The 57,671-nt window shown below is 66.5% G+C and carries 44 protein-coding genes and 3 pseudogenes (2 of these 47 only partly in view); 40 read left to right on the forward strand and 7 right to left on the reverse strand.

What is annotated here, in order from left to right:
• From AC1DFU_RS04780 to rfbA, 10 genes and pseudogenes are all read left to right on the forward strand, one after another.
• On the forward strand, positions 1-1,249 hold the 3' portion of the coding sequence (locus tag AC1DFU_RS04780; protein WP_441591273.1) for a mannose-1-phosphate guanylyltransferase/mannose-6-phosphate isomerase. It extends 281 nt beyond the left edge of the window; the window shows 1,249 of its 1,530 coding nt (coding positions 282-1,530); its start codon lies beyond the left edge, outside the window; its stop codon occupies positions 1,247-1,249.
• 301 nt (positions 1,250-1,550) lie between these two features.
• Positions 1,551-2,147, forward strand: a pseudogene (locus AC1DFU_RS04785) (sugar transferase); the annotation flags it as partial.
• Positions 2,148-2,201: 54 nt separating this feature from the next.
• Entirely contained in the window at positions 2,202-4,457 is a 2,256-nt protein-coding gene (locus tag AC1DFU_RS04790) for a GNVR domain-containing protein (protein ID WP_441591274.1), read from the forward strand.
• The gene (locus AC1DFU_RS04795; RefSeq protein WP_092293852.1) at positions 4,454-5,464 is read left to right on the forward strand and encodes a glycosyltransferase; all 1,011 of its coding nucleotides are present in this window, start codon (positions 4,454-4,456) and stop codon (positions 5,462-5,464) included. Before AC1DFU_RS04790 ends, AC1DFU_RS04795 begins: the two co-directional genes overlap by 4 nt.
• Positions 5,465-5,486: 22 nt before the next feature.
• Positions 5,487-6,500 (forward strand): annotated as a pseudogene (locus AC1DFU_RS04800) (glycosyltransferase family A protein); the annotation flags it as partial.
• Between the two features lie 606 nt (positions 6,501-7,106).
• A pseudogene (locus AC1DFU_RS04805) lies at positions 7,107-7,637 on the forward strand (glycosyltransferase family 4 protein); the annotation flags it as partial.
• Positions 7,634-8,902 (forward strand): glycosyltransferase family 4 protein, encoded by a 1,269-nt coding sequence (locus tag AC1DFU_RS04810; protein WP_441591369.1) that lies wholly within the window; start codon positions 7,634-7,636, stop codon positions 8,900-8,902. The pseudogene AC1DFU_RS04805 and the gene AC1DFU_RS04810, both read left to right, overlap by 4 nt.
• 6 nt (positions 8,903-8,908) lie before the next feature.
• On the forward strand, positions 8,909-10,183 hold the full coding sequence (locus AC1DFU_RS04815; protein ID WP_092294374.1) for an oligosaccharide repeat unit polymerase: 1,275 nt from the start codon (positions 8,909-8,911) through the stop codon (positions 10,181-10,183).
• A gap of 12 nt (positions 10,184-10,195) precedes the next feature.
• Positions 10,196-11,491, forward strand: a complete 1,296-nt coding sequence (locus AC1DFU_RS04820) for an oligosaccharide flippase family protein (RefSeq protein WP_092293848.1) — start codon at positions 10,196-10,198, stop codon at positions 11,489-11,491.
• Positions 11,492-11,527: 36 nt separating this feature from the next.
• The gene (rfbA, locus tag AC1DFU_RS04825) at positions 11,528-12,415 is read left to right on the forward strand and encodes a glucose-1-phosphate thymidylyltransferase RfbA (protein WP_092293846.1); all 888 of its coding nucleotides are present in this window, start codon (positions 11,528-11,530) and stop codon (positions 12,413-12,415) included.
• A 22-nt stretch (positions 12,416-12,437) separates the two neighbouring features.
• Here the strand turns inward: rfbA and AC1DFU_RS04830 are convergent, their stop codons facing one another.
• From AC1DFU_RS04830 to AC1DFU_RS04840, 3 genes are all read right to left on the reverse strand, one after another.
• Complete coding sequence (locus AC1DFU_RS04830) at positions 12,438-13,688, reverse strand: right-handed parallel beta-helix repeat-containing protein (RefSeq protein ID WP_441591275.1); 1,251 nt, start codon at positions 13,686-13,688, stop codon at positions 12,438-12,440.
• 211 nt (positions 13,689-13,899) lie between these two features.
• Entirely contained in the window at positions 13,900-16,944 is a 3,045-nt protein-coding gene (locus AC1DFU_RS04835) for an FAD-binding and (Fe-S)-binding domain-containing protein (protein ID WP_441591276.1), read from the reverse strand.
• Between the two features lie 98 nt (positions 16,945-17,042).
• On the reverse strand, positions 17,043-17,735 hold the full coding sequence (locus AC1DFU_RS04840) for a GntR family transcriptional regulator (RefSeq protein WP_092293840.1): 693 nt from the start codon (positions 17,733-17,735) through the stop codon (positions 17,043-17,045).
• A gap of 250 nt (positions 17,736-17,985) precedes the next feature.
• Between AC1DFU_RS04840 and AC1DFU_RS04845 the strand changes: the two genes are divergently transcribed.
• The 4 genes from AC1DFU_RS04845 to AC1DFU_RS04860 all read left to right on the forward strand — a co-directional run bounded on the left by AC1DFU_RS04845 (position 17,986) and on the right by AC1DFU_RS04860 (position 22,615).
• Positions 17,986-19,191, forward strand: coding sequence for a pyridoxal-phosphate-dependent aminotransferase family protein (locus tag AC1DFU_RS04845; RefSeq protein ID WP_092293838.1), 1,206 nt, complete (start codon positions 17,986-17,988; stop codon positions 19,189-19,191).
• Positions 19,192-19,306: 115 nt separating this feature from the next.
• Positions 19,307-20,320 carry a Bug family tripartite tricarboxylate transporter substrate binding protein gene (locus AC1DFU_RS04850; RefSeq protein ID WP_441591277.1) on the forward strand — a complete coding sequence of 338 codons (1,014 nt, stop codon included), beginning with the start codon at positions 19,307-19,309 and terminating at the stop codon, positions 20,318-20,320.
• 269 nt (positions 20,321-20,589) lie between these two features.
• Positions 20,590-21,096: a tripartite tricarboxylate transporter TctB family protein gene (locus AC1DFU_RS04855; RefSeq protein WP_477159668.1), complete on the forward strand. Its 507-nt coding sequence runs from the start codon at positions 20,590-20,592 to the stop codon at positions 21,094-21,096.
• A gap of 10 nt (positions 21,097-21,106) precedes the next feature.
• The gene (locus tag AC1DFU_RS04860) at positions 21,107-22,615 is read left to right on the forward strand and encodes a tripartite tricarboxylate transporter permease (RefSeq protein ID WP_092293832.1); all 1,509 of its coding nucleotides are present in this window, start codon (positions 21,107-21,109) and stop codon (positions 22,613-22,615) included.
• 13 nt (positions 22,616-22,628) lie between these two features.
• Here the strand turns inward: AC1DFU_RS04860 and trhA are convergent, their stop codons facing one another.
• A complete protein-coding gene (trhA, locus tag AC1DFU_RS04865; protein WP_092293830.1) occupies positions 22,629-23,246 on the reverse strand; it encodes a PAQR family membrane homeostasis protein TrhA in 618 nt (205 codons plus the stop codon).
• 147 nt (positions 23,247-23,393) lie between these two features.
• Positions 23,394-24,092, reverse strand: a complete 699-nt coding sequence (locus tag AC1DFU_RS04870) for a dienelactone hydrolase family protein (RefSeq protein ID WP_441591278.1) — start codon at positions 24,090-24,092, stop codon at positions 23,394-23,396.
• 193 nt (positions 24,093-24,285) lie between these two features.
• Here AC1DFU_RS04870 and AC1DFU_RS04875 point away from each other — a divergent pair, with 193 nt between their 5' ends.
• From AC1DFU_RS04875 to AC1DFU_RS04885, 3 genes are all read left to right on the forward strand, one after another.
• Positions 24,286-25,113, forward strand: a complete 828-nt coding sequence (locus AC1DFU_RS04875) for an alpha/beta fold hydrolase (protein WP_092293826.1) — start codon at positions 24,286-24,288, stop codon at positions 25,111-25,113.
• A gap of 184 nt (positions 25,114-25,297) precedes the next feature.
• The gene (locus tag AC1DFU_RS04880; RefSeq protein ID WP_092293824.1) at positions 25,298-26,296 is read left to right on the forward strand and encodes a Bug family tripartite tricarboxylate transporter substrate binding protein; all 999 of its coding nucleotides are present in this window, start codon (positions 25,298-25,300) and stop codon (positions 26,294-26,296) included.
• Positions 26,297-26,351: 55 nt separating this feature from the next.
• The gene (locus tag AC1DFU_RS04885) at positions 26,352-28,145 is read left to right on the forward strand and encodes an IlvD/Edd family dehydratase (protein ID WP_255370783.1); all 1,794 of its coding nucleotides are present in this window, start codon (positions 26,352-26,354) and stop codon (positions 28,143-28,145) included.
• 18 nt (positions 28,146-28,163) lie between these two features.
• Here AC1DFU_RS04885 and AC1DFU_RS04890 read toward each other — a convergent pair whose 3' ends face one another.
• Positions 28,164-29,045: a LysR family transcriptional regulator gene (locus AC1DFU_RS04890; RefSeq protein ID WP_149138440.1), complete on the reverse strand. Its 882-nt coding sequence runs from the start codon at positions 29,043-29,045 to the stop codon at positions 28,164-28,166.
• Between the two features lie 94 nt (positions 29,046-29,139).
• On the opposite strand from AC1DFU_RS04890, the gene AC1DFU_RS04895 reads away from it, so the two are divergent.
• The 3 genes from AC1DFU_RS04895 (at position 29,140) to AC1DFU_RS04905 (ending at position 31,140) form a co-directional block, all read left to right on the forward strand.
• Positions 29,140-30,096 carry a dihydrodipicolinate synthase family protein gene (locus AC1DFU_RS04895; protein WP_092293818.1) on the forward strand — a complete coding sequence of 319 codons (957 nt, stop codon included), beginning with the start codon at positions 29,140-29,142 and terminating at the stop codon, positions 30,094-30,096.
• Between the two features lie 88 nt (positions 30,097-30,184).
• Positions 30,185-30,466, forward strand: coding sequence for a hypothetical protein (locus AC1DFU_RS04900; RefSeq protein ID WP_143093877.1), 282 nt, complete (start codon positions 30,185-30,187; stop codon positions 30,464-30,466).
• Positions 30,463-31,140, forward strand: coding sequence for a LuxR C-terminal-related transcriptional regulator (locus AC1DFU_RS04905; protein WP_092293814.1), 678 nt, complete (start codon positions 30,463-30,465; stop codon positions 31,138-31,140). The genes AC1DFU_RS04900 and AC1DFU_RS04905 overlap by 4 nt, the downstream gene beginning before the upstream one ends.
• Here the strand turns inward: AC1DFU_RS04905 and AC1DFU_RS04910 are convergent.
• Positions 31,137-31,793 (reverse strand): LuxR C-terminal-related transcriptional regulator, encoded by a 657-nt coding sequence (locus AC1DFU_RS04910; protein ID WP_092294372.1) that lies wholly within the window; start codon positions 31,791-31,793, stop codon positions 31,137-31,139. The two genes, AC1DFU_RS04905 and AC1DFU_RS04910, sit on opposite strands and share 4 nt — an antisense overlap.
• A gap of 242 nt (positions 31,794-32,035) precedes the next feature.
• On the opposite strand from AC1DFU_RS04910, the gene AC1DFU_RS04915 reads away from it, so the two are divergent.
• From AC1DFU_RS04915 to AC1DFU_RS05010, 20 genes are all read left to right on the forward strand, one after another.
• Positions 32,036-32,635: a TagK domain-containing protein gene (locus AC1DFU_RS04915; protein ID WP_092293812.1), complete on the forward strand. Its 600-nt coding sequence runs from the start codon at positions 32,036-32,038 to the stop codon at positions 32,633-32,635.
• A complete protein-coding gene (gene tssE / locus AC1DFU_RS04920) occupies positions 32,622-33,146 on the forward strand; it encodes a type VI secretion system baseplate subunit TssE (RefSeq protein WP_092293810.1) in 525 nt (174 codons plus the stop codon). The genes AC1DFU_RS04915 and tssE overlap by 14 nt, the downstream gene beginning before the upstream one ends.
• A 1-nt stretch (position 33,147) precedes the next feature.
• A complete protein-coding gene (tssF, locus tag AC1DFU_RS04925) occupies positions 33,148-35,028 on the forward strand; it encodes a type VI secretion system baseplate subunit TssF (RefSeq protein ID WP_441591279.1) in 1,881 nt (626 codons plus the stop codon).
• Positions 35,029-35,032: 4 nt separating this feature from the next.
• The gene (gene tssG, locus AC1DFU_RS04930) at positions 35,033-36,058 is read left to right on the forward strand and encodes a type VI secretion system baseplate subunit TssG (RefSeq protein ID WP_441591280.1); all 1,026 of its coding nucleotides are present in this window, start codon (positions 35,033-35,035) and stop codon (positions 36,056-36,058) included.
• A gap of 20 nt (positions 36,059-36,078) precedes the next feature.
• Complete coding sequence (locus AC1DFU_RS04935; protein ID WP_441591370.1) at positions 36,079-37,149, forward strand: type VI secretion system protein TssA; 1,071 nt, start codon at positions 36,079-36,081, stop codon at positions 37,147-37,149.
• Positions 37,150-37,236: 87 nt separating this feature from the next.
• On the forward strand, positions 37,237-38,274 hold the full coding sequence (locus AC1DFU_RS04940) for a fimbrial protein (RefSeq protein ID WP_092293806.1): 1,038 nt from the start codon (positions 37,237-37,239) through the stop codon (positions 38,272-38,274).
• Between the two features lie 25 nt (positions 38,275-38,299).
• A complete protein-coding gene (locus AC1DFU_RS04945; protein WP_092293804.1) occupies positions 38,300-39,676 on the forward strand; it encodes a GlcNAc-transferase family protein in 1,377 nt (458 codons plus the stop codon).
• Between the two features lie 50 nt (positions 39,677-39,726).
• Positions 39,727-42,435: a type VI secretion system ATPase TssH gene (gene tssH, locus AC1DFU_RS04950; RefSeq protein ID WP_441591281.1), complete on the forward strand. Its 2,709-nt coding sequence runs from the start codon at positions 39,727-39,729 to the stop codon at positions 42,433-42,435.
• A gap of 151 nt (positions 42,436-42,586) precedes the next feature.
• Positions 42,587-43,138, forward strand: coding sequence for a fimbrial protein (locus AC1DFU_RS04955; protein WP_092293800.1), 552 nt, complete (start codon positions 42,587-42,589; stop codon positions 43,136-43,138).
• Positions 43,139-43,197: 59 nt separating this feature from the next.
• Positions 43,198-43,941: a fimbria/pilus periplasmic chaperone gene (locus tag AC1DFU_RS04960; RefSeq protein WP_477105159.1), complete on the forward strand. Its 744-nt coding sequence runs from the start codon at positions 43,198-43,200 to the stop codon at positions 43,939-43,941.
• Positions 43,942-44,040: 99 nt separating this feature from the next.
• Positions 44,041-46,719, forward strand: coding sequence for a fimbria/pilus outer membrane usher protein (locus AC1DFU_RS04965; protein ID WP_441591282.1), 2,679 nt, complete (start codon positions 44,041-44,043; stop codon positions 46,717-46,719).
• 32 nt (positions 46,720-46,751) lie between these two features.
• A complete protein-coding gene (locus tag AC1DFU_RS04970; RefSeq protein WP_092293796.1) occupies positions 46,752-47,315 on the forward strand; it encodes a fimbrial protein in 564 nt (187 codons plus the stop codon).
• 163 nt (positions 47,316-47,478) lie between these two features.
• Positions 47,479-48,015, forward strand: coding sequence for a type VI secretion system contractile sheath small subunit (gene tssB / locus AC1DFU_RS04975; protein ID WP_092293794.1), 537 nt, complete (start codon positions 47,479-47,481; stop codon positions 48,013-48,015).
• A 28-nt stretch (positions 48,016-48,043) separates the two neighbouring features.
• On the forward strand, positions 48,044-49,546 hold the full coding sequence (gene tssC / locus AC1DFU_RS04980; protein WP_092293792.1) for a type VI secretion system contractile sheath large subunit: 1,503 nt from the start codon (positions 48,044-48,046) through the stop codon (positions 49,544-49,546).
• Positions 49,547-49,661: 115 nt separating this feature from the next.
• Entirely contained in the window at positions 49,662-50,144 is a 483-nt protein-coding gene (locus AC1DFU_RS04985) for an Hcp family type VI secretion system effector (RefSeq protein ID WP_092293790.1), read from the forward strand.
• 75 nt (positions 50,145-50,219) lie between these two features.
• On the forward strand, positions 50,220-50,777 hold the full coding sequence (gene tssJ / locus AC1DFU_RS04990) for a type VI secretion system lipoprotein TssJ (RefSeq protein ID WP_441591283.1): 558 nt from the start codon (positions 50,220-50,222) through the stop codon (positions 50,775-50,777).
• A 5-nt stretch (positions 50,778-50,782) separates the two neighbouring features.
• Positions 50,783-52,132 carry a type VI secretion system baseplate subunit TssK gene (gene tssK / locus AC1DFU_RS04995; protein ID WP_441591284.1) on the forward strand — a complete coding sequence of 450 codons (1,350 nt, stop codon included), beginning with the start codon at positions 50,783-50,785 and terminating at the stop codon, positions 52,130-52,132.
• Complete coding sequence (gene tssL, locus AC1DFU_RS05000) at positions 52,129-53,442, forward strand: type VI secretion system protein TssL, long form (RefSeq protein ID WP_369823411.1); 1,314 nt, start codon at positions 52,129-52,131, stop codon at positions 53,440-53,442. Before tssK ends, tssL begins: the two co-directional genes overlap by 4 nt.
• Positions 53,443-53,454: 12 nt before the next feature.
• Complete coding sequence (tssM, locus tag AC1DFU_RS05005) at positions 53,455-57,381, forward strand: type VI secretion system membrane subunit TssM (protein ID WP_441591285.1); 3,927 nt, start codon at positions 53,455-53,457, stop codon at positions 57,379-57,381.
• Between the two features lie 54 nt (positions 57,382-57,435).
• On the forward strand, positions 57,436-57,671 hold the beginning of the coding sequence (locus tag AC1DFU_RS05010; protein ID WP_441591286.1) for a type VI secretion system Vgr family protein. 2,302 nt of this gene lie beyond the right edge of the window; only the first 236 of its 2,538 coding nucleotides appear in the window; its start codon is at positions 57,436-57,438; its stop codon lies beyond the right edge, outside the window.

A 57,671-nucleotide genomic window follows, 5' to 3' on the forward strand; every position in this document is an offset into this window, starting at 1 on the left:
AGCGCACCGCTTCATGACCGCCCAGCAGCTGACCGAAGCCGGCGTGGTGGCGCGCATCGTGGTGGAGCCGACCGGGCGCAACACCGCTCCGGCCCTGACCCTGGCCGCGCTGCTTGCCTGCGCGGAGGGCGACGACTGCATTCTCGTGGCCATGCCGGCCGACCATGTGATTGCCGACAACGGCGCCTTCCAGCAGGCCGTGCTGCGCGCAGCGGGGTTTGCCGAGCAGGGCGCGATGGTCACGCTCGGCGTGCCGCCGACGCGCGCCGATACCGGGTTTGGCTACATCCGACTGGGCGCGTCGCTCGACGATGCCGCGCGCCGGATCGACGCCTTCGTGGAAAAGCCCGCCGCCGAACTGGCGGCGCAGTACGTGGCCTCGGGCGAGTACTGGTGGAACAGCGGCATCTTCGTGGTGCGCGCCAGCACCTGGCTGCGCACGCTGCAACAGCTCCAGCCGGCCATGCACGCGGCCTGCGCGGATGCCTTCGCCACCGGCCGCAGCGACGGCGCGGTGTTCCATCCCCATGCAGCGGCGTTCGCGGCGGTGCCGTCGGACTCCATCGACTACGCGGTGATGGAGCAACTGGCCCGCGCCGATGGCGTGCCGGGCGTGGTGGTGCCGCTGGATGCCGGCTGGTCCGACCTCGGCTCCTGGGACGCCGTGTGGGACGCCATCGACAAGGATGGCGAAGGCAACGCCGCCCGGGGCCGCGTGCTGTTCGAGGGCGCCACCTCCTGCTACGCCCATTCCGAGGGCCGCTTGGTCGCGTGCGTGGGCACCACCAACGTGATCGTGGTGGAGACCGCCGACGCCGTGCTCGTGGTGGACCGCTCCCATGTGCAGGGCGTGAAGGGGCTGGTCGAGCGGATCGCGCGCCAGCGGGGCACCGAGGCGGACTCCCACCGCAAGGTGCAGCGGCCCTGGGGCTGCTACGACTCGCTCGACACCGGCGAGCGCTTCCAGGTCAAGCACATCGTCGTGCGCCCGGGCGCCAAGCTCTCGCTGCAACTGCACCACCATCGCGCCGAACACTGGACCGTGGTGCGCGGCACCGCGCTCGTCACCCGTGGCGAAGAGCAGTTCCTGCTCAGCGAAAACGAATCCACCTACATCCCGATCGGCACCACGCATCGGCTCGAGAACCCCGGAAAGCTGCCGCTCGAGATCATCGAAGTGCAGTCCGGCGCCTATCTCGGCGAAGACGACATCGTGCGCATCGAGGACACCTACGGGCGCTGCGCCTAGACCCCCTGACCACCTGAAAACAGTCGCCGCGCGGCCGCCCAGCCGGCCGACGCGCGCCTCCTGGAGACATCGATCGCAAGTTAACCCTGGCCACGGGAGAGTCGCCATGTTCCAAGCTTTCAAATCGCTGTTCACCGAGTCCGGCGTCGCCACCCGCCGCCTGACGCCCCCCGTGCCCGGCGGCGCGGGCAGTGCCGGGAGGACGGGCGAGTTGCCCGGCGCCATGGCGACCTTTGTGCCGCCTGCGCTCGATGGCCCGGCGGACATGTCGATGCGGCTGCCGCCCGCGCTGGGGCTGGGCGTCAAGCGCGCCTTCGACACGGCGGCCGCGCTCACCCTGTTGCTGCTGCTCTCGCCGCTGATGCTGACGGTGGCGCTGATCGTGATGAAGGATGGCGGCCCCTGCCTGTTCGGCCATACGCGCATCGGCGCCAACGGCCGCAAGTTCAAGTGCCTGAAGTTCCGTTCGATGGTGATGAACGCCGACGTGGTGCTGAAGGAGCTGCTGGCCTCGGACCCCGTGGCGCGTGCCGAGTGGGAGCGCGATTTCAAGCTGCGAGACGACGTGCGCATTACCCGGCTGGGCCGCTTTATCCGCCGCACCAGCATCGACGAACTGCCGCAGCTATGGAACGTGGTGCGCGGGGACATGAGCCTGGTCGGCCCGCGCCCCGTGGTGGAGAAGGAGCTGGAGCGCTACGGCGACGCAGCGGCCTACTACCTGCGCGTGCTGCCCGGCATCACCGGCCCGTGGCAGGTCAGCGGTCGCAACGAGACCGACTACGGCACGCGCATTTCGCTCGACGTGGCCTACGTGCGCAACTGGACGTTCGTGGGGGACATCGTGATTCTGTTCAAGACCGTCGGAGTCGTCCTGCATGGCCGTGGCGCGTACTGACATACACAAAAACGACCCTCGCCCGCGCGGGCGGGGGCGATACGGGAGAACGGCATGAATTCGCCTCAGATCTTTCACGCAGGCCACGACATGCCGGGGCGGCACTTTGCCCGCTCGATGAACATCCGCACGACGATCCTGGCCTCGCGCTGGCTGATCGCCGGCACCACCGCGCTGTGCCTGCTCGGGGGCGTGGCCTACGCGCTGTTTACCCGGCCGGTGTACCGCTCGGACCTGTTGATCCAGGTGGAGCCGAGCGCCTCCGAGTCGCGCTCCCCCTCCGGCGACGTGCGGCCGATGCAGGAGCTGAAGCCGGACACCACCTCGGAAATCCAGGTGCTGAACTCGCGCATGGTCGTGTCGCGGGCGGTGGAGACGCTGAAGCTGTATATCGATGCCGCGCCGCGCTACGTGCCGGTGATCGGCTGGTGGCTGGCCGCGCGCAGGGACGGGCTGTCCCAGCCGCTGCCGGGTGGCTACGTGCATGGCGCGGAGCGCATCGACGTGGCCCGCTTCGATGTGCCGGCCGGCTGGCAGGGCAAGACCTTCGTGATGACGCTGGGGAGGAACGGGTCCTACGTGCTCACGCTGTCGCAGATGTGGGGCGAGCCGCTGCTGACGCTGCGCGGCAAGGTCGGCGTGCCGCTGCACGCGGACACCGCGCGCGGGCCGGTGGACCTGCTGGTGAAGACCGCCGACGGGGAGCCCGGCGCCACCTTCACGATCAAGCGCTACTCGGAGATCGCCACCACGGAATGGCTGCAACGCTCGCTGTCGATCTCGGAGCGCGGCAAGCAGTCGAGCATCATCGGGGTGGCGCTCGATAGCGTCGATCCGGTGCGCGCCAGCCAGATCCTGAACGTGGTGGGTACCGAGTATGTCGAGCAGAACGTGCGGCGGCGCTCCGAGGAGGCGGACAAGTCGATCCGCTTCCTGGACGAGCAGCTGCCGCAGCTCAAGCAGCAGGTGGAGGAATCGGAGAGCGCCTACAACGCCTATCGGGCCAAGGAAGGTGCCGTGGATACCAGCGAGGAGGCGCGCACGCTGCTGGAGCAGGCCGTCACCATGGAAACCCGCCAGCTCGACCTCAAGGAGAAGCGCCGGGAACTGATCACGCGCTATACGGACGAGCACCGCTACGTGCGCGCGCTGGACGCCCAGCTGCAGGAGGGTGCCGCCGCGCTGGCGATCAACCAGGCGCGCACGCGCAACCTGCCGCTGATCGAGCAGACGCTGTTGCAGCGCCAGCGCAAGATGAAGGTGGACACCGAGCTGTACACCAATCGCCTGAACGCCCGTCAGCAACTGGCGCTGGTGCGCGCCGGCAAGGTGGCGAACGTGCGGCTGATTGACCCCGCCACGCCGCCCGAGACGCCGTTCATGCCGCGCCGGGGCGTGGCCGTGGGTGGCTCGCTGCTGGCGGGCCTGTTCGCCGGGCTGGTGCTGGCCACGTTCCGGCGCCGCATGGCCGGCGCCGTGCAAGACCGCGAGGAGATCGAGATCGCCACGGGCCTGCCCGTGTACGCCACCGTGCCGCGCAGCCGGCTGACCAGCGAGACCAAGCCCGGCCGGGCCAACTGGCCGCTCCGGCTGGCCAGCCCGGCGGAGCGCGCCGTGCTGCCCGATGCCGCCATCGAAAGCCTGCGCACCATCCGCACCACGCTGCACTTCGCCCTGAGCGAAGCGCCCAACCGCGTGGTGCTGATTACCGGGCCGACCGCCGGCATCGGCAAGTCCTTCGTCGCCGCCAACCTGGCGACGCTGGCGGGGGCCTCCAAGCGCCGCGTGCTGCTGATCGATGCCGACCTGCGCAACGGCGCGCTGCACCGGCGCTTTCACGTCGACCGGGGGCCCGGCCTGTCCGAGGTGGTGGCCGGCACGCACCGGCTGGAGGACGTGGTGCGCCGCGATGTCTCGTATGGGCTGGACCTGCTGTCCACCGGCCTGCACATGGCGGGGCCGAGCGAGCTGCTGCTCCAGCCGGAGCTGGCCGCGCTGATCGAGCGCGTGGCGGCCCAGTACGACATGGTGGTGCTGGACGGCCCGCCGCTGCTGCCCGTGGCGGACGCGCTGGTGCTGGGCCGCTTGGCCGGCACCGTGCTGATGGTGGCGCGCCACCGCGTGACCACGGTCGACCAGATCGACGAAAGCACGCGCCGGCTGGCCCAGGCCAATGTCGCCGTGCAGGGCGTGATCTTCAACGACTTCACCGGCACCCTGCATCGCTACAGCTATGCCTATGGCACCAACGCAGAGCCCCAAGCGCCCCGCCCGGCCACGCCGGGCTCCTCCCCAAGCGAGCCGTCATGACTTTCTCCCACAACAAGCGCATCACACTGGTCACTGTCACCTACGGGGACCGGCTCCACTACTGCGTGGAACTGCTGCGCCGCGCCTTCGACGAAGAGGGCGTGCGGCACGCCGTGGTGGTCAGCAACAACTCGGCATCGGACCTGAGCCTGCTCGAAGCGCGCTGGGGGCGCCGCATCACCGTGGTGCACCTGCCGACCAACACCGGCTCGGCCAACGGCTACGCGGTCGGCATCGAGACCGCGCTGCGCGGCGATACCGACTACCTCTGGCTGATGGATGACGACAACGCGCCGTGCCCCGGCGCGCTGGGCGTGCTCTGCCATCAGCTGGACGTGCTGACCCGCGAAACCGGCCGGGGCCGCGCGGCGGTGCTCGGCTTCCGGCCCGACCATCAGGGCGACATCGCCATGGGCGTGCCGGGCGCGCTGGCCTCGCCGCCGCGTTCGAGCTACTTCGGCTTCCACGTCGCCCGCATCCCCTACAAGATCTGGCGCCGCACGCCGTGGGGAAAACCGCGTCCGCGCGCGCTGCCTGCGGTGGTGTCGATGCCGTTCGCGCCGTATGGCGGCTTCCTGGCTCACCGGGACGTCTACACCGACCTCGGCCTGCCGGACCCGAATCTGGTGCTCTACGCGGACGACATCGAATACACCTGGCGGCTGACCGCCCGGGGCGGGCGCATCGCGCTGGTCACCGGCGCGCAGCTGGAGGATCTGGAGGGCTCCTGGAACGTCAAGCGCAACTGGAAGAACCACTTCGAGTGCCTGCTGCTGAGCGGCTCGGACTTCCGCGCGTACTACAGCAGCCGCAACCAGGCGTGGTTCGACAAGAACTACTGGTCCACGTCCGGTTTCACCTATCGGCTGAACCGGCTGGTGTTCCTGATCCTGCTGCGGTTCTACGGCAAGCGCCGCAGCGCGGCGGCGCGCCTCAGCCTGCTCGAACGCGCCATTGCCGATGGCGAGGCGAACCGCCTGGGCTTTCATGCCGATTATTCCCTGTAGTCGCTCCCCCACCGAGACCCCCATGCCGTCCCACCCGGAATCCGCGAGCCTGACCATCGTCATCTGCAACTACAACTACGCGCGGTTTCTGAGGGGGGCGATCGACTCGGCGCTGGCCCAGACCCAGACCGCGCCGGCGGTGAAGGTCATGGTCATCGACGATGGCTCGACGGACGGCTCGCGCGAGATCCTGCCCGGCTACGGCGACCGCATCGAGGCCATCTGCCAGGCGAACGGCGGACAGGTTTCGGCCTACAACCACGCGCTGCGCCGCGTGACCACGCCCTACGTGATCTTTCTCGACGCCGACGATCTGCTGGAGCCGGACGCCGCCGCGACGGTGCTGGCCGCCTTCGCCGCCGGCGACTACGCCAAGGTGCAGTTCCGGCTGGAAGTGATGACCGGCGATGGCAAGCTGACCGGCGTGCAGGTGCCGCAATCGAACGCCGTGGCCGACTGTGGCGCGCTGCTGCGGCAGGGCTGGCTCTACCCGTCGCCGCCGGGTTCCGGCAACGCCTATCGCGTGGAAGCTCTGCGCCGCATCTTTCCTGTGCCGGTGACCGCCGACAACATCCACGGCGCCGATTTCTATGCGATCTATGGCACCGCGCTGGTCGGCGACGTGTTCGCCATCGATCGGCCGCTTGGCCGCTACCGGGTGCACCGGCAGGACAACGGCGGGCTGTCGCTGGCCAATGCGGAAGACGCGCTGGCGGGCGCCCGGCAGTCCACCCGGCGCTGGGTGCTGCTGCGCGAGATTGCGCGCCAGCGGCTCGGCATCACGCTGCCGGCCGCGCCGCTCGACTTCGCGCTGGAGAAGGCGCTGTTCGCCACCGCGCTGTACGGGGCGCCGCTCGGGCAGCGCTGGCGCTGGTTCCTGCGCGAGTCCGGCCGCTACTTCCATACCGTCACCGCGAACCCGTACTGGAGCCTGCGCAAGAAGCTGGCGGTGTCCGGCCTGACGGCGCTCGCGCTGGTGCCGGTGGCGGCGGTTGGCGACCGCGCGATCCGCTATATCGCCAACCCGCTCGCGCGCAGCGGGGCGCCGGTGCGGCCGGTGGCGCCAGCGGGCGGTGACCCGACCATCGTGTCGATCAATGGCCGCTATCTGGGCCGGCGCCCGACCGGGGTGGACCGCTTTGCGAACGAGGTGATCCGCAGCATCGACGAACTGGTCGCCACGCAGGCACCCGCCGTGGCGGGGCTGTCGTTCGAGTTGCTGATCCCGCCGTCGGTGCAGGTCGAGCCGGAACGCTTTCCCAACCTCCGCATCCGCACCGTGCCGGGCGGCAACGGCCAGTACTGGGAGCAGGTCTGCCTGCCGCTGGCGGCGCGCGGCACCTTGCTGCTGAACCTGTGCAACGCCGGACCGCTGCTCTATCGGAATCAGGTGACGGTCATGCACGACGCCGCGCCGATGCGCGTGCCGCAGGCGTACACGCGGGCCTTCCGGGCCTGGTATCGGATGATGGCGCCGTGGATCGGCCGCATCGCCCGGCGCGTGCTGACGGTGTCCGAGTTCTCGCGCGGCGAGCTGATCCAGGCGTATCACATCCCGGGCCGCAAGATCGGCGTGCTGCCGATGAGCGGCGACCACATGCTGCGGCTGCCGGAGGAGGCGGACGTCCGCGAGAAGTTCCACCTGTCTGGCCGGCCGTACATCCTCGCCGTCAGCAGTGCCAGCCATCACAAGAATTTCCGGCTCGTGGTGGAGGCCATCGAGCTGCTCAAGGCCACCGACTACGACGTGGTGATCGTCGGCGGCGGCATGCCGATGCTGAAGGCGGTGCAACAGGTGTCGCCAGACTTCGTGAAACGGGTGGGCTATGTCGACGATGGCGATCTCAAGGCCCTGTTCCGCCAGGCCGCCTGCTTCGTGTTTCCGTCGCTGTACGAGGGCTTCGGGCTGCCGCCGGTGGAGGCGATGACGCTGGGCTGCCCGGTCATCGCGTCCAACCTGCCCTCGGTGCGCGAGGCCTGCGGCGATGCGGCGATCTACTTCCGCCCGACCAGTGCGGCGGAGTGCGGCGAAGCCATGATGCACGTGATGCACGACAGCGCCCTGCGTGACCGCCTGCGCACGCAGGGCTTCGCCAACGTGCAGCGCCGCTCGTGGCGCCTGACCGCCGACCGGCTTCTCACCGAGATTTCCCCATGGCTGCCCCAGCGATGACCCCCGCCCCGAATTTCGCCCCGAATTTCGTCCCGACTCCCTTTCCCGGCGAGTTCGGCAGGGTGGCCGTGGTGCACGACTGGCTGACCACCTATGCCGGCTCCGAGCGCGTGCTGGAGCAGATTCTCAAGATCTGGCCCGACGCCGACCTGTTCAGCGTGGTCGATTTCTTCCCGGACGACCAGCGCCACGTGCTGCAGGGCAAGCACGCCAAGACGTCGTTCATCCAGCGCCTGCCGCGCGCCCGGAAGTCGTTCCGCAACTACCTGCCGCTGATGCCGCTGGCAGTGGAACAGTTCGACCTCTCCGACTACGACCTCGTGATCTCGTCCAGCCATGCCGTGGCGAAGGGGGTCATCACCGGGCCGGAGCAACTCCACGTCAGCTACATCCATTCGCCGATCCGCTATGCGTGGGACCTCCAGCACCAGTACCTCGACGAATCGCGCCTGACGCGCGGGCTCAAGAGCTGGATCGCGCGGGCCATCCTCCATTACATGCGGATCTGGGACCATCGCACCGCCCATGGCGTAGACCTGCTCGTGGCCAACTCGGCCTACGTGGCGCGGCGCATCCGCAAGGTCTACGGCTGCCCGGCCACGGTGGTGTTCCCGCCGGTCGATGTGGAGCGTTTCGGCCTCGGCCAGTGCCGCGAGGACTTCTACCTGACCGCCTCCCGGCTGGTGCCGTACAAGAAGGTCGCGCTGATCGTGGAAGCCTTCGCGGCCATGCCGGACAAGCGGTTGGTCGTGATTGGCGATGGGCCGGACTTCGCGCGCATCCAGGCCATGTTGCCCCCCAACGTGAAGATGCTGGGCTACCAGTCGACCGAGATACTGATCGACCACATGCAGCGCGCACGCGCCTTCGTGTTCGCCGCCGAGGAGGATTTCGGCATTGTGGCCGTGGAGGCGCAGGCTTGCGGCACGCCGGTGATCGCGCTGGGGCGGGGCGGTGCCAGCGAGACGGTGGTCGACGCCGGCAACGCCGGCACCCGCACCGGCGTGTTCTTCCCGCGCCAGACCGTGGAGGACATCGTGCGCGCGGTCTGCCGCTTCGAGGACAGCGGCTGGTTCGACCCGGCCGTCTGCCGTGAGAACGCGCTGCGCTTCACGCCGGAGCGTTTCCGCAGCGAGTTCCTGGCCGTGGTGCGGCAGGCCATGGCCGGGCAGGGCGGCCGGCCCCGCACCGCGTCGCCCGAGCCGGAACCCCCGGTGCCCACGGAACCGTTCCACACCGATGACCTCGCGGTCGTCCCCAGATAGATGCCGATGCCACATCCGACCCCGCCCCGCGACTTCCATGACGGCTACTGGTGGGAAGACCCCACCCGGCTGCTGCTGTATTTCATCCTGCCGCTCTATGTGCTGATCTCGGTGTCGCTGCTGGGCGACCAGAAGGCCATCGAGCGGGTCTATTTCACCAGCTTCTACGCGCTGGCCGGCGGGCTGTTCCTGGTGGTGCTGACGGTGGCGTCCTACGCGGGCGATTCGCTGGCCCCGCTGGCGCCCCGGCCGCGCGCCGAGATGCCCGTGCACATCCTCGACGCGCTGTTCTGGCTCGCCCTGATCGGCTATCTGGTGATGATGGGCGGCGTGATTGCCCGGCCCGCCGTGCTGATCTCCTTCCTGACCGGCTCCGCCAGCACCTACGACGTCCTCGAACTGAAGGGCCGCATCGCCGGCATCAGCACGCTCACGCAGGCCGGCGTGGCCTATGTGCCGCTCTACTTCTACATCTTCCGCCAGCCGGTGCGCGGCCTGAACCGCTACAAGGTCTTCCTGGCCGTGCTGCTGGTGCTGACGGTGCTGCGCAGCTTCATCTTCGCCGAGCGGCTGGCGCTGGTGGAACTGGTGCTGCCGTGGGTGCTGATGGTGATGCGGTTCCGCAACGTGCCCCGGCGCAACTGGCTGCTGCGGCTCGGGCCGTTCGCGGCCATCGGCCCGCTGATCGGCTTCTTTATCGCCAACGAGTACAACCGGTCTTGGGAGACGCACTACGTCAATCTCTACGACAACATCTTCGAGTTCGCGCTGGAACGGCTCGGCATGTACTACTCCACCTCGCTGAACAACGGCGCCGGGCTGCTGGCGATCATGGGCTGGGGCGCCGGCGACGCGGTGTTCACCTTCGACTGGCTGGTCAAGTTCCCGGTGGTGGGCGAGTTCATGCGCCCGCTGGTCGGCAATGGCGACAGCTACACGATGTTCCTGAGCGACTTCGGCGACCCGGAGTTCAACAATCCGTCCGGTATCTACGTGCACTTCCACGAGTGGGGATGGTTCGCGCTGCTGCTGGCGGCGGGCATGGGCTGGCTGCTGTCCCGCAGCTACGCGGGCTGGCGCGCGGGCGATGGCTTCTGGTGCTGCGCGCACGCTGTGCTGCTGGTGTCGCTGCTGGAGATCCTGCGCGTGCCCAACCTGTTCAGCGGGCGCAACTTCGTGCCGCTGGCGCTGCTGTGGCTGATCTTCCAGATGGCCGGCCAGCCGGTGCGACGACGGTTGCCGCCGGTGCCGCGTGGTGTGATCCGTCCCGGTCCCCGCTGACGCTACGCCGCCATGCCGACCTCCATCCGCGCCACCGCGACCTATCTCCTGCTGATACAGGCCGGCAACTACCTGTTCCCGCTGCTCCTGCTGCCGCTGCTCGGAAGGGTGCTCGGGGTGAAGGAGTTCGGCGTGCTGGCCTACTGCCAGGCGCTGGCGCAGTACCTGATCCTGCTGACCGACTACGGCCACAATCTCACCGCCACGCGGCTGGTGTCGTTGGGGCGGGACGACCGCACGGTGGTCGACCGCGTGTTCTCGGCCACGATGGCCGCCAAGCTGACCCTGACGCTGGCCGCCGCGCTGCTGATGGCCGGCACGCTCGGGCTGGTGCCGAGCCTGCGCGAGCACTGGACCATCCTCGCGGCGGCCTTCGTCGGCGTGGTGGCCAACGCCTTCACGCCGATCTGGCTGTACCAGGGGCTGGAGCGCATGAAGGTGCTGGTGGTGCCGAATTGCATCGCCCGCGCGGTCAGCCTGGGGTGCGTGCTGATGTGGGTGCGCGGGCCGGGGGACGCCGCACTGGCGGCACTGGGCATTAGCGTTGGCACGGTGCTGCTGGCGGTGGCGGCGCTGTGGGGCATCCACCGGCAGCGGCTGGCGTCGCTGGTGGCCGTGTCGGTGCGCGAGGTGGCCATCTCGTTCCGCGAAGGCTTCCCGGTGTTTCTCTCGCTGGTGCTGGTGAGCTTCTACGTCACCTTCAACGCCATCCTGCTCAACTACTTCCACGGGCCGGTGGCGGTGGGGCAGTTCTCCATGGCGGACAAGATCCGCGTGGCGGCCCAGACCATCTTCACGGTGGTGGGCACGGCCTTCTTCCCGCGCATCAGCCAGTACAACGTCACGGACCCGGAGGCGGCGCGCGCCCTGCTGCGCAAGGCGACGCTGGCGGTGTTTGCCTGCGCCGGCGCGCTGGCCATCGGCATCGAGCTGTTTGCCGATGTCGGCATCCGCATGTGGCTGGGCGAGCCGTTCCACGACGCCATCCTGCTGCTGCGCCTGGAGGGCGTGCTGCTGCCGGTGACCAGCGTGGCCTTCGTCTTCGGCAACCTGGGCCTGCTGGCGCTGGGCCGCCACCGGCTGGTGCAGAACATCTACGCCGCCGTGACCGTGCTCCACCTGCTCTACGTGGTGCCGCTGGTGATGCTGATGGGCGCCCGGGGCACGGTGATCTCGATCATCCTGACCGAGGTGTTCGGCGCGCTGGCCTTCTTCATCTGCTACCGGCGCGAGGCGACTGCCCGCGCCACGGCCCGGGGCGTGGACCCTGTGGCGCCCATTCCCGCACCGCTTGAAAGAGCGACCTGAACAGACTTCACCACCATCGACCTGGGAGATTCAGACATGAACCGCAAAGGCATCATCCTGGCCGGTGGGTCCGGCACGCGGCTGTACCCGATCACGCAGTGCGTGTCCAAGCAACTGCTGCCGGTCTATGACAAGCCGATGATCTACTACCCGCTCTCCACGCTGATGACGGCGGGCATCCGCGAGATCCTGGTCATCTCCACGCCGCAGGACCTGCCGCGCTTCGCCACCATGCTGGGCGACGGCAGCCAGTGGGGGCTGGACATCCAGTACGCGGAGCAGCCCTCGCCGGACGGGCTGGCGCAGGCCTTCATCATTGGCCGGGACTTCGTCGGCAAGCACCCTTCGGCGCTGATCCTCGGGGACAACATCTTCCACGGCAACGACCTCGCCCGGCTGCTGGCGCGCACCAACCGGCGCGAGGAAGGCGCCACCGTGTTCGCCTATCACGTGGACGACCCGGAGCGCTACGGCGTGGTGGAGTTCGACGAGGACTTCCGCGCGCTGTCGATCGAGGAAAAGCCGGCCGTCCCGCGCTCCAGCTACGCGGTGACCGGGCTGTACTTCTATGACAACGCGGTGTGCGACATCGCGGCGGACATCCGGCCCTCGGCGCGCGGCGAGCTGGAGATCACCGATGTCAACTCGCGCTACCTGGAAGCCGGGAAGCTCGCCGTGGACATCATGGGGCGCGGCTACGCGTGGCTGGACACCGGCACGCACGACTCGCTGGTGGAGGCGGCGCTGCTGGTCTCGACGCTTCAGAAGCGGCAGGGCCTGATGGTGGCCTGCCCGGAGGAAATCGCCTACCGGCGCCGCTGGATCGATGCCGAGCAGCTCGGCCGGCTGGCCAAGCCGCTAGGCAAGAGCCACTATGGCAAGTACCTCCAACGGCTGATCGCCGAGACGCCGCGCGTGCGGTGAGTCCGCTACGTCCGAGGAGGGCTCATTGCTGCCGCAGCGCCGTGCGCACCTGCGGCATCCGGGTCCGGTCCGCGCCCGACACCTGCGGCGCGCCGGTCCCGTTGCAGCCGGTCAGGGCGATGCCAGTGCCGTCCAGCGTGTTGCCGTCGCAGGTCCAGGCGTCCGTCGGGCAGTTGCGCACCTGGAGGGACAGCGCCGCGCCGCCAATCGTCACGAACCGGTTGCGCGAGACCCGCACGTTGCAGACATTGCCGACCGCCCGGAAGCCATCGTAAGTGGCGCGCGTGACCTGGTTGCCCGCCACCAGCACCCGCGCGACGCTGCCCGTCCCCGTATTGATGTCGATGGCCGCATGGCCCGCCGCCAGCCGGTTGTTGCCCGGCTGCGTGGCGTTCTCGATATCCGAGATCATGTTGTCCGTCACCTGCACATTGGTCACGCCTGCCGTGCGGTAGCCGTCCTCCTGCGCGATGAGCACCGCCGCCGCCTTCTGCACCCCTTCGATCCAGTTGTTGGCCAGGGTCACGTCGGTGCCGCCGACGATGGACGCACCGCGCCCCCAGGCGTTGCCGGCCAGGTAGTTGGCGCTGACGAGGATGTTCTGGTTGATCGTGCCGTCGCGCTGGTAGCTGACGATGCCGATCATGTCGTCGCCGGTGGCGGTGACGGAGTTGTCCTGCACGAGCACGTCGCGCGAGCCGCCGGTGATGTGGATGCCATCGGCCAGCGTGCCGTTGACCTTGTTGCCGACCAGCGCGATGCTGTTGCCGCGCGAGACGAAGATGCCGGCGCTCGCCCCGCCACGGATGGTGACGTCGAGCACCTGGATGCCGTAGCCGTCCACGGAGACCTTGGCGGAGGTGGACGATTCGAGCCGCTGCGTGCCGGTGCCGACCAGCGTGACGCCGACCAGCGTGGCGTTGCGGCCGGTGATCTCCACCGCCTGCGCGTCCGGGCTGGTGGCGGTGAGCGTGGCGCCGTAGCCGGACACCACGACCTGCTCGCCACGGATGGCCAGCACGTTCCCCACGCGATAGTTGCCCGGCGCCAGCACGAGGCGCTGGCCCGGCTGCAGGCTATCCAGGGCCGCCTGCAGGGCAGCGGCCTGGTCGGCCCCGCCGGCTATCGGCTGGACCGCCACATCGGTTGTGGCGCCGACCGCGTCGATCGAGCCGCCCGGCGCCTTGCGGCTGCCAAGCCACAGCACGAGCGCCGCCAGCGCCACCGCTGTCAGTACGCTGGCCGCAGCGCCCTTGCGCTGGCGCCCCGTCATGTCGCCCGGCCTGCCGGGGCATCAGGCGAGACCTCCAACTCGATTGCGATAGTGCCCATGGCTTTGGTTCTCCGTCCACTCTCCGTCCAGACCGCTGGTTCGCCGTTGCATCATAGGCGCTGCGCTGGCCCGGGCCGGCCGCTTTGTCCGCCAGGACCGGGAACTTGGCGGATTTGGACGGAGAATCTGTTGCGTGGGCGTTGGGTGTGCGCTATCCGGCTGCCGTTGCCGCCGTCGCCATGGCCCGCTCCAGCACCCGCGCCACGTGCAGCGCCTCCCGGCCTGCACCATCGTGGATCTGATGTCGGCAACTCGTCCCATCGGCCACCACGAGAGTGTCGCCATCGGCCTTGCGCACCGCCGGCAGCAGCGACAGCTCGGCCATCTTCATCGAGGCCTCGTGATGCTCGGCCTCGTAGCCGAAGCTGCCGGCCATGCCGCAGCACGACGACTCCACCAGCTCGGTCTTCAGGCCCGGAATCCAGCCGAGCACCTGTTCCACGGGGCGTACGGCATCGAACGCCTTCTGGTGGCAGTGGCCGTGCAGCAGGGCCCGGGCCGTGCCGATGGGCTGGAGCGATGGGGCGAAGCGGCCGGCGGCGTGCTCGCGGACCAGGAATTCCTCGAACAGGAACGCGTTGTCCGCCAGTTGGCGCGCGGCGTCACCGTAGCCGTACTGGAGGAATTCGTCGCGCATCGACAGTAAACAAGACGGTTCGAGCCCCACCACGGCCACGCCGCGCGCGACGAAGGGCAGCAGCGCGTCGAGCGCGCGCCGGGCCTCGGCCTTGGCTTCATCGACCAGACCTGCCGCCAGGAAGGTCCGGCCACAGCACAGCGGGCGCTCGCCCGGCACCGCCGACAGGTGCACGGTGTAGCCGGCACCTTCGAGCACGCGCTGGGCCGCGCGGGCGTTCTCGGGCTCCATATGGTTGTTGAAGGTATCGACGAACAGCACCACCTCCTTGCCGCCCGCCGCCTTCGGCGTGTAGTCGCCCCCAAGGAAAGCCGCCTGCCAGCGCGGCAGCGAGCGCCGGGCGGACAGGCCGAACAGGCGCTCGCTCAGCGCCGGCAGTCCCGGCACGCGGTCACGCAGGTTGAACAGCCACGGCAGGCGGCTGGCCAGCCCGGCGTAGCGCGGCAGGAAGGCGACCATGCGGTCGCGCGCGCGCAGCTTGCCGGCCTTGGCGTGGGCGGCGCGGACTTCGATCTTCATCTTGGCCATGTCGATGCCGGTGGGGCAGTCGCGCTTGCAGCCCTTGCAGGAGACGCACAGGTCGAGGGCCTCCTTGACCGCTGGCTCCAGCAGCCCCTCCGGGCCGAGCTGGCCAGACAGCGCCAGCCGCAGCGTGTTGGCGCGGCCACGGGTCAGGTGCTGCTCGTCTCGCGTGACGCGGTAGCTCGGGCACATCGTGCCGGCGTCGAACTTGCGGCAGTGGCCGTTGTTGTTGCACATCTCCACGGCCGCCGCCAGCCCGCGCGCGGGGTCCAGCCCGGTGCCGGGCGTGCTTTCGGCCTCGGTCACCGGGTCGCGTGTGACGTTCCACGCCGACCAGTCGAGCGCCGGGGTGATCGGCTTCACCGTATAGCTGGGCGGGAAGCGGAACAGCACGGTGTCGTCCATCTTCGGCGTGCCGACGATCTTGCCGGGGTTGCAGCGGTTTTCGGGGTCGAACAGCGCCTTGACCTCGGCGAAGGCCTGGTTCAGCGCGGGGCCGAACTGCCACGCCACCCATTCGCCCCGGCAGATGCCGTCGCCATGCTCGCCCGAATAGGCGCCCTTGTATTCGCGGACCATCGCGGCGGCTTCCTCGGCAATCGCCCGCATCTTGGTGGCGCCGTCGCGGCGCATGTCGAGGATGGGGCGCACATGCAGCGTGCCGACGCTGGCGTGGGCGTACCACGTGCCGCGCGTGCCGTGCTTGTGGAAGACCTCGGTCAGCCGGGAGGTGTACGCGGCCAGATGCTCCAGCGGCACTGCGCAGTCCTCGATGAAGGACACCGGCTTGCCGTCGCCCTTCATGCTCATCATGATGTTCAGGCCGGCCTTGCGCACTTCCCACAGCGCCTTTTGCGGGCCGGCATCCGGCATCTCCACCACCGAGCCGGGCAGCCCCAGGTCGGCCATCAGCTCCACCAGCCGGGCCAGGCCGCGCACCGTGGTCTCGCGGTCTTCGCCAGCGAATTCCACCAGCAGGATGGCCTCGGGCTCGCCCACCAGCGCGCGCTCGATCACCGGGCGGAAGGCCGGGTTGTGGCGCGCGAGGTCGATCATGGTCCGGTCGACCAGCTCCACCGCCGCCGGCTGCAGGCCGACGATATGGCGGGTGAGGTCCATCGACTGGTAGAAGGTCGGGAAATTCACCACGCCGAGCGTCTTGTGCGTGGGCAGCGGCGCCAGTTGCAGCGTCAGGTGCCGGAAATAGGCCAGCGTGCCCTCCGAGCCGACCAGCAGGTGGGCGAGGTTGACGCTGCCGTCGGCAGTGTAGGGGCGTTCGTTCTGGGGATGGAACAGGTCGAGGTTGTAGCCGCCCACGCGCCGCAGTACGTGCGGGTACATCTCGGCGATGGCGTCGCGCTCCCGCTCGGCGATGCGCCGCACGCCATCGGCGATGGCGCGGTGCGGGGCGCCGTCCGCCGGCCAGCCGACGTCGAAGCGCACGTCCTCGCCGCCGGCCAGGATCGCCTGGATGCCCAGCACGTTGTGCACCATGTTGCCGTACTGGATCGAGCGTGACCCGCACGAGTTGTTGCCGGCCATGCCGCCGATCGTGCACTGCGCCGCCGTGGAGACGTCCACCGGGAACCAGAGCCCGTGCGGCTTGAGCCAGGCGTTGAGGTGGTCGAGCACGATGCCGGGCTGCACAGTCACCGTGCGCGCCACCGGGTCGAAGTCGATCACCTGGTTCAGGAACTTGCTGTTGTCGATGACCAGCGCCTCGCCCACGGTTTGGCCGCACTGGCTGGTGCCGCCGCCACGCGGCAGCAGGGGCGCCTTGAAGTCGCGGGCGATGTCCAGCGCCAGCCGGGCGTCGGCTTCGTCGCGCGGCACGACTACGCCAATCGGCATGACCTGATAGATCGAGGCGTCTGTGGCGTAGCGGCCACGGCTGGCGGTGTCGAACAGCACGTCGCCGCGCAGCTCGGCGGCGAGCCGCCGGTACAGCGGCGACTGCGTGGCGGGTGACGATGCGGCGCCGGGCATGAAGCGCAGCGGCTGCACGCCGGGCGGCGTGGGGGTGGTAGGCAGGGCCATGAGCGGGGATGTCTCCGTGTGCATGCACTGGAGACGCCGTCGCCCTGGCCCGTGGCGCGCCGGCCTGCCGTCCGGAGACGGCGCGGCGCGCGCGGGGGTCAGGCGGCGGCGTCCTGTGCGCGTTCTAGTTCGGCGATCAGCGCGTCGTGCTTGTGTTGCAGGTGCGCGCGCAGGATGTCTCGCAGGGCGGCGCCGTCGCGCTTCGCCAGGGCATCGAGCATGGCGCCGTGCTCGCGCACGGCCAGATCCCATTTGTCCTGGTCGAAGTTGGAGCGGAAGCGCAGCGCCTGGATACGCAGGTTGATGCGTCGATAGGTCTCCTCGAGGATCGGATTGCGCGCCGCGGCGTTGATGGCGTCGTGGATGCGCCGGTTCAGCGCGTAGTAATTAGGGAGGTCCCGGCGCGCGTGGCACGCCAGCATCTCGTAGTGCATGGCACGGATCTCCACCAGCTCGGCGTCGGTGATGCGCTGGCAGGCCAGCTCGCCGCTGGTGGCTTCCAGCGCGCCCATCATCTCGAACAGGTGGTCGATCGCTTCCTTGGACAGCACCACCACCTCGGCGCCCCGGTTTGGCAGCAGAGTGACCAGACCGTCACCCGCGAGCACCTTGAAGGCTTCCCGCAGCGGCGTGCGCGAAACCTGGAGCAGGTCGCACAGCACGCGCTCATTGAGCCGGGTGCCCGGCGCCAGCTCGCCTTCCATGATCATGGTGCGCAGGCGCTGGGCCACCGCCACATGCAGGATCTGGCGGTCTACGGCTTGCGAGGGAGTGGTCGGATTGGCGGTCATCAGGGATCGTGTGGCTTGACAGTATTGTATTCAAAACCTACTCTGGGGCAAGCACGAACTGCATTCCGGTGTCGTTGGCCACGCCCGGAACAGCGCGACGAACGGTCTGAAATCCTGATAAGTACTGATTTATAAGGACTTTTTGCGGAATGCGAGGCGCTTGCGCCGGGCAACATTATCCCGCATGCCGGGCGCGCAGTGCATCCCCGATTTTTGAATACAAAATTCAAACCGAAGAACACGAGGCGACATGATCCGACTGAACTCCCATCCCAGCGGCCGGCACTTCCTGCAGATCCCGGGTCCGACCAACGTGCCCGACCGCGTGCTGCGCGCAATGGACTACCCGACCATCGACCACCGCGGCCCCGAGTTCCAGCAACTCGGCAAGAAGGTGCTGGCGGACATCCGCAAGATCTTCCAGACCGCCCAGCCGGTTGTGATCTATCCGGCATCCGGTACGGGCGCATGGGAAGCGGCGCTGGTGAATACGCTCTCCGCCGGCGACCGCGTGCTGATGTTCGAGACCGGCCACTTCGCCTCGCTGTGGAAGAAGATGGCCGACAAGCTCGGCCTGAATCCGGAATTCCTGGTGGGCGACTGGCGCCACGGCGTGGACGCCGCCGCCATCGGCGCGCGGCTGGCCGAGGACCGCAGCCACGAGATCAAGGCGGTCTGCGTGGTCCATAACGAGACCTCCACCGGCGTGACCTCCGACATCGCCGCCGTGCGCCGTGCGATCGATGCGGCCGGCCACCCCGCGCTGCTGCTGGTGGACACCATCTCCTCGCTGGGCTCGATCGACTATCGCCACGACGAGTGGGGCGTGGACGTGACCGTCTCCGGCTCGCAGAAGGGGCTGATGCTGCCGCCGGGCCTGTCGTTCAACGCGGTCAGCGCCAAGGCCGTGGCGGCGTCGGCCAGGTCCAAGCTGCCGAAGGCGTTCTGGGGCTGGGAAGAGATCATCGAAGCCAACAAGAATGGCTTCTGGCCGTACACCCCGGCCACGAACCTGCTCTACGGGCTGTCCGAGGCGTGCGACATGCTCCAGGAAGAGGGCCTGCAGAACGTGTTCGCGCGCCATCGCCGCCATGCCGAGGCCACGCGCGCCTGCGTGAACGCCTGGGGGCTGGAGATCCTGTGCCAGAACCCGGCCGAGTACAGCCCGGCGCTGACCGCCGTGGTCATGCCGGACGGCCACAACGCCGACGCGCTGCGCAAGGTGGTGCTGGAGAACTTCAATATGTCGCTGGGGCAGGGGCTGTCCAAGCTCTCCGGCAAGGTCTTCCGCATCGGCCATCTGGGCGATTTCAACGACCTGACGCTGATGGGCACCCTCGCCGGCGTGGAGATGGGTCTGGCGCTGGCCGGCGTGCCGCACCATGCGGGCGGCGTGCTGGCGGCGATGGAAAGCCTGCGCGCGGCCGCGCTGAAGCCGGCGCTGCGCGCCGCCTGATCCGGTCACCATCGACGTAGAAGAAAAAGACGGACCGCCCGGGATTCCCGGGACGGCCCGGCCGTACCGCCGATGCGCCAGCAGAGCGCACGGATCACACCAAAGGAGACAGACCATGACGTTGCGTTCCCCCGCACGCGCCGCCGCGCGTGCTTCGCTGCTCGGTATTGCCCTCAGTGTTTCATTTGCCGCTCCCGCGTTTGCCTGGGAGCCCACCAAGCCCGTCGAAATCGTGGTGCCGTTCAGTGCCGGCGGCGCCTCCGACCAGATGGCGCGCTCGATCCAGGGCATCATCGCCAAGCACAAGCTGATGGGCCAGCCGGTCATCGTGGTGAACAAGGCTGGCGCCAGCGGCGCCGAGGGCCTGATGGACACCAAGGCGTCCAAGGGCGACCCGCACAAGCTGCTGGTGACCTCGTCCGCGCTCTATACCGTGCCGATGGTCAGCCAGTTGCCGTTCAACTGGCGCGATCTGACCCCGGTGGCCATGGTGGCGATGGACGAATTCGTGCTGTGGACCAACGCCGAAGCGCCCTACAAGACCCCGACCGACTACATCGCCGAAGCCAAGAAGCAGCCCGGCAAGCTCAAGATGGGCGGCACCAGTTCCAAGCGCGAGGACCAGATCATCACCGCGCAGATGGAGCGCAAGGCCGGCGTGCGCTTCATCTACATCCCGTACAAGGGCGGCGGCGAGGCCGCTACGCAGCTTTCGGGCAAGCACATCGACTCCAACGTGAACAACCCGTCCGAATCGATCGGCCAGTGGCGCGCCGGCGAGCACCGCGCGCTGTGCGTGTTCGCGCCGTCGCGCATGCAGTACACGGGCAAGGTGACGGCCACGCAGAGCTGGGGCGATATCCCCACGTGCAAGGAAGCCGGGCTGGACGTGCAATACCAGATGCTGCGCGTGTTCATGCTGCCGGGCGGCGTCACGCCGGACCAGCAGAAGTACTACGTCGAGCTGATGCAGAAGGTGGCCGCCACGCCCGAGTGGAAGGAGTACCTCGAAAAGAACGCGCTCAAGAACGAGTTCCTGACCGGCACCAAGCTGACCGAGTTCCTCCAGGCGGACGAGACCCGCCACAAGGACATCATCAAGGAAGCGGGCTTCGTGGCAGCACGGTGATGGTTTGCTCCCCTCTCCCGCGAGAAAGTGCGGTTCGGGGGGGCGGGTTGCTCCCCTCTCCCGCTTGCGGGAGAGGGGCCGGGGGAGAGGGGCGGCGCTGGCCGGAGCTGTAGCGCTGGAGCGCACCGACGGCTTCATCGATTGTGGCTCGGTGCTAGACCACCCCTCTCCCCGGCCCTCTCCCACTGAGGGGAGAGGGAGAAACCGCGGCACGGAATGATCCACTTGGGCGTCGCTGGTGGCGTCGCCCTTTCAATTGGGAGGTTCTAATGAGCGAGCATACCGACGCCACGGCCGCGSCGGCGGCCATCACGGTGCGCACGGCGGAGATCGCCGTGGCGCTGCTGATCGCCGCCGGCGCGGTCGTAGTCATGGTCAGCAATTATCAGATCGGCGCGGGCTGGGCGCCGGACGGCCCGCAGGCCGGCTACTTCCCGCTGCGCATCGGGGCCATCATCTTCGTGGCCTGCCTGGCCGTGTTGTGGCAGGCGTGGCGCACCGCGTCCGACGCCACCTTCGTCACCTGGCCGCAGCTGCGCCAGGTGGCGGTGATCCTGGTGCCGCTGACGATCTACATCGCGCTGATCAAGTTCCTCGGCATCTATGTGGCCAGCGCCATCTTCATCGCCGGCTTCATGCGGGTCATCGGCAAGTTTGCCTGGTGGCGTGCCGTGCTGACCGGCGTTGCCATCAACGCCGCGCTGTTCTGGATCTTCGAGATGCAGTTCCGCGTGCCACTGCCGAAGGGCCCGCTCGAAGCGGCGTTCGGTTTCTGAGGGGGCGGGCGTGGAAGAACTCAATTCACTGATGGGCGGCTTCGCGGTCGCCATGTCGTGGCACAACGTCGGGCTGATGCTGGTCGGCATCCTGCTCGGCATCGTCGTGGGCGTGTTGCCGGGGCTGGGCGGCCCCAACGGCGTGGCGATCCTGCTGCCGCTGACGTTCTCGATGGAGCCGACCTCGGCCATCATCATGCTGTCCTGCATCTACTGGGGCGCGCTGTTCGGCGGGGCGATCACCTCGATCCTGTTCAACATCCCCGGCGAAGCCTGGTCCGTGGCGACCACCTTCGACGGCTACCCCATGGCCCAGCAGGGCGAGGCCGGGCGGGCGCTGACCTCGGCCTTCACGGGGTCGTTCCTCGGCGCGCTGGCCGGCGTCCTGTTGATCACCTTCCTGGCGCCGCTGGTGGCGAAGTTCGCGCTGCGCTTCGGGCCGCCGGAATTCTTCGCGGTGTACTTCCTCACGTTCTGCAGCTTCGTCGGCATGGGCAAGGAAGCCAAGGCCAAGATCGTGATCGCGATGTGCATGGGCTTTGCGCTGGCGGCGGTGGGCATGGATACCGTCTCGGGCACGCTGCGCATGACCTTCGGCTCCACCGAGCTGCTGCGCGGGTTCGACTTCCTGGTCGCCGTGATCGGCCTGTTCGGCATCAGCGAGATCCTGATCACGATGGAGGAGGGCGTGGCCTTCCGCGGCAAGCGCGCCAGCATCGACCTCAAGGTGGTGCTCAAGACCTGGGCCGAGCTGCCGCGTTACTGGATGACGCTGATCCGCTCGTCGGTGATTGGCTGCTGGCTGGGCGTGACGCCGGGCGGCGCCACGGCGGCGTCATTCATGGGCTACGGCGTGGCCAAGCGCTTCTCGCGCAACCGCGAGAGCTTCGGGCGCGGCAATGTGGAAGGGGTGATCGCGCCGGAGTGCGCCGCGCACGCGGCTGGCACCAGCGCGCTGCTGCCGATGCTGGCGCTGGGCATTCCCGGCTCCGCCACGGCCGCCGTGCTGCTGGGCGGCCTGATGATCTGGGGCCTGCAGCCGGGGCCGCTGCTGTTCACCGAGCAGAAGACCTTCGTCTGGGGGCTGATCGCCAGCATGTACCTGGGCAACATCGCCGGGCTGATCGTGGTGCTTTCCACGGTGCCGCTGTTCGCCGCCATCCTGCGCATTCCGTTCGCGATCATCGCGCCGCTGATCCTCGTGGTGTGCGCCATCGGCGCCTTCACGGTGCACAACGCCATGTTCGACGTCTGGCTGATGCTGATTTTCGGCGTGATCGGCTACGTGCTGAAGAAGCTCGACTACCCGCTGGCGCCGCTGGTGCTGGCGCTGGTACTGGGCGACCGCGCCGAGGATTCGTTCCGGCAGACCATGCTGATGTCCCAGGGCCAGATGGACGTGTTCTGGTCCAACGGCCTGGTCGGCACGATCATGGCGCTGGCCGTGGCGGTGCTGGTGTGGCCGGTGATCGGCGGGCTGGTGGAAAAGGGCCGGCGCCGGAAGGTGCAGCCGACTTGATCGGCCAACATCGTCAGCCGACGTAGTAGAGGATGCTGACGAACTGGCAGAAGCTGCCCGCCAGGACGAAAAGGTGCCAGATGCCGTGGAAGTGGCGCACGCGTTCGTCGAACAGGAAGAAGCCGATGCCGGCGGTATAGGTGGCGCCGCCGGCCACCAGCCAGTACAGGCCGGCGCGCGGCAGGGCGGCGGTGAGCGGGTCGAACGCGAAGACTACCAGCCAGCCCATGATCACGTAGATCGACAGGGACAGGATGCGCGTGCGGTGGCCGATCCACAGTTCCTGGATGATGCCGATGACCGCGAGGCCCCAGTTGACGCCGAACAGCGTCCAGCCCCAGGGGCCGCGCAGCGTGACCAGCGCGAACGGTGTGTAGCTGCCGGCGATGAGCAGGTAGATGGCGCAGTAGTCGAGCCGGCGGAAGATGTCCTTCGCCGGGCCGCGGATGCTGTGGTAGACCGTGGAGATGGTGTAGAGCAGGACCAGCGTGGTGCCGTAGACCACCGAGCTGACCACCTTCCAGGCATCGTGGTGCAGGGCCGAGGAAGTGACGAGCACTGCCATGCCGGCGGCCGCCAGGACCGCCCCCGCGAGGTGGCTGTAGCCGTTGAACCGTTCGCCGCGATACATCCCCGAAGCTCCGTTTCCGCGTTGGACCAGCCGGCATTTTGGCATGGATCAAGCGGGGGGATGTTGCGTCGCCGCAAATCGGACTAGTACGAAACGCCCTTTTTTCTCCCCGCTCCGGCTGGCGGCTGCGGGGAGAAACCCATCCCGTTACTTCATCGCCTGGAAGAATTTCAGCGTCCGGGCGTTGGCCTCCTGTGCTGCATCCGCCACGTAGTGCACGCCGTCATTGCGGGCGAAGGCATGCTGGCAGCCCGGGTAGGTGTGGATCTCCACGTGCGGGCTGTCTTCCAGCGTCTCGATGATCTTGGCGCGGGCCTCGGCCGGCACGAATTCGTCTTCCTCGGCGATATGCATCAGCAGCGGCTTGGCGATGCGGGGCGCCTCGTCCAGGTGCTTGTCGATGCCGACGCCGTAGTACGACACCGCCGCATCGGCCCCGGTGCGCGCGGCCGTCAGGTAGGCCAGCAGCCCGCCCAGGCAGAAGCCGACCGTGCCCACGCCGCCGGTCACGCCCGGCTGCTGGCGCACGGCCTGGATGGCCGCGTCGATGTCCGCCACGCCCTTGTCCACGTTGAAGCCGTTGTACAACTCCAGCGCGCGCTTCCACTCGGCCTCGGTCTTGTCGGTCAGCTCGACATTGGGTTCCTGGCGCCAGTACAGGTCGGGGCAGATCGCCACGAAGCCTTCGCGCGCGAAGTTGTCGCAGGTCTCGCGCATGTCGGCGTTGATGCCGAAGATTTCCTGGATGACCACGATGGCCGTGCCGCGCGCGTTGGCGGCGTCCGGCGTGGCGAGGTAGGCGGCGAAACTGCCGTCCGGTACGGAAAGGGTGATGCGCTGGCCCATGGTTGTCTCCGGTGGTCGTGGGGGGATAGGTCCGCGAAGCTTAGCAAACGCTCATCGTTCATGTGGCGTGAAATGTTGTGAAGCGCGCGTCCCACGGCTTGCGTTTGCCGCCGCCATCGCCTTTGATGAAACGTTCCCGCCTGGCAGTTCACGCTCACCCCCCCTGTCCCACCCCCTTCAAGGAGCACGCATCATGGCTTTCGCAATCGCGCAGGACGGCACGGAGATCTATTACAAGGACTGGGGGCACGGCCGCCCCATCGTGTTCTCGCACGGCTGGCCGCTCTGCGGCGACGCCTGGGACGCCCAGATGCTGTTCTTCGTGCAGCAGGGCTTCCGCGTGATCGCCCATGACCGCCGGGGCCATGGCCGCTCCGGGCAGCCGTCCGGTGGCAACGACATGGACACCTATGCCGACGACCTGGCGGCCGTGCTGGAGAAGGCCGATGTCGGACAGGCCACGCTGGTCGGCCATTCCACGGGCGGCGGCGAGGTGGCGCACTACATCGGCCGCCACGGCACGCGGCGCGTGGCGCAGGCGGTGCTGATCGGGGCGGTGCCGCCGATCATGCTGAAGACCGCCGCCAACCCGGGCGGGCTGCCCATCGACGTGTTCGACGGCATCCGCAAGGGCGTGGCCGATAACCGCTCGCAGTTCTACAAGGACCTGGCGGTGCCGTTCCACGGGTACAACCGGGAGGGCGCCAAGCCGTCGCAGGGCACCATCGACAGTTTCTGGGCGCAGGGCATGGCGGGCGGCATCAAGGGCCAGTACGAGTGCATCAAGCAGTTCTCGGAGGTGGACTACACCGAGGACCTGAAGAAGTTCGACGTGCCCACGCTGATCCTGCACGGCGAGGACGACCAGATCGTGCCGATCGACGCCGCCGGGCGGCTGTCGGCCAAGATCGTCAAGGGGGCGGTGCTGAAGACGTATCCCGGCTTCTCGCACGGCATGTGCGTGGTCAATGCCGATGTGATCAACGCCGACCTGCTGGCCTTCGTCAAACAGTCGACCTGACCGCAGGCCCGGGGGGCAGACCGGTCGAACCATAAGAATTTTTGCGTTCATCGGTCTGAAAAGCGCTTTTTTCTGCTTTCGACAGCCGCCAGACTGTCGGCAGCAGCGCGTCCCCCGCCGTATTGCCCGAGGCCTCGCCCCTCCGCGCTGTCCCCTACCTATATAAGAAGACACCGGAGACAACATGACCCCCACCTACCGCGCCGTCCGGCGCCGCCTGCTGCTGGCCGGCCTTGCCGCGCCGCTGGCCGTCTCGATGCGTAGCGCGCTGGCTGCGTGGCCGGACAAGCCGATCCGCCTGGTGGTGCCCTATCCGCCGGGTGGGGCGACCGATGTGATCGGCCGCATCATCGCCAGCAAGCTCACCGAGGCGCTGGGCCAGCAGGTGGTGGTGGACAACCGGGGCGGGGCAGGCGGCAATATCGGCGCCGAGGCCGTCGCCAAGGCCGCGCCCGATGGCTACACCCTGCTGATGGGCGCGCTGACCTCGCACTCGACCATGGCCACGCTCGAAAAGGGCCGGCTGCGCTACGATCTCGTGAAGGATTTCGCACCGGTGATGGTGGTGGGCTCGGTGCCGCTGGTGGTGGTGGTGAACCCCAAGCTGCCGGTGCACACGCTGCAGGAACTGATCCAGTACGGCAAGGCGCATCCGGGCAAGCTGAACTATGCGTCGTCGGGCGCCGGCGCGCCGCAGCGCATGGCCGCCGAGATCTTCCGCAAGGAGGCCGGGATCGACATGGTGCACGTGCCGTATAAGGGCAGCGGCCCGGCGATGACCGACCTCGTGGCGGGGCAGGTGAACATGATGGTGGAAACCGCGCCGGCCTCGCTGCCGTTCATCAAGTCCGGACAATTGCGCGCACTGGCCGTGGCCGCGCCGGCTCGCATCTCCATGCTGCCGGACGTGCCCTCGGCCACCGAGGCCGGCATGCCCGCGCTGGACGTCAGTTCCACGTTCGGCGTGCTGGCGCCCACCGGCACCCCGCCGGCCGTGGTCGATCGGCTCAACGCCGCGCTGGCCAAGATGCTCGAGGCGCCGGACGTCAAGGAGCAGTTCCTGAAACAGGGCGTCTACGCGCTGGCGCCGACCTCCCCGGACAAGGCCGCCGACCGCCTGCGCACCGAGGTATCGCGCTGGGAGAAGGTGATTACCGATGCCCAGATCAAATCCGATGGTTGACCGCCATCGCCGATTTCCGAATTCTTTTTGATTGTTGTTCGCACACGCCGCAGCCATGACTCAGAAACCCAAGGACTCCTCCTCCCCCGAATCGACGGAATCGACCCCATCGACGGATTCGACCCAGGGCCAGCCCGGCGCCACCGGCTTGCGCAAGGGCCTGACCAACTATGGCGACCAGGGCTTCTCGCTGTTCCTGCGCAAGGCGTTTATCAAGGGCTCGGGCTATACGGACAGCGCGCTTGATCGACCGGTCATCGGCATTGCCGACACCGGGAGCGCGTACAACCCGTGCCACGGCAACATGCCGCAGCTGCTGGAGGCCGTGAAGCGCGGGATCATGCTCGCGGGCGGGCTGCCGATGGCCTTCCCGACCATCTCCGTGCACGAGAGCTTTGCCGCGCCGACCAGCATGTACCTGCGCAACCTGATGTCGATGGACACCGAGGAGATGATCCGCGCCCAGCCGATGGACGCGGTGGTGCTGATCGGCGGCTGCGACAAGACCGTGCCGGCCCAGCTGATGGGCGCCGCCTCGGCCGGCGTGCCGGCCATCCAGCTAGTGACCGGGGCGATGCTGACCGGCTCGCACCGCAGCGAGCGCGTGGGCGCGTGCACGGACTGCCGCCGCTACTGGGGCAAGTTCCGCGCGGGCGAGATCGACGCCGAGGAGACCGCCGACGTCAACAACCAGCTCGTGGCCAGCGTCGGCACCTGCTCAGTGATGGGCACGGCCAGCACCATGGCCTGCCTGACCGAGGCGATGGGCATGAGCCTGCCCGGCGCGGCCACGCCGCCCGCCGTGACGGCAGACCGCATCCGCATTGCCGAGCTGACCGGCGCGCGCGCGGTGCAGATGGCGCGCGAGCGGCTGACCATCGACCGCATCCTGACCCCGGCGGCATTCGAGAACGCGATGCGGGTGCTGCTGGCCATCGGCGGGTCGACCAACGGCATCGTCCATCTGGCGGCCATCGCCGGGCGCGTGGGGCTGGACATCGACATGCAGGCGCTGGACCGCATGGGCCGCGAGACCCCGGTGCTGCTCGACCTGAAGCCGAGCGGCCAGCACTATATGGAGGACTTCCACAAGGCCGGCGGCATGGCCACGCTGCTGCGCGAGCTGAAGCCGCTGCTGCGGCTGGACGCGCTGACAGTCACCGGCCGCACGCTGGGCGAGGAGATCGAGGCCGCCGGCCCCGGCTTCGCCCAGGACGTGGTGCGCACGATGGCCGCGCCGATCTATCCACAGGGCGGCATCGCCGTGCTGGCCGGCAACCTGGCGCCGGGCGGCGCCATCATCAAGCAGTCGGCCGCCGATGCCCGCTTGATGGAGCACGAGGGCCGTGTGGTGGTGTTCCAGGACTCGCAGGACCTCGTCGAGCGGATCGACTCGGATGACCTCGACGTGACGGCCGACGACATCCTCGTCCTGCGCAACATCGGCCCGAAAGGCGCGCCCGGCATGCCCGAGGCCGGCTATATCCCGATTCCGCGCAAGCTGGCCCGCGCCGGCGTGAAGGACATGGTGCGGATTTCGGACGGCCGCATGAGCGGCACCGCGTTCGGCACGGTGGTGCTCCATGTGACGCCCGAGGCTGCCGTGGGCGGCCCGCTGGCGCTGGTGCGCACCGGCGATCGTATCCGCCTGAGCGTGAGCCGGCGTGAGCTGAGCCTGCTGGTATCGGACGAGGAACTGGCGCAGCGGCGCGCGGCATCGGACTGGATCGAACCGAGCGCGCCGCGCGGCTACCTGAAGCTGTTCCTGCAGACGGTGACGCAGGCCGACCAGGGGGTGGATTTCGACTTCCTGCGCGCGGCGGAGACCCGTGGCAAGACGCCGGAGTAGGGGGGTGTCCGGGGGGTGTCAGGTCCGGGTGGTCCGGAACAGCGCGCGGGCCTCGTCGAGCAGGGCTTCGGCCAGCGAGGCGCGGGGCCCGTGCGTGGCCCATATCAGGCCTACGCGGCGCACCGGCGCGCGGTCCGGCAGCGGCAGGCGGGCGATCTTGAGCGGGCCGTCCCACATCGGCGCCCAGTCCGGCACCAGCGCCACGCCGAGCCCTTCGCTCACCAGCGCGGCGATGACCATCAGGCCATCGACCTCGAGCCGCTGGTGCGGCCGGATATCGTGGTCGCGCAGGTAGCGGTCCGCGAGCTGCCCGCCCAGTACGGAGCGGTCGTAGCGGATGAACGGCTGCGTGGCCAGCAGCGCGTGCGGGTCCTGCCCGGCCAGCGCGGCGGGTGCGACGACCACCAGCGGTTCGGCGATGAATTCGGCCCACTGGTAGCCCTTGGCCACCGCGAACTGCGGCTCCACCACGATGGCGGCATCGAGTTCGCCGCGCACGAGGCTTTCGCACAATTCGATCGACCGGCCCGGCTTGACGAACAGGTTGACGTCCGGATGCCGCCGGTAGAGCTGGCCCAGCAGCGGCGGCACGATGCTGCCCATCGCCGTCACGAACGAGCCGAGCCGGAATTCGCCGAGCGAGGCGTCGCCGCTGGCCACGGTGCTCATGTCGCGCACATCGCGGATCACCTGCCGCGCGCGCTCCAGAATGCGGATGCCGGCCTCGGTCGGCACCACCGAGCGGCCAGCGCGCCGCACCAGGGGGACGCCAATCTCCTCCTCGAGCGCATGCAGCCGGGCCGCGATGGCGGCCGGCGTGAGGTCGAGCCGGCGCGCCGCTTCCGCGAGCGAGCCGACATCCACCACCGTCACGAAGCTTTGGAGAAATCTGACATCCATGCCGTGATGCTAACAAATCCCATGACCTTGAAGGGGACGCCGCTTGGGGCTACCCTGACGCTCGCTTTCCCTGACTACCCCCCCAGGAGCCACCATGCCTTCCCCCGCTTTCACCGCGCTGACCGCTGACGCACGCGGCGTCTTCCCCATCGCCCCGACGCCGTTCTTCGACGATGGCACGATCGACATCGCCTCGATCGACCGCCTGACCGACTTCTACCTGGCCTGCGGCGCCACCGGCATCACCGTGCTGGGCCAGCTGGGCGAGGCGCCCAAGCTGGAGCACGCGGAATCCGTGGAGGTGGCCGCGCAGATGATCCGCCGGGCGGGCCGGCTGCCGGTGGTGGTGGGGGTGTCGGCGCCCGGGTTTGCCGCCATGCGCGCGCTGACCCGCGAGGTGATGGAGCGCGGCGCGGCCGGCGTGATGATCGCCCCGCCCAACACGCTGCGCACCGATGACCAGATCGTCGGCTATTACCGCCAGGCCGTGGAGGCCATCGGCGCCGACGTGCCGTTCGTGATCCAGGACTACCCGCTGACCTTCTCGGTGCAGATGACGCCCGGCGTGATCCGCCGCATCGTGCAGGAACTGCCTTCGTGCGTGATGCTCAAGCACGAGGACTGGCCCGGGCTGGAGAAGATCTCGACGCTGCGCGGCTTCGAGAAAGACGGTTCGATGCGCCATATCTCCATCCTCTGCGGCAACAACGGCCTGTTCCTCGACTACGAGATGGAGCGGGGCGCCGACGGCGCCAACACGGGCTACTGCTTCCCGGACATGCTCTGCGACGTGGTGCGCCTCTCCGCAGCCGGCCAGCGCGAGGCCGCGCACGACCTGTTCGATGCCCACCTGCCGCTGCTGCGCTACGAGCAGCAGCCCGGCGCGGGGCTGGCGGTGCGCAAGTACGTGATGATGCGGCGCGGCTTGCTGACCTCGGCCGCCCAGCGCAAGCCGGCGGCGGCGATGACGCCTACCGCCAGGTCGGAGGTCGACCATCTGCTGGTGCGTCTGGCACGGCACGACGCGCGCGCGGCTGCGGCGCTCGGCTGAAGCAGGCTTTCCCCAAGGATTCTCGGACTCGTCCTATATCGCTAAGCCGCATTGGTTGGTAATGTGACGCGATACGTGCCTGCCAGGCATGCCATTCGCATTTGCTCGTCGCAATCAATATGAAGCAGGATGGATTTACTTTGGGGATTCGGCAATGGGAGACAGGGCTAACCTGATGCGCACGCTCGTATCGTTCGCACTCCTGCGTGAGGCAGAGCGCAAGGTCTTCATCTCGCAGATGAACGAATTCCTGCTGGCCTCCCCGAAGATCCGGCAGCGCATCGTGGAAGAATGGCGCGAGCATGCCGAGGGCCACAGGAAGCCCACCGCCGGCCCAGCGGGGGATTGCAATACATCAGGCCTGTTATGAGTCGCTACGGTATCCGGGTCATCTTTGCCGATGACCATCCTGTGCTCACGCTTGCAAACCGCCATGTCGTCGCCGCCGTTCCCACCATTGCCTGTGTGGGCGACGCGCGCAATTCGACCGAACTCGTCGATCTGCTACAGCGTACGCCCTGCGACGTGCTGGTCACGGACTACGCCATGCCCGGCGGCGAATACGGCGACGGGCGAACGCTGATCTCGTTCCTCACGCGCCGCTATCCGGCGCTCAAGCTCGTGGTCATGACCATGATGGACAACCCGATGGTGCTGCGCTCGCTGTTCAGCCAGCGCATCCACTGCGTCGTCAGCAAGTCCGACGACCCGGGCCACGTGGTGCCGGCCATCCATGCCGCATTCCGTGGGGATCGCTATGCCTCGCCGCGCGTGGAATCGCTGCTGGAGGCCTGGCCGGTCACCGAAGGCAGCGGCGACGACGCACGGCTGCGGGCACTCAGCCAGCGGGAACTCGAGGTGGTGCGCCTGTTCGTCTCCGGCATGACCGTCTCCGAGATCGCGGCCGTCCTGCGGCGGACCAAGCAGACCATCAGCACGCAAAAGCTCAACGCGATGCGCAAGCTCGGCATCGACCGTGACGGCGACCTGTACCGATACGCGAACGAGGTCGGGCTGGTGGCGAGCGTGTCGGGCGCGGCCTAGTGGCTAACGTCGTCAAGCAACGCGAGCGAGGCGGCACAGCGGATCAACTCCATGTCGTTCCGGAGCCCCAGTTTCTGCATGGCGCGGTTCTTCTGGGTGCTCACCGTCTGCTTCGCCTTGTGCGTCCTGGCGGCGATCTCGCTGATCGTCATCCCGGACACATAGAGCCGCACCACCTCCATCTCCCGCGCCGATAGCCCGCCGCCCGGCGCAGCGAGCAACCGGCCGATGGCTGGCGAAAGGTACGCCACACCGCGCCGGGCTTCGCGTATCGCCGTGACGATATGCCCCACTTCGTCGAACTTGCTGACGATGCCCGTCATGCCGCGCGCAAGAATGGCGCGGACTAGCACCGGGTTCTCCTGCGCCAGCAGCACGACGGCGGCAATGCTCGGATACGTGCGCCGCAGGTATCGCAATAACGCCATGCCATCCATGTCATCCCGGCCGCGCATCGAGTAATCGACGAGCACCACGTCGCATTCGAATGCACGCGACGACCGTTCGAACTCCTCGGCAGTCGCGTGAATGCCCACGAGTTCCAGCTGCGGAGACGTGCTGGTGATGTGCTCCACGCCGAGTCTGGCCAAGGGCCGGTCGCCCGCAAACACGACCCGGATGCGCTGACCTGACGCGAAGTTCAGTTGATGCATGGCGATGTGTGTCCGATATGGAAGGTCTGAAACGGCCGGATTGTAGAGGGCCGCGACGCGCTCGCACATCGGAATTCTCCGAGAAATGCGACCACTTCTCCTGATACGCCCCATGCGTCACTGGCGTGGCGTCGAAAGGCGCGCGAACGCATTGGAAAAATCGGACTAGTTCAATAGATTGCCCGGCGCCGGCTTGCTAGTCTTCGTTCTCTGGAAAACTCTTTCCAGCCTCGAACGGCGCCATGAACGAAACAGATGCAGCACGCGAGGAGGGCGCGGTGTCCATGTCCTCCGATTACAGCGACTTGGTCGCGTTGGCCATGGGCGGCGCGCAGGATGTGCCGCCGCTGCCGGATACCGCGCTGGTACGGCACGCTTCCGACGCCAGCCTGCCACTCGCCGACCTCGACGCCTCCGACGTGCTCGGGCAGCTTGCTGTCGAGTACCGCGAGGCGCTGATGTCCGTTGGGCAGGTGCCGAAGCGGCTCAAGCGCCTGGGAGCCGGGTGCGCGTCCGGTCCGCTTCCCCCCGATCCGCTTCGTCTGAATACGAAGGCGACCTCCGCCGTCTGCCTGTTCGACGATCTGCTTGGGCCGCGCCGCATCGACCGCGTGCTGGACAGCCTCGACAGCTTCGGCGCGCAGCAACTGTTTTCGCCGCCGCCCCGGCACGAGATCCTGAGACTCTTCGCTGCCCGCCATCAACAGACACGCCGCACAGGCCAGTTCGCGCTGCTGGCACGCCAGGAGCACCATGCATCGAGCATGGATAGCTGCCTCGCCATGCCGGATATCGCGGCCGACACGTCCGACGACACGGGAGAACGCCATGCCACCACGTGATGGCGGGTTCCGCAACGCGTACCTCCCCTCCCTGCTGGATCGCCTGCAGGACGATGCCCCGCAGCAACGCAGCGAGCCGGCCGAGGCCTACGCCCCGGACGAGCGCGGCATGCGTCGCATCATCCAGCGCGATCTGGGCCTGTTGCTGAATACCACCAACCTGAACGAGGAACTCGACGCCGAGGCCTACCCCGAGGTGGCGAACTCGGTCGTCAACTACGGCATTCCGCCGCTCTCCGGCGGGTTCGCCACGGAAATGACCTGGGAGCGGCTTGAGGAGCGGGTGCGTACCGCGATCGCCCGCTTCGAGCCCCGGCTGATTCCGGACACGGTACGGCTACGCCCGCTGCGCGACACTTCCGCACGGCGCTACAACAAGATGATGTTTGAAATCGAGGCGCTGATGCAGTGGACGCCCTATCCGCTCGAATTCCGCATCCAGAGCGTGTTCGACCTGGAACTGAGCAAGGTCTCGCTCCAGTCGGGCCATACCCCGGGATCGGCAGGCTGACATGGATCCGAAGTTTCTCGAGTACTACAACCGCGAGCTGACCTACCTGCGCGAATCGGCAGGCGAGTTCGCCGCACAGCATCCGAAGATTGCGCGCCGGCTGGGCATGGAGGGCATCGAAGTCGCCGACCCCTATGTCGAGCGGATGATCGAGGCGTTCTGCTTCATGTCCGCCCGCACGCACCTGAAACTGGATGCGGAATTCCCGCGCTTCACCCAGCGGCTGCTTGAAGTCGTCTACCCGAACTACGTGGCGCCCACGCCTTCGATGGCGGTGGCGCGGCTGCATCCGAGCCTGCGCGAGGGCGAGTTCAGCCAGGGATTCAAGGTGGCACGCCATAGCGTCATGCGCTCCGCAGTCCCGCCCGGCGAGCAGACTGCGTGCGAGTTCCGCACCGGGCAGGACGTCACGCTCTGGCCGATCGAGATCGTCGATGCGCGGCTGACCGCCGTACCGCCAGATCTCCCGGAAACGGGGCATCTGCTCCGGCACCGCCAGTTGCGCGGCGCGCTGCGACTGCGGTTGCGTACGGTTGGCGACATTCGATTCAACGAGATCAAGGGGCTGGATCGGCTTCCGCTCTATATCGACGGCGACGAACGCATTGCTTCGCACTTGTTCGAGCTGATCCATGCGGGCGCGGTCGCGTCCGTGGTGCGGCCGGAGGGCGTCACCGATCATGTGCGATGCCATGTCGTGTCCAGGGCACCGGTCGCGTTCGAAGGCTTCGAGCCGGACCAGAGCCTGCTGCCGCTGCGCTGGAACAAGTTCAGCGGGCATAACCTGCTCCAGGAATACTTCTCTTGCCGGCAACGCTTCTACTTCTTCGTGCTGACGGATCTGGCGAAGGGCCTGTCGCGCGTGGACGGCAAGGAAGCGGAGATCGTGCTGCTGCTGGACCGTATGCCGGACGAACTGGGCGTGCATGTCGATGGCAGCCGCTTCCTGCTGTTCTGTACGCCAATCGTCAACTTGTTCCCCCGACGCACGGACCGTGTGGAGGTCGACCGCAGCCTGACGGATTTCCATCTAGTGGTCGATCGCGCACGTCCGCGTGACTACGAGGTCTACTCGGTCTCGCGCGTGTTTGGGCAGAGGGCGGAGACCTCGACGGAGATCCAGTTCAATCCGCTGTACCAGACCCTCCACAGCGACCTTGGCAACTATGGCCGGTACTTCTCGGTGCGGCGAGAGCAGCGCATGCTGTCCGGCGATGCCCGCAAGTACGGCACGCGCACGGCCTATATCGGCACGGAGGTGTTCCTGTCGCTGGTGGACCAGGCCGAAGCGCCATATGCCGACGATATCCGCTACCTGTCCGTGGAGGCGTGGGTGACTAACCGCGACCTGCCGCGCCTGATGCCGCGCGGCGTGGGCGGCCATCTGACCATGCCTGATGCGGTGCCGCTCGAGGCCGTCAGCCTCGTCCATGCGCCGAGCGCTCCGCGCGCACCCTACGCGAGCGACGAAGCCGCGTGGCGGCTGATCCGCCAGCTCAGCTTCAACTACATGCCGCTGTCGGAACTCGATCATGGCGAAGGCGCGCAGGCGCTGCGCAACATGTTGCGCCTCTTCGTGACCAGCAGCGAGCGCGAGCAGATCGCGCAAGTCGAGAGTCTGGTCGGCGCGAAGACCCAACCCGTGGTGAGCCGCCTGCCGGGCCATGGCCTGCTGGTGTACGGGCGCGGCGTACGCTGCGAGCTGACGGTGGACGAGAACGGCTTCTCCGGCGCCAGCCCGTACCTGTTCGGCCTGATCCTGGAGCACTATCTCGCGCGCCACGTGGCGATCAACGTCTTTTCGGAAACCGAACTGCACTCGATGCAGCGGGGCCTGATCACGCGCTGGGCGCCCCGGATGGGAGGTCGCGGTGCGGTATAGGGCCGTGGAAGCGTCCACGAATGCGGCGTTGCAGCCGGATGCCCTGCGCGCATGGTTCGACCACGGCCGTCCGTGGAAGTCGGGCTTCATGAGCCTGATGCGCGCGATTGCCGCGCGCGACCGGAACCGTCCTGCGCCGGGGTCTGCCGACCTGCCGTCTCAGGAGACCTACCGCATCGGCCAGCGCCCGGTGCTCGCCTTCCCGCCACGGGAAGTCGCGTCGCTCGACACGCGGCACGGACGGCTCGACATCCGCCTATTCGGCCTGGGCATCTGGGGCCCGCAGGGTCCGCTGCCGCTGCATGTCACCGAGTTGGCGTATCACCGGTCCGTCGCGCTCCAGGACCGGACTCTCGAGCACTTCGCCGACCTGTTCCACCATCGCGCACTGTCGCTGTTCTATCGCGCCTGGGCTGCGGGCCAGTCCACCGCCGCACTCGACCGGCCTGACGAGGAGCGGTTCTCGTTCTACGTCGCCAGCCTGATGGGAACGGATCAGGACGAAGCGCGCCAGAGCTGCCTGCCTACCCACGCCCGTTACGGCGCGTCGGCGCACATTGTGCGCGAGGCCCGGAACCCTGAGGGCATCGCGGCCACGCTGTCGCAGTACTTCGATGTGCCGATTGCGGTCGAGGAGTACGTGCCGCACTGGATTCGCGTCGACGCGTCCGGCCATTGCCGGTTGGGGCTCCCGGGCGCTTCGTCCTTCATGGGCGAGGCGGCGATGCTCGGCGAGCAGATTGCTGACCGGCAGCACAAGTTCCGGCTTGTGATCGGGCCGCTCGACTTCCTCCACTACCAGCGGCTTGCGCCGCGTGGCGAAGACTTGCGCACACTGGTCGAATGGGTGCGTGCCTTCATCGGCTACGAGTACGACTGGGAGATCCAGTTGCTGATCAAGCCAGAAGAGGTGCCAGCGCCGCACGTGGACGGGCGTCAGCGGCTTGGGCACTCGATCTGGCTGGGCGAGTGCGACCCGGCGCAACCCGTGTCCGGCATGGTCTTCGAGCCGGAGGCCTACGCGGCATGACCGAGAACCTCCCCATGACAATGCAGAACCTGGCATCCGCCGCGACGTCGCGCTACGACGACCTGCTCGAACCGGTTTCGGACGCAGCCGCCTGTGGTGATGACCTGGAATACGATCCGGCCTTCATCATGCTACAGGCCGCTGTGGCGCCGTCGGCGCCCGTGCAATACGGTGACTTCGTCGAGACGCCAGCGTCGGTCAACTGGGCCGAGGCCGAGCGCGAGTGCGAAGCGCTGCTGGCCCGAACCAAGGATCTCCGCGTGGCCATCATCCTGCTGCGCGCCGCCGTGCGGCTGCGCGGCGCGGCAGGTCTGCGCGATGGGATGGTCTTCCTCCAGGCCCTGCTGGAACGATATGGCAGCCGTCTGCATCCGTTACCGTACTTCGACGGCGAGTGGGATCCCGTCACGTTCGCCAATGCGCTCGCCGCGCTGGCGGACGCGGAAGGTGCGCTGGCCGATGTGCGGGAGATTCCGCTACCCAAGGCGGCCGGCGCGCAGTTGCAGCTGCGCGATATCGAGAAAGCACTGGCGATGCCGCGCCAGAAGGACGCACTGGCGCCCGAAAGCGTGACGCGCATGCTCAAGGAGCTGGCCGCACGCGGCGAAGCGGTCGTGCTGGCGCTTGGCGAAGCCCACGGCCGGTTGGCGCAGATTGCTGCATGGGCCACGAGCGGACTGAAGGCCGACGCGCCCAACCTCGCCCCGCTTTCCCGACTGCTGCAGCCATTCAGCGAGATCGATCGGCTGGTCGAGCCCGCGCCAGCGGCACAGCCGCCGGCACCCGTGGCTGAGATGCAGGCTGGGCGAGCGAGCGCGCCCGACCTTCCCAACCCCGTTCCGCGTGCCACGACGCCGCCGCCACACGCCGCACCCACCGCCACCACCGTCCCCACCGCCCCGGCAATGGACCGATGGACCGCACTCGCCACCATACGGCAAGTGCGGGAGTGGTTCGAAGACAACGAGCCAAGCAGCCCCGTGACCGTGATGCTGCGCGAGGCGGAGCGCATGGTCGGCAAGCGGTTCTCCGAACTCGCTCAAAGCATTCCCCTCGACCTGCTGTCGAAGTGGGACGCCGTGGACAACTGAAATGGCCCCAACGGGCACTCCCATTAACGCATCGGACGACAAGCCGGTCAGCCGGCGGTGTCGCCCGCAATCTCGACAGGTACTGTGATGAAAGGCTATACCAAGGGCTTCGCCGCGTTGCTGGGGCTTGGGCTCCTGCTGCCGGCGGGTGGCGCAATGGCGGCATGTAGTCAGGTGACACAGGCGGACATCGATGAGTGGACCGCAAAGGGACTGCCGAACATCGATGTCATCCAGAGGGAAGTCAGCTTCCATGTGACGTTTCCCTCGGCGATTGAGGTCAGGCCAGATCTTGCAGTTGGCGAGACGTTCGGCAGCGGGGCGTCCGAGAGCTTGGGACGCAGCACGGCGCTATTGAATTGCGATTGGCGCTCGGGCGGACAGGTTCGCTATGCATTCGTGAGCGCGAAGCAGCAAACCGCCTTTCCGGGGGTGGTGGAATCCGGTCTCAAGGGGATCGGCATTCGCCTCAGCTACGTCCGAAGCTCGGGGACAGTCAGCACCTTTCCCTTCATCGTGAACTTTGGGCCGGCGGAACCCAATCAGCCGTACTTCCCGGGCTTCCGTTCAGGGCTGCGGATGGTGGTCGATTTTGTGAAGACAGGAGAGATGGACGCCTCGTCGACGTTCAGCGCCGCGAACATCGCCACGGTCGCCGGCGATGGTTCGGGCGGGCCGGTTATCCGGGTATCCAACGGTAGTACGCGGATCAACGTGTTGCCCAGTTGCAGCCCAAGTACACCCAGCCGAAATGTCGATTTCGGTACATTTGGTGCCAACAGTGTCTCGCAGATAACGGGGCCCACACGACCGATCAACTTTGAAGTGACATGCATCGGCCCCGCGTCGCCCAGATCGATCACGGCCAAGCTCACCGGCACCCCGGACACGGAAAATCATTCGCTGCTCAGGAATACCGGCGCGCAGCACCTCGGCATCCGGATCAAGGATCGCGATAGCGATACCGTGCTCAGGCCCAACGACAACGCCAGCGTCATCAACAAGCCAGGTAACACGAAGCTCTTCACATACAACCTCGATGCCACCGTGCTGCGAACCGGGACGCAGACGCCAACCGCTGGTCTGATCAATGCCACTGCCGTGTTCACCATGGCGGTCAACTGAAGGCGACGGTGAGGGCGGCAACGTGATGGAGGAGAGCATTTTCGTGCAGGTGGCGAGCTATCGGGATCCGCAACTGATCCCGACCTTGCACAGCCTGATCAGGCAGGCGTCGCGGCCGGAACGCCTGCGCGTGGTGGTGTGCTGGCAGCACGGCCTCGACGAGATGATCGGCAAGTTCTTCGCGCATGGCTTCTCGCATTGGCAAGTGGTGATGCATGAAGGGCTCACCGTGCATCGGCTTGTGCTGGCGGAGGCGACGGTTGAACTGATCGATGTGCCCGCCATGGAAAGCCAGGGCGCCTGCTGGGCGCGGAACCTGATCCAGCAGCAGTACGCCGGCGAAGCCTATACCTTGCAGATCGACTCTCACCATCGTTTCGTCCAGGGATGGGACAGGATGGCCATCGACATGCTCGAGTCGCTGCGCGATGAAAGCGAGAAACCGGTGCTGACTGCCTATCTGCCAGCTTTCGAGCCGGCGGACGATGACCCGTCGCGCCGCGGCCAGCATCCCACCTCCCTCATTTTCGACCGCTTCGTCGCGGCCGGGGCGCTGCTTGTGGCGTCGCGCCGGATGCCGGACTGGCAGGCGCAGACCAAACCGCTCAAGGCTCGCTTCTATAGCGCGCACTTTGCCTTTGCCGACGGGAATTTCTCGACGACTGTCCAGCATGATCCCGAGTACTTTTTTCACGGCGAGGAGATCTCGATTGCCGCGCGGGCCTTCACCCATGGGTATGACCTGTATCACCCGCATCGTGTGCTCGCCTGGCATGAGTACACGCGCGACTATCGCGCCAAGATGTGGGATGACCACACGCCCGAGAACCAGGCGCTTGGGCTGGTGAAGACTGCGTGGTTCGAGCGTGACAGACTCTCACAGGCGCGCAATCGCGCCCTGCTCGGCGTGGACGGCGCGAGCGCTGAGGGCACCGATTTCGGTCCGTATGGATTCGGACAAGTACGAACACTGGCTGAGTACGAGGCCTATGTGGGCGTCAGCTTCGATCGGCGCGCCGCCACGCCGGAAGCGTTGCGTGGCGATCCTCCCTCGCCCGGTGCGGCACATCCTGAAACTGACCTCGCACTCCTGCGCTGCTCCCATGACGTGGCCGTCGAACTCTATCTCGGCGACCTCGACAGCCTGTCTGGCTTGAAGCACATCGCGTTCACGGTGCTCGCGGCGGATGGCGGAACGCTCCACGACGACCTCCAGCCCGCCACGGGATTACCGCAGCTCCTCGCCGAGCACAACGGCTGGCTGTCCCGGCGACTCCTCTTCCAGTCCGGCGCCGACGGCACCCCGGTCCGCTACATCGCCAGATTCGTCAATGCAGACGACGTCACCGTGCACGAGCTGGCGCGCGACGTGCCGCCCTACGGCGCCCCCGCCTCGACCTGAACACCGCCCATCGGCGGACCCATTCCCTTCCCGGCATCTGCCGTTAGACCATGACCCCATCCAGAAAGACCCTGTTCGGCAAGCTCGGCGAAACGATGTTTCGCGGCATCGAGTCGGCCACAACGTTTTGCAAGCTCCGCGGCAACCCTTACGTCGAACTGGCGCATTGGCTGCACCAGATCCTCGCGCTGCCGGACAGTGACATGCACCGCATCTGCCGCCATGGCGGCGTGGACCGCGAGAAGCTCGACGCGGATCTGGTCCGAACACTCGCCGGCTTGCCTTCCGGCGCCAGCTCGATCAGCGATTTCTCGAACCATATCGACATCGCCATCGAGCGCGCGTGGGTGGTTGCGACACTCGAGTTCCGTGACCTGCGCGTGCGCGGCGCCTGGCTCATGGCGGCGCTACTGAAGTCGCCGGAGTTGCGGCGCGTACTGCTGTCGATTTCCCCCGAGTTCGCGAAGATCGGTGTGACCGATCTGAATGCCATGCTGCCGGCCTGGATCATCGACTCGCCAGAGGAAGGGGACTCGGCCTACGAAAGCTCCGACTTCCCGGCGGCGATGCCTGGCGTCGCGTCCGGCGCCATCGGAGACGCCTCGGTGGCCGGCTCCCCCCTGGAGCAGTACTGCGTGGACCTGACTGCCCGCGCGCGCGCCGGGGAGGTGGATCCGGTGATCGGGCGGGAACTGGAGATCCGCACGATGATCGACGTGTTGGTCCGCCGCCGGCAGAACAATCCGCTGTTGACGGGCGAGGCCGGTGTCGGCAAGACCGCTGTCGTGGAGGGGCTGGCGCTGGCCATCGTTAGGGCTGATGTGCCGTCGAAGCTGGCCGACGCGCGGGTCCTGAGCCTGGATGTGGGCGCACTGCTGGCTGGCGCGAGCATGAAGGGCGAGTTCGAGGCACGCCTCAAAGGCGTACTGGCCGCGGCGGAGACGAGTGCCGGGACCGTGATCCTGTTTGTGGACGAGATCCACACGCTGATCGGCGCGGGCGGGCAGGCTGGCACTGGCGATGCCGCGAACTTGCTCAAGCCGGCACTCGCGCGCGGCACGATCCGGACGATTGGGGCGACGACGTGGGCCGAGTACAAGCGCCATATCGAGAAAGACCCAGCGCTGACGCGGCGTTTCCAGGTGCTGCAGGTCCACGAGCCGCAGGAGCCGGCGGCCATCGACATGGTGCGCGGGCTGGTGAAGACGTTCTCGCGGCACCACGGCGTGGTGGTACTCGATGCCGCGATCCGCGCCGCGGTGGCGTTGTCGCACCGCTACATTCCGTCCCGCCAACTGCCCGACAAGGCCATCAGCCTGCTCGACACGGCGTGTGCGCGGGTTGGTCTTTCCCAACAAACGCGACCACGGGAGTTGCAGGACGTGCAGCAGCAGTTGCTGGCTGCGCGCGCCGAACTTGACCTGCTGGAGAGCGAAGCGCGCATCGGGCTCGAAGTCGACGGGAATCTGGACGACGTACGGACTCGCATTGGCGGATTGGAAACCGAGGAAGCCGCCATTACTGCAAGGTGGGATGCACAGCGGGAGGCCGCGCAGGCGTTGCTGTCCGCGCGCGAACGGATCGAACGCGGCGCGGAAGCGGAGGCAGGCACCGATGGCGAGTGGGAGCCGCTGCCTTCGATGGAGGTGCTGCGCGAACGCGAAGCAACCATGGCAGCACTCCAGGGCGAGGCGCCACTCGTGTTTGCCGAGGTCAACGAGGCGATTGTCGCCGAGGTCGTCTCCGACTGGACCGGCATCCCCGCCGGACGCATGGTGACTAACCAGGTCGCCGCCGTACAGGCCCTCCCGGCCACACTCGCCAATCGGGTGATGGGGCAGGAGAGCGCATTGCATCGGATCAGCGAACGGGTGCAGACCGCACGCGCCGGGCTGACCGACCCCGGCAAGCCGCTCGGCGTGTTCCTGCTGGTGGGCCCGTCCGGCGTCGGCAAGACCGAAACGGCGCTGGCGCTGGCGGAAGCGCTCTACGGCGGCGAGCAAAACCTGATCACGATCAATATGAGCGAGTACCAGGAGGCGCACACCGTCTCCGGGCTCAAGGGTGCGCCGCCTGGATATGTCGGCTATGGCGAGGGTGGCGTGCTGACCGAGGCGGTGCGGCGGCGGCCTTACGCGGTGGTCCTGCTTGATGAAGTGGAGAAGGCGCATCGCGACGTCCACGAAATGTTCTTCCAGGTTTTCGACAAGGGATACATGGAGGATGGCGATGGCCGCTACATCGACTTCAAGAACACGGCGATCCTGCTGACAAGCAATGTCGGCGCCGAACTGATCTCGCATCTTCATGCCGATGCCTCTGACGTGCCCGAACCCGATGCGCTGCGCGACGCGCTGATGCCGGCGCTGCTGAGCGCCTTCCCGGCCGCCTTCCTGGGCCGCGTGACCGTGGTGCCGTATCGCCCGCTGGCGCATGCGTCGCTGTCGAACATCGTCCGCCTGCACCTCGACCGCGTCGTGCAGCGCATGCAGGACCATCACGACATCGCGGTGCTCTACAGCCAGGCGGTGGTCGACTACGTGATCGGGCGTTGCCTTGTGCAGGAGACGGGCGCGCGTGCGCTGATCGGTTTCATCGACCAGCACATCCTGCCGAGATTGTCGGCGCTCTGGCTGGAATCGGTCGCGTCGCGATCCGTGCTGACGCATATCGAGGTCGATATTGGCGATGCCGAGCTGGCTCCTGCGGCGGCGCTCTGCCTGCACGCGCGGCAAGCGGAAGTCATGTCGCAGAACTGACAGGAACTTTCGTACGAGTCATATATGCGCCGGAAATGCCGGCTTGTACGATGCGTTCGTCGTGAAGTGAGGCGGGATCCGAGGTTGGTCAACGCCGTTTTGCAGCAACAGCGGAAGGACTGAATCCGCATCTCAATTGGAAGGACGTTTCATGAATAAGCAAGTACTCCAGGTTGCCGTCGCAGCATTGCTCGCGATGGGCGCCGCATCGAGCGCTGTCGCGCAGGCCGTTGTCGCGCAGGGTCAGGTGAATTTCGCTGGCCGGCTGACGGGGCAGACCTGCTCGATCACTGCCGGTGATCGCAACAAGACCGTGACGTTGCCAGCCATCTCGATTGCCAGCTTGACAACAAAGGGTCATACCGCCGGCTCGAGGCCGTTCAGCATCAATGTCGAGAACTGCCCGGTCGGGGTGAACAGCGTATCTGCGCACTGGGAGATCACGAACCTCAATCCTGAAACCGGGAACGCCCGCAATCTCGCCACCGCCACGCCCGCAGGCAACGTTGAAGTGCAGTTGCTCGATCACGACGGCGCGGTGCTGCGTCTGGGCGACAGCGGCAAGCCCATTCAGGTCGCGCGGACGGCCGCAGACGCCGTCGGTACCGCAACGCTGCACTACGGCGGCCGCTACTACGCGACCGGTGCAACGTCTGCGGGCATGGTTTCGACCACTGCGAACTTTACCCTGGCTTACAACTAAGGCATGCGGCAGATTGGCTGGCCCGCTCGCGGGCCAGCCGCTCAAGCGCGTGGAGATCAATGATGCATGTCTGGCGATGGCTCTCCTTCCTGATTGCGGCCACAGTGGGACTGGTGTCGATACCGGCCCAAGCCGCGATTGTCATTACCGGTACCCGGGTGATCTACCCGGAAAAGAGTCGCCAAGTCTCCGTGCGGCTCAACAATGTCGAGGACACGCCGGTACTGGTGCAGGCATGGATCGACGATGGCGATACGTCCGTTCCAGTTGAGAAGCTCGACGTACCGTTCATCATCACGCCGCCGGTATTCCGTGCAGAAGGCGGCAAGGGCCAGACGCTGCGGGTGAAGTTCACGGGCAAGGCGATGCCCGCGGACCGTGAGACGGTCTACTGGCTCAACATCCTCGAAATTCCGCCCAAGCCGGTGGATGCCGATAGCAGGAACATGCTCCAGCTTGCGTTTGGCACGCGCATCAAGCTCTTCTATCGACCTGCCGCGTTGCGCGACGACCCATCCGCCGGGCGTGCTGGGTTGACCTGGACGGCCGCGCGCAATGCCGAAGGCAAGCAGGTGCTGCGGGTTGGGAATCCAACCGGCTACCACGTGTCACTCGACAGCGTGTCGGCCAAAGCCGGCACCGCCGACATCAGCTACCAGCCCCAGATGGTCCCTCCATTTGGCAGTGTCGAGCTTTCCCAAGTCGGGGACCGCAATGTCTCCCCACCAAGCGGTACGGCAATCACCTATTCCCTAATCAACGACTTCGGCGCGACGGTAGAAGACGTCGCCGCGGTCCAGTAACGCCAGCAGGCAACCCAGGGCGCTTCTCGTAGTCGCCGTCAGCCGCTGATGCTGCCGCTGAGTAGGCGTGATCACATCAAAGCAAGGCGAAATGTTTCTATGAGCACCAGGCATCGTTTGGCTGTGCGTCCGTTGGCACGGACGATGATGGTCCTTGGCGCATTTGTGTGCTACGGGCTGGATGCAGAAGCAGTGCAATCGAAGCCAGGTGGCGTACCGATCGAGGAAATTGAAACGCTCAAGACGGGACCGCGGGAGCGAAGCAAGCGGCGTCATCGGCCCAAGCTCGCCTCGGTGCAGTTCAATCCAGCGTTCCTGAACGGCCAGGTCGTGAGCATTTCCCGCTTCACGAATGGCAACCCCGTGCCGCCCGGCGTATACGACGTGGATCTGTCGCTCAATGGAAAATCGCAGGGGCAGCGCGAAGTTCAGTTTGTCGCCGTGGCAGACAGTGACGTGGCGGAGCCTTGCTTCACCATCGCGGCGCTGCGCGGTCTTGGCGTCGATGTTGACAAGGCGCTTCGATCTAGCGCGGACGACGCCGGCGCCCAATCCCGTCACGCAGCAGAAGACGCTGCCTTCAGCGAAGCGGACCAATGCATCCGACTGACGGACCTTGTGCCTGACGCACAGGTCGAACTCGACATCGCGGAACTGCAACTCGGTATCACCGTGCCCCAGGCGAGCATGGTGCAGACGCCATACGGGTACGTGAGCCCCGCCCTGTGGGACGCCGGCATCAAGGCGGGGCTTCTCCAGTACAACTTCAGTACATACAGCGCCAATCAATCTGGCGCCGACATGAGCAGTGCGTATCTTGGCCTGCAACTGGGCTTGAATCTGGGCCAATGGCGCTTTCGCCAGCGCTCCACGCTTGACTGGAACAGCAGCCAGGGCGGCATGCGCTGGAATAACCTGGCGACCTACGTCGAGCGAGACATCACGTCCTGGCGCAGCCGCCTGACGCTCGGCGACAGCTTCACGACCGGTGAAGTTTTCGATTCGTTCAGTGTGCGGGGCGTTCAGGTATCCAGTGAAGACCGGATGCTGCCCGACTCGATGCGTGCCTACGCGCCCATCGTACGCGGCGTGGCGGAAAGCAATGCGCGCGTGGTCGTCCGCCAGAACAACGACATTCTCTACGAGACGAGCGTCCCGCCAGGGCCGTTCGAACTCGCCGACCTACCGGCGATCGGCTACGGCGGAGATCTGCGCGTTACGGTGGAAGAAGCGGATGGGCGGCGCCAGACCTTTCTGGTGCCCTTTGCCGCCGTCCCTAACCTGCTGCGCCCCGGTTTCACGAAGTTCAACGTGTCCGCAGGCCAGTACCGCGACCAGCTCGTTCAGGATGAGCCATGGGTGGTGCAAGCAACCATCCAGCGCGGCCTGAACAATATGCTGACCGGCTATACGGGTGTCCTGGGCTCCGAGGGTTACAACTCAGGCTTGCTCGGCCTCGCCGTCAACACGCCGATCGGGGCAGTCTCAGCGGATGTGACGATGGCGCGTACGGAACTACCGAGCAGTTCGCATACGGGCAGCAGCTGGCGCGTCAGCTACAGCAAACGCATTCCCGGCATTGATACGAATGTCTTGCTAGGTGCCTATCGATATTCGACAAATGGCTTCTACAGCCTGCGCGACGCCATCTACGCGCGGAACGTGCGGAATCCCGCCGGCAACCTGATGAGCTATCGCACGCGCAACCGGTTGCAGCTCAGCATCAATCAGCCGCTCGGCACGATGGGCTCCGTGTATCTCTCAGGCAGCACGCAGGACTACTGGGATGGCCGTCGCGGACGAGATACCCAGTATCAGGCTGGGTTCAGCGGCGGACGCGGCCGGGTTGGATACACGATCTACGCGCAGCAGTCGTTCGACCAAAACCGCGCCAGACATACCCTGTTCGGCGTGAACCTGACGATCTCCCTCGGCCGCAACTCCGCGGTGGATCGCGGTCCGTTCGATTCCGTGTCGACGAATTTGACAGTGGACACCAACGGCGACAGCGCCTTCCAGACCAGCCTCAATGGGTCCACTGCAGGGGAAGCGCCCATTTCGTACGGCATCAACGCCCAACGGACATCGAGCGCTGGCGACAAAACAAATCTGCTCGGTGGCAACGCCACCTATCGCTCGCGCTATGGCACATACGCCGCGAACGCCTCCATCGGGAACCAGGGCCGCCAGTTCGGCCTGAACGCGGACGGCAGCATGGTCGCGCACGCTGGCGGCGTCACATTGGGGCCGCCGCTTGGCCAGGCTGCCGCACTGGTCGAAGCCAAGGGCGCGGAAGGCGGGCGGATTGTCAACGGTCAAGGCGCGCGCATAGACGGCAATGGCTATGCCTTGCTGCCGTCCTTGACGCCCTACCGCGTGAACCGGGTGGCGATCGACCCGACTGACCTGCCGGATGACGTGGAACTGGAGACTTCCAGTGACGAGGTCGTACCGCGCCTCAACGCCCTTGTGCTCGTGAAGATGCCAACCGTCACAGGCAAAGCGGCGCTGGTGGCCATGCATGACGCGGCCGGCAAGGCCCTGCCGCTGGGCACCGCCTTGTTCGCCGCCGACGGAAAGTCGATGGGGATCGTGGGTCAGGGTGGTTTGGCGTTCCTGCGCGGTCTGGCGGGCAGGGGCGCACTGCGTGCGCGGTGGGGCGAATTGACGAACGAGTCATGCGACCTCCCGTACGAGATGCCTGCTGGCGCGGGTGCGGGCGGGGGCGGTGACTCGGCCACGCGCCTGACACTGCGCTGCGTGGCAGCGGCGAGCTGAAGCGGAATCGATGTGAGTGGAGATCCCCGAGAATGAAGATGCACGCGAAGTTGCCCGTCACACAGCAGACGCTGAGGTGCTCACCACGGAAGCTGCGGACGTCGTTGGCTGCGAGCCTGACCGTGCTGTGTTTCCCTGCCTTCGCGGATGGCACAAAACCATCGGTCGCGTTGAATTTCACGGGGAAGTACGTTACGCAAACCTGCCGCCACACAGGGGCAGTGCGGCAAAGCGTCACGCTGCCAAGCATCCCCACCGCTGCTTTAAAAAAAGCCGGAGACACAGCGGGCGACACCGCGTTCACGATCAACCTGGTATGCGAGGGCGGCCAAGAGCCCGTGGCAGTCTCGTTCGTCACCTTTAGGAAGATCGATGGGCGACTGATATCCAGTGGCACCGCGCAGAACGTCCAGGTGCAACTGCTCAAGGCGGACGGGACGCCGATCGCGGTAGGCGATGACTCCACGACTCCGATGTTTCCGATGTCCTCGACAGGGTTGATGTCGCTCTCATTCATTGCGCGGTACTACGCGACGGGAGCCACAACTCCGGGGTCGGTGACGGCCGGCACCTGGTACTTCATTGAGGTGCGCTGACGCTAGCTCAGAAACTTCTGACAAGACTCGGAACTTTCGAACGTTTCCTATATCCCGCGCCTGCCCCGAGACCTAACATGCTTCTCGCAGGCCCTGTGGCCGGAAAGGGGGCCGCGGTTCTCACGGCAAGTCCCACATCATCACGCATTCGACGGAGTATTCCATGTCAGCATCCAACAGTTCACAGAAGTTCATTGCGAGGAACCGCGCGCCGCGCGTGCAGATCGAGTACGACGTCGAGATCTACGGCTCGGAAAAGAAGATCGAGTTGCCATTCGTGATGGGCGTGCTTGCCGATTTGTCCGGCACGCAGGTGGATCCACTGCCGCCAGTGGCGGACCGCAAGTTCTTCAACATCGATGTCGACAACTTCGACGAGCGCATGAAGGCGATGAAGCCGCGTGTGGCCTTCCCGGTGGCGAACACGCTGTCGGATCAGGGCCAGTTGATGGTGGACATGACCTTCGAGAGCATCGATGACTTCTCGCCTGCTGCCATCGCCCGCAAGGTCGATGTCCTGGCCAAGCTGCTCGAGGCTCGCACGCAGCTTGCCAACCTCCAGACCTACATGGACGGCAAGTCCGGCGCCGAGGGCCTGGTTGCACAGGTGCTCAAGGATCCCGCGCTGCTGAACGCGCTGGCCAAGGCACCGCGCCCCGAAGCGGCGAACGAGGCCGACGACAAGGCCCAGGCGCAGTAAGGACCGCAACCGCAACCGAGTACAAGACATGGCAACACGTGACACGCAATACAAGGCCGCGACGGCGCAGACGCTCGACCGGCAATCCGACTTCAATGCGCTGCTGACGAAGGAATTCAAGCCGAAGACCGAGCAGGCGCGCGAGGCCGTCGAGAACGCGGTCAAGACCCTTGCGGAGCAGGCGCTGGCCAATGCCGTGACGATGTCTGACGATGCTTACAAGAGCATCGAGGCCATCATCGGCGAGATTGACCGCAAGCTGTCCGAGCAGATCAACCTCATCCTGCACCACGAGGACTTCCAGAAGCTGGAAAGCGCCTGGCGCGGGCTCCACCACCTGGTTACCAATACCGAGACCGACGAGAAGCTCCGCATCCGCTTCATGGATATCTCGAAGGAAGAGCTGCGCCGCACGATGAAGCGGTTCAAGGGCGTGGCGTGGGATCAGAGCTCCCTGTTCAAGCAGATTTACGAGGAAGAGTACGGGCAGCTCGGCGGCGAGCCTTACGGCTGCCTGGTGGCTGACTACTACTTCGACCACACGCCAGCCGACGTCGACCTGCTCGGCTCGATGGCAAAGGTGGCTGCGGCCGCGCATGCGCCGTTCATCAGCGGTGCCTCGCCGTCAGTGCTCCAAATGGATTCGTGGCAGGAACTCGCCAACCCGCGCGACCTGACCAAGATCTTCACGCAAAACCTCGAATATGCACCGTGGAATTCGCTGCGGTCCTCGGAGGATTCGCGCTACATCGGCCTGGCCATGCCGCGCTTCCTGTCCCGTCTGCCGTACGGTGTGCGCACCAATCCGGTAGATGAATTCAATTTCGAGGAAGAAACCGACGGTTCCGATCACCAGAAGTACGCGTGGTCGAACGCCGCCTACGCGATGGCAGTGAATATCAACCGCTCGTTCAAGCGCTACGGTTGGTGCACCCTGATTCGCGGCGTGGAAAGCGGTGGCGTGGTCGAGAACCTGCCCTGCCATACCTTCCCGACCGACGATGGCGGCGTGGACATGAAGTGCCCGACCGAGATCGCTATTTCGGATCGCCGCGAAGCCGAGTTGTCGAAGAACGGCTTCATGCCGCTGATTCACCGCAAGAATACCGATTACGCGGCGTTCATCGGCGCGCAGTCGCTGCAGAAGCCTGCCGAGTACTACGACCCGGACGCCACGGCCAACGCCAACCTGTCGGCGCGCCTGCCCTACCTGTTCGCTTGCTCGCGCTTTGCCCATTACCTCAAGTGCATCGTGCGCGACAAGGTCGGCTCGTTCAAGGAGCGCGAGGAAATGGAGCAATGGCTCAACGAATGGATCATGAACTACGTTGACGCCGACCCGACAAATTCGAGCCAGGAAACCAAGGCGCGCCGTCCGCTGGCCGCTGCGGAGGTGGTGGTCGAGGATGTCGAGGGCAATCCCGGTTACTACCAGGCCAAGTTCTTCCTGCGTCCGCATTTCCAGCTCGAGGGCCTGACGGTATCGCTGCGACTCGTCGCGAAACTGCCGCTGGTGAAGGCTGCCGCCTGAGCATCGTGGCGCGGCGTACGTCGCGCCTGCGAACGCTACTCCGAGTCAGGGCGGGGGCTCGTCAAACAAGCCCGCCATGGGTAAGTCATATCTACTGAACAAGGAAATTCTCACTATGGCACAAGACATCTTCCTGAAGATCAACGGCATCGATGGCGAGTCCGAGGATAGCGTCCACAAGAGCGAGATCGAGGTGTTGAGCTGGTCGTGGAGCGTCAGCCAGCAATCGAACATGCACGCCGGCTCTGGCGGCGGCGCTGGCAAGGCCACTGTCGATGACCTGCAGTTCGAACACTATATCGACCGTGCCAGCCCGAATCTCGTGCAGTACTGCCTGCTGGGCAAGCATATCGACGAGGCTCGTCTGGTGGTGCGCAAGGCCGGCGGTAGCCCGCTCGAGTACATCAAGTTCACGATGAACGACCTGCTGGTGACGCAGGTGAGCCCTTCTGGCCTTAGCTCCGACGAAGCTCGTCCGCGCGAGATCGTGCGTCTGTCGTTCTCCCGCCTGAAGCAGGAATACGTGGTGCAGAACGCGCAGGGCGGCAGCGGCGGCGTGATCACCGCAACGTTCGACGTCAAGAAGAACACGGCCTGACCCTCCTGGTTGTCGTGCAATCCGGTTGCGATTCGGCGGCCGGATTGCACTGCGTGCAGCCAAACCGAATCGAACATGTCCATGCGCTTTGATCTGACTCCCACCGGAATGGCCGGCACCCGCGCCACTCGGTGGATGGCGATCGGGTGGTTGTTGCTGATGGTATGCCTGGTCTTGCAAGGATGCAGCACTGCACCGACGCGGAAAGAGCCGTTGCAGTTGAAGCTCCTGATCGAGACGAGCGGGAACCTGAATAGCGATGAAAAAGGCCGCGCTGCGCCGGTGATGGTGCGCGTCTACGAACTGAAGTCCGCTGCGGCGTTCGATAGCGCCGACTTCTTTACGCTTCAGAACGAAGACAAGAATGTGCTTGCCGCCGACCTGCTTGCTGTCGACGAGTTCATCATGCGGCCCGGCACCGACGAGCGTATCGAACGCAAATCCAATCCGGCCACAACAGCGATCGGCGTGCTGGTTGGTTACCGCGAACTAGGCAAGTCCGTATGGCGCGCCACGTGGCGCCTGCCCGAGGCACCCGATGCAGCCTGGTACCGCGCGGTGGTGCCCGACAGGACTGTCGCCCTGAAGATCGAGGCACGCGATCAAGCTGTTTCGATTACTGAGGTCAACTGATTGCCATGAGCTATCACAATAAGATCGTCTGGAGTGAAGGACTATTCCTGCGCCCTCAGCTGTTTCAGCAGCAAGAGCGCTATCTCGAGTATGTCGCACAGCGGTGTGTGACAACGCTTAGTCCGTTCTCATGGGGATTCAGCCAGTATGAGATCGATCAGAGTGCATTGTCCTTCGGCAAGCTGGCGATCAAACGCGGATCGGGAATCTTTCCCGATGGCACACCGTTCGACACGCCAACGGAGGCGCCACCGCCACCGCCGCTGACGATCACTCCCGAGCATCTCGGCCAGTTGATCTACCTCGCCGTGCCGCTACGCCTTGCCAACACCGAGGAGACGATCTTCGAGGAGCAGGCGGGGTCGCTGGCGCGGTATCTTGCCTTTGACGAAGCGCTACGCGATGCAAATGCGATCGGCCAAGGTCCGAAGCCGGTCCAGATGGCTAACCTGCGGCTGCGGCTGTTGCCTGAGAAGGAACTGAGCCAGTCCTGGATCGGCATCGCCGTAGCGCGCATCCAGAGCTTGCAGCCCGACGGTTCGGTCATCCTCCATGAGCGCGACCATATCCCGCCCGTTGTGCACTTCGGCGCCAACGCCTTGTTGCGGGAATGGGTGACGCAGCTGCATGGCCTGGCGAAGCTACGCGCCGATGCGTTGGCGAACCGGCTGTCAGGCAGCCATGGGCGCACGGGTGCCGTAGCCGAAGTCGCCGACTATCTGCTGTTGCAGGTGCTCAACCGCCATGAGCCGTTGCTCGAACACATCGGGCAGATCGGCGAGACCTCGCCCGTCGAGCTCTACCGCGCGCTGCTCTTGCTGTCCGGCGACCTCGCGACCTTTGTGCGTCCGCAGACGCGGCGGCCCGAGCTTGCGCCGGGCTACGACCATGCGCGACTCTTTGAGAGCCTGTATCCGCTAGTAACCGAGGTCCATCACCTGCTGAACCAGGTGCTGATACGTGGCGCGCAACCGATTCCGCTCGTGGAGCAGCCGCATGGCATTCGCCTTGCGACAATGCTGCCCGCTGAGTTGGCCAGTTTCGAGACGCTTGTGCTTGCCGTGGGTGCGCAGATGTCGCCAGACGTCCTGCAACAACAGTTCGCCGCACAGGCCAAGATCAGCCAGCCTCAGCGCCTGCCGGAACTGATCCGTTCGCACCTGCCGGGGCTCCAGATGCTGGCGCTTCCCGTGCCGCCGCGCCAGATTCCGTTCAATGCGAATTACGTCTACTTCGAGCTGTCCCGGACCGGCGTGTTCTGGGACCAGATCGCTCAGCAGGGTGCCCTGGCGATGCATATCGCCGGCAGTTTCCCCGAGCTGAAGCTGGAACTGTGGGGAGTGCGTCATAAGTGAGCGCCGGAAATCTTGAATCGTCGGACGACTTCGCGTTTCTCACGGAGGGTGGCGTGACTGACGTGCAGACGGCATCGGGCGCAAAAGTGGCGGTGCCGCGCGATGGTACGTCGCCGGTGGAGGCCGAAGTGCTGTTCGCGTTCGATCCGCCGGTGGACGCCGAACGGCGGCTCGAGACGGTGCAGCTAGCCAGGAATCCGCTCATGGAAGCGGCGAGCCCGTTACTGCGGTTGCTGGCCGACATGCCAGCGACGATGGCATCGCAGGAAGAGATCCGCGCGCTGCGCCTGCTGCTCGCGCGCGAAGTGGACCATTTCCAGACCCTCTGTGAGCGTGCCAACCTCCACTGGACGCATATGGCGGCGGTGCGCTACTGCCTGTGCACGGCGCTCGACGAAGCCGCAAACCGTACACGATGGGGCGGCGGCGGTGCCTGGGCGCGTAACAGCCTGCTGATTGCGTTCGAAGGCGAGAACGACGGTGGTGAGAAGGTATTCCTGCTGATCGGCCGGATGGCTGCTGATCCGCAAACCTACATTGACGTGCTGGAGATCCTGTACCGCATCCTTGGCCTGGGTTTCGAGGGCCGGTATAGCGTGATCGAGGATGGCCGGCGTCATCTGGAGCAGGTGCGGCATCGCCTTGCTGCGCTGGTCGCCGGCGCCCGCGACGCAGTGCCGGTCGAACTCTCCCCACGCTGGAAGCCCGCCGAGGCGGGGCGCCTGCGCGCGTTGCGCGGCGTGCCGCCATGGAGCCTGGCCGCAGTGGCCGCGGTGATCGTGTTCGGCTTGTTCGCCTGGTACAAATATCAGTTGCTCACGGCCGGCAGCGCGCTAAATGCGCGCATCCATAGCATTCCGCGTGGATCAGTGCAGGCTCCGGCGCGGCTCCGCCTCTCGATCCTGCTCAAGGACGAGGTCACGCGCGGCCTCGTGAGCGTGGATGAGGACGAGCGACGCAGCCTGGTCATCTTCAAGGGCGATTCGATGTTTGCCTCCGGCAAGAACGAAGTTCGTGCAGACATGTACCCGACCCTCGAGAAGGTGGCGAAAGAGGTGGCCCGCGTGGGCGGCCAGGTCGTCGTCACCGGCCATACCGACAGCCTGCCGATCCGTTCGCGGGACTTTGCGAGCAACGAGCAGTTGTCCGAGAAGCGCGCGGCCTTTGTCGCGAAGATTCTGGAGTCGGGCGGTACGCCCGCGAATCGTATCGCGGTGCATGGCCGTGGCGATGCGCAACCCGTGGCCAGCAATGGCACGGCGGAAGGACGTTCCCGCAACCGGCGCGTGGAAGTCATGGTGACGCAGTAGCGCGGAAGCAGCATGCATAACTTGAAGACCTTCTTCTCTCCCCTGTTCTCGAAGGCGATGCTGGCATTCCTCGCCATCGTGGCGCTGGGGCTCGCCGTCTGGTTCCTCGGCCCCTGGCTCGCCTTCGGTGCCCATCATCCTCTTGGCGATCTGTCATTACGGGTGACGGCCATCGTAATGCTGGTCGCGCTGTACGTATGCTGGCTGCGTAGCTGGCCGTATAGCCCGCTCGCCGTGGCCGCCCTGTGCGTGCTGCTGTGGCATCTCGGCCCGCTCCTCGCATTCGGCGAGGTTCGTCCACTGGCCTCCTACGGCACGCGCACGATCTGCATCGTGCTGATCGTCATTGCCTATGGGGTTTACGGCGCTTGGCGTCTGTGGGGCGCATTGCGCAACAACGAGGCCCTAGTCAAGCGCATCTTCGGCTCGTCCGATGACGCGGCCGCGCGGCCGCGCGAGGAACTGCACGTGCTTGGCGCCATTGTCGGCAAGGCTGTCCAGCATATCCGGCGTATTCACGGGCACGGGCTTGGCCTGAAGCGGTACTTCGAAAGTGACCGCCAGCTCTACGACCTGCCGTGGTTCATGATGCTGGGCACGCCGGAGGCGGGCAAGACCATTGCCGCCCTGAATTCCGGGCTCGAGTTCCCGGAGGCGGACCAGATGAATGCCGTCTCGCTGAAGGCGCCGGAGGGGACGACCTATTGCGACTGGTGGTTTACCAATGAGGCGGTCCTGATTGATACGGCCGGCCGCTATGCCGATCATCGCGCCGGCGAGACGGAGGACCCCGAGCGCAACAAGACGGAGTGGATGGGCTTCCTGGGCCTGCTGCGCAAGCACCGGCCGCGCGCGCCCGTCAATGGCGTGGTGCTGGCACTCAGCGCCTCGGAGTTGTTGGGTAAGTCGGCCGATGAGCGGATCGCTCTCGCGGCCACGCTGCGCACCCGGCTGACCGAGCTACGCAAGGAACTCGGGATTCGCTTCCCGGTGTATGTGCTCGTGACCAAGGTCGATGTGCTGCCAGGCTTCAGCGAGTACTTCCAGTCACTGACGGCGGAAGGGCGTGCCCAGGTATGGGGCATCGCGGTCTCCGCTCCGGAAGACGGTGCGGCACGTCGTGTCAATGATCTGCGCGAACGGTGCGTCGAGGAAGTCGGGGTGCTTGTCGACCGCCTGGAGGCGGGCGTCAACAATCGGCTGATCGAGGAGTACGAGACCGAACGTCGCAAGCGTCTCTACGCGCTGCCGGCGGAATTCGGCTGCCTGGCCGGTGTGGTGCTCGATGTGGTGTCGCTCGTATTCATGGACTCACGCTACGACAGCACGCAGATCGACAGTGCCCTGCGCGGCGTGTACTTCTCGAGCGCAATGCAGTCGGACGTAACGATTGCCGCCGATAAGACCACGCTGCTCCAGCGGCTGCGCGGCGGCGGGGTCCGCTCGGTGCCCAGTGAAACCGGAGCGGAGGCGGAGGCCTCGCGTGCCGCGGGCGCCGAGATGTCCGGCTATCGCAGCTACTTCCTGCACAACCTGTTCCAGCAGGTGATCGTGCCGGAAGCACACCTGGTTCGGCCGAACCAGCGCTGGGAACTCCGCTTCCGGGCGATGCGCGCAGCGAGCTATCTGGCGTCAGTCGTGGTGTGTGGCTGGCTGGTCTATGCGCTCACCACGAGTTTTGAGAACAATCACGCTTATCTGACAGCCATCGAGGCGAAGGTGACCGCGCTTGACGAACGGGTCAAGGGCTATCGCAAGCGGCGCGAGCCGACGGCCTTGCCCGGCATGCTGAATGCGTCGGCAGATTTGCCGCACCTCGGGCAGCTCGATCTCGCCAATCCTGGCTTCGACTATCGGTACGGGCTCTACGCCGCACCCCCCGTCATGGATGCCTCGGGGAGCACCTACGCCATCCTGTTGCGCCAGATGCTGCTGCCGCATGTCGTACGGCGTCTGGAGGATTCGCTCGATGCGCGAATGGAGGCTGGTGACCCCGATGGCGTCTATAGCGCCCTGACGGCCTACCTGATGCTGTACGACAGGAAGCACTTCGACGCCGCAGTGTTCAAGGCGTGGGTGCTCAAGGACTGGGAGCAGTCGGACAGCAGCGCGGCGTTCGGCGAGCCCCATCGGATGCGCCAGCACCTTCAGGCGCTGTTCGATGGCGACGACCTGTCGCCGAGCACGCCACAAAACGCGTTGCTCGTGGACCGCGCGCGTCGCTACCTGAGCAGCAACCCGGCGCCGCGACGGCTCTATGAACGAGCCATGGCGGAGATGGCCAAGGAGGCGCCCGAGCCGATCACCCTGGCGCGCGCTGCGGGGTTGCAGGCCGGTTCGGTGCTGACGCTCGCGGACAGCGCGCTGCTCGAGCAGGGCGTGCCCGGCCTCTACACATACGATGGTTACCACAAGGTATTCGCGCGGCGGCTGGCGCACTTCCTTGTCAAGGCTCAGCCTGCGGATGCCTGGATCATGGGGCGTACGGAGTTGCAGGCGAAGGCTGGCTACGGCCAGGACGTCGCCACGCTGATGGCCAGTTCGCCGCTGGCGGAGGACATCCGCCGTCAATACCTGATCGACTACGCCAACTACTGGCAGCGTTTCCTGGAAAGCGTGCGGCCCGCGATGCCGGACGCGGCGGAGCAGGGTGGTTCAACTGTGCTCGATCTTCAGATCCTGCGCATTCTGTCTTCAGCGGATTCCCCGCTGGCACGACTGGCCCGTACGGCAATACGCGAGACATCGCTGTCGGTCGCGGATGACGAGGATGATGGCGTCAATACCGCGCAGAAGGTCGTCACGGCCTCTGGCATGTCCGCGCGGCTCCATACGGTGACACGGGCTGCCAGTGCTGCATCCGCGCTTGGCGGCACGAACCGGCTGCGCCGCGTGGAGCGCGATCTGGTCGACAACCGTTTTGCAGCGCTGCGCGAAGTGGTGACCGGGCACGCCGATTCGGGTGCCGGCACGACACCCGCCAGCGCGCCGGTGGCGGCGGCCGGTTCCGGGGGCAATGCGCTCCAGCTGGGCGGCATCATGGCGCTGCTGGGTGAGCAGTACACCCGGCTTTCCGTGGCGGGCGCCGCGCTTGCGGCGAACAGTATGCCGCCGGCGGTCGACATCGGCACGATGCTGCAACTGGAAGCCGAGAAGCTCCCCGCGCCATTCCGCGCCGTGCTGGCCGGCATATCGGTCCAGGTGACGCAGAAGGTCAACGCGGGCGTTGGCACGCTGCTGGCATCCCAACTCGAATCATCGGTCGGTGCGGCGTGCCGCCGGGCGATCGCGGGCAAGTATCCGTTCGTGGCAGGGGCGAGCCAGGATGTGGACATTGAAGACTTCCACCACATCTTCGCGGCCGATGGCCTGCTGGATGCTTTCTTCACCCGGACGCTCGCGCCGAACGTGGATACCAGTTCGCGGCCCTGGCGCTACAAGGCGCTCAGCCCGGGCATGCCGCCCGTCCACGGGCCGAGCCTGGAGCCGTTCGAACGGGCTGCGGCCATCCGCGAGACGTTCTTCCGCGAATCGGGCGGGAAGCGCATGGCGTGGAAGGTCGACGCCCGGGTGGCCAATCTCGACCCCGAGATTCTGGAACTCTCGCTCGACATCGACGGCCAGCAGATTCGCTATGCACATGGCCCGGTCGTGACATTCCAGCTCGGATGGCCGGGCCCACGCGGCGGGGCGGTGGCCGGCATGTCGGCCAGCCCGAAGATCCGGCCCGACACGTCGACGATCGTGACATCGGGTCCGTGGGCGCTGTTCCGCCTGATCGACCGAGGGCGGCCAGTTGGCACGGCCTCGGCCAGCCGCATGGTCGTGGATTTTACATTCGACGATCGCCATGCCGCACTGGAACTCGTGACGGGCGGGCACGCGAATGCGTTGTCCGGCCAGCTTCTCAGGGGTTTCGCCTGCCCGAAAGGCGCGTAGCGCCGGCCGTGCCGACGACGATGGAAACAGACTGGTGATTGCAATAGGGAAGAAATGGCTACTGAATTCTTGAACGGCGTTGCCTCGCAGAATCGTACCGTGGCGATCCGCAGCGCCGCCATGCCCAAGGTGGCCGGCTTGCCGGCCCTTGAGTTCCTGCAGGTCCATGGCACGGAGCGGCTTGGCCGATTGTTTGAGTACGAGGTGCAGTTGCGCACGCCGGACGACTACCAGCTGCCGCTGGCGGCGAGCGCGAACCTTGACCTGAAGGCGTTGGTCGGCAAGGAGAT

Source organism: Cupriavidus sp. 10L45 (genome assembly GCF_056395225.1).

Bases quoted from the DNA above. Each gene is read 5' to 3' on its own strand.
- AC1DFU_RS04790 (WP_441591274.1), top strand. From the start codon at position 2,202: ATGAATTCGCCTCAGATCTTTCACGCAGGCCACGACATGCCGGGGCGG.
- AC1DFU_RS04795 (WP_092293852.1), top strand. From the start codon at position 4,454: ATGACTTTCTCCCACAACAAGCGCATCACACTGGTCACTGTCACCTAC.
- AC1DFU_RS04810 (WP_441591369.1), top strand. From the start codon at position 7,634: ATGACCCCCGCCCCGAATTTCGCCCCGAATTTCGTCCCGACTCCCTTT.
- AC1DFU_RS04815 (WP_092294374.1), top strand. From the start codon at position 8,909: ATGCCACATCCGACCCCGCCCCGCGACTTCCATGACGGCTACTGGTGG.
- AC1DFU_RS04820 (WP_092293848.1), top strand. From the start codon at position 10,196: ATGCCGACCTCCATCCGCGCCACCGCGACCTATCTCCTGCTGATACAG.
- rfbA (WP_092293846.1), top strand. From the start codon at position 11,528: ATGAACCGCAAAGGCATCATCCTGGCCGGTGGGTCCGGCACGCGGCTG.
- AC1DFU_RS04830 (WP_441591275.1), bottom strand. From the start codon at position 13,688: ATGACGGGGCGCCAGCGCAAGGGCGCTGCGGCCAGCGTACTGACAGCG.
- AC1DFU_RS04835 (WP_441591276.1), bottom strand. From the start codon at position 16,944: ATGGCCCTGCCTACCACCCCCACGCCGCCCGGCGTGCAGCCGCTGCGC.
- AC1DFU_RS04840 (WP_092293840.1), bottom strand. From the start codon at position 17,735: ATGACCGCCAATCCGACCACTCCCTCGCAAGCCGTAGACCGCCAGATC.
- AC1DFU_RS04845 (WP_092293838.1), top strand. From the start codon at position 17,986: ATGATCCGACTGAACTCCCATCCCAGCGGCCGGCACTTCCTGCAGATC.
- AC1DFU_RS04850 (WP_441591277.1), top strand. From the start codon at position 19,307: ATGACGTTGCGTTCCCCCGCACGCGCCGCCGCGCGTGCTTCGCTGCTC.
- trhA (WP_092293830.1), bottom strand. From the start codon at position 23,246: ATGTATCGCGGCGAACGGTTCAACGGCTACAGCCACCTCGCGGGGGCG.
- AC1DFU_RS04870 (WP_441591278.1), bottom strand. From the start codon at position 24,092: ATGGGCCAGCGCATCACCCTTTCCGTACCGGACGGCAGTTTCGCCGCC.
- AC1DFU_RS04875 (WP_092293826.1), top strand. From the start codon at position 24,286: ATGGCTTTCGCAATCGCGCAGGACGGCACGGAGATCTATTACAAGGAC.
- AC1DFU_RS04880 (WP_092293824.1), top strand. From the start codon at position 25,298: ATGACCCCCACCTACCGCGCCGTCCGGCGCCGCCTGCTGCTGGCCGGC.
- AC1DFU_RS04885 (WP_255370783.1), top strand. From the start codon at position 26,352: ATGACTCAGAAACCCAAGGACTCCTCCTCCCCCGAATCGACGGAATCG.
- AC1DFU_RS04890 (WP_149138440.1), bottom strand. From the start codon at position 29,045: ATGGATGTCAGATTTCTCCAAAGCTTCGTGACGGTGGTGGATGTCGGC.
- AC1DFU_RS04895 (WP_092293818.1), top strand. From the start codon at position 29,140: ATGCCTTCCCCCGCTTTCACCGCGCTGACCGCTGACGCACGCGGCGTC.
- AC1DFU_RS04900 (WP_143093877.1), top strand. From the start codon at position 30,185: ATGCCATTCGCATTTGCTCGTCGCAATCAATATGAAGCAGGATGGATT.
- AC1DFU_RS04905 (WP_092293814.1), top strand. From the start codon at position 30,463: ATGAGTCGCTACGGTATCCGGGTCATCTTTGCCGATGACCATCCTGTG.
- AC1DFU_RS04910 (WP_092294372.1), bottom strand. From the start codon at position 31,793: ATGCATCAACTGAACTTCGCGTCAGGTCAGCGCATCCGGGTCGTGTTT.
- AC1DFU_RS04915 (WP_092293812.1), top strand. From the start codon at position 32,036: ATGAACGAAACAGATGCAGCACGCGAGGAGGGCGCGGTGTCCATGTCC.
- tssE (WP_092293810.1), top strand. From the start codon at position 32,622: ATGCCACCACGTGATGGCGGGTTCCGCAACGCGTACCTCCCCTCCCTG.
- tssF (WP_441591279.1), top strand. From the start codon at position 33,148: ATGGATCCGAAGTTTCTCGAGTACTACAACCGCGAGCTGACCTACCTG.
- AC1DFU_RS04935 (WP_441591370.1), top strand. From the start codon at position 36,079: ATGCAGAACCTGGCATCCGCCGCGACGTCGCGCTACGACGACCTGCTC.
- AC1DFU_RS04940 (WP_092293806.1), top strand. From the start codon at position 37,237: ATGAAAGGCTATACCAAGGGCTTCGCCGCGTTGCTGGGGCTTGGGCTC.
- AC1DFU_RS04945 (WP_092293804.1), top strand. From the start codon at position 38,300: ATGGAGGAGAGCATTTTCGTGCAGGTGGCGAGCTATCGGGATCCGCAA.
- tssH (WP_441591281.1), top strand. From the start codon at position 39,727: ATGACCCCATCCAGAAAGACCCTGTTCGGCAAGCTCGGCGAAACGATG.
- AC1DFU_RS04955 (WP_092293800.1), top strand. From the start codon at position 42,587: ATGAATAAGCAAGTACTCCAGGTTGCCGTCGCAGCATTGCTCGCGATG.
- AC1DFU_RS04960 (WP_477105159.1), top strand. From the start codon at position 43,198: ATGATGCATGTCTGGCGATGGCTCTCCTTCCTGATTGCGGCCACAGTG.
- AC1DFU_RS04965 (WP_441591282.1), top strand. From the start codon at position 44,041: ATGAGCACCAGGCATCGTTTGGCTGTGCGTCCGTTGGCACGGACGATG.
- AC1DFU_RS04970 (WP_092293796.1), top strand. From the start codon at position 46,752: ATGAAGATGCACGCGAAGTTGCCCGTCACACAGCAGACGCTGAGGTGC.
- tssB (WP_092293794.1), top strand. From the start codon at position 47,479: ATGTCAGCATCCAACAGTTCACAGAAGTTCATTGCGAGGAACCGCGCG.
- tssC (WP_092293792.1), top strand. From the start codon at position 48,044: ATGGCAACACGTGACACGCAATACAAGGCCGCGACGGCGCAGACGCTC.
- AC1DFU_RS04985 (WP_092293790.1), top strand. From the start codon at position 49,662: ATGGCACAAGACATCTTCCTGAAGATCAACGGCATCGATGGCGAGTCC.
- tssJ (WP_441591283.1), top strand. From the start codon at position 50,220: ATGTCCATGCGCTTTGATCTGACTCCCACCGGAATGGCCGGCACCCGC.
- tssK (WP_441591284.1), top strand. From the start codon at position 50,783: ATGAGCTATCACAATAAGATCGTCTGGAGTGAAGGACTATTCCTGCGC.
- tssM (WP_441591285.1), top strand. From the start codon at position 53,455: ATGCATAACTTGAAGACCTTCTTCTCTCCCCTGTTCTCGAAGGCGATG.